At 70.7% G+C, this 57,341-nt stretch carries 53 protein-coding genes; 43 read left to right on the top strand and 10 right to left on the bottom strand.

Translation table 11 applies throughout. The features are described from left to right. The 6 genes from arc to prcA all read left to right on the top strand — a co-directional run. The coding region (arc, locus tag ACN6LB_RS22910; RefSeq protein ID WP_445027568.1) for a proteasome ATPase at nt 1-1,132 on the top strand (1,132 nt) is incomplete at its 5' end. Nucleotides 1,133-1,366: 234 nt separating this feature from the next. Continuing rightward, the gene (dop, locus tag ACN6LB_RS22915) at nt 1,367-2,878 is read left to right on the top strand and encodes a depupylase/deamidase Dop (RefSeq protein WP_356139283.1); all 1,512 of its coding nucleotides are present in this window, start codon (nt 1,367-1,369) and stop codon (nt 2,876-2,878) included. A gap of 119 nt (nt 2,879-2,997) precedes the next feature. Next, a complete protein-coding gene (locus ACN6LB_RS22920; RefSeq protein WP_127181041.1) occupies nt 2,998-3,216 on the top strand; it encodes a ubiquitin-like protein Pup in 219 nt (72 codons plus the stop codon). Between the two features lie 32 nt (nt 3,217-3,248). Beyond that, on the top strand, nt 3,249-3,842 hold the full coding sequence (locus tag ACN6LB_RS22925; protein WP_445027611.1) for an endonuclease VII domain-containing protein: 594 nt from the start codon (nt 3,249-3,251) through the stop codon (nt 3,840-3,842). Next, complete coding sequence (gene prcB / locus ACN6LB_RS22930) at nt 3,794-4,639, top strand: proteasome subunit beta (protein WP_445027569.1); 846 nt, start codon at nt 3,794-3,796, stop codon at nt 4,637-4,639. The genes ACN6LB_RS22925 and prcB overlap by 49 nt, the downstream gene beginning before the upstream one ends. Nucleotides 4,640-4,696: 57 nt before the next feature. Beyond that, nucleotides 4,697-5,443, top strand: coding sequence for a proteasome subunit alpha (gene prcA / locus ACN6LB_RS22935; RefSeq protein ID WP_356139288.1), 747 nt, complete (start codon nt 4,697-4,699; stop codon nt 5,441-5,443). A gap of 88 nt (nt 5,444-5,531) precedes the next feature. Here the strand turns inward: prcA and ACN6LB_RS22940 are convergent, their stop codons facing one another. After that, nucleotides 5,532-6,533, bottom strand: coding sequence for a LacI family DNA-binding transcriptional regulator (locus ACN6LB_RS22940; RefSeq protein ID WP_356139290.1), 1,002 nt, complete (start codon nt 6,531-6,533; stop codon nt 5,532-5,534). Nucleotides 6,534-6,641: 108 nt separating this feature from the next. Here ACN6LB_RS22940 and ACN6LB_RS22945 point away from each other — a divergent pair, with 108 nt between their 5' ends. The 16 genes from ACN6LB_RS22945 (at nt 6,642) to ACN6LB_RS23020 (ending at nt 23,084) form a co-directional block, all read left to right on the top strand. Then, nucleotides 6,642-7,901 (top strand): MFS transporter, encoded by a 1,260-nt coding sequence (locus tag ACN6LB_RS22945; RefSeq protein WP_445027570.1) that lies wholly within the window; start codon nt 6,642-6,644, stop codon nt 7,899-7,901. Between the two features lie 9 nt (nt 7,902-7,910). Beyond that, nucleotides 7,911-9,272 carry a Pup--protein ligase gene (pafA, locus tag ACN6LB_RS22950; protein WP_019066118.1) on the top strand — a complete coding sequence of 454 codons (1,362 nt, stop codon included), beginning with the start codon at nt 7,911-7,913 and terminating at the stop codon, nt 9,270-9,272. A 129-nt stretch (nt 9,273-9,401) separates the two neighbouring features. Continuing rightward, nucleotides 9,402-10,409, top strand: coding sequence for an FKBP-type peptidyl-prolyl cis-trans isomerase (locus ACN6LB_RS22955; protein WP_445027571.1), 1,008 nt, complete (start codon nt 9,402-9,404; stop codon nt 10,407-10,409). Nucleotides 10,410-10,478: 69 nt separating this feature from the next. Beyond that, a complete protein-coding gene (locus ACN6LB_RS22960) occupies nt 10,479-10,850 on the top strand; it encodes an FKBP-type peptidyl-prolyl cis-trans isomerase (RefSeq protein WP_369239156.1) in 372 nt (123 codons plus the stop codon). 179 nt (nt 10,851-11,029) lie between these two features. Next, nucleotides 11,030-11,983 carry a helix-turn-helix transcriptional regulator gene (locus ACN6LB_RS22965; protein WP_356139299.1) on the top strand — a complete coding sequence of 318 codons (954 nt, stop codon included), beginning with the start codon at nt 11,030-11,032 and terminating at the stop codon, nt 11,981-11,983. A gap of 16 nt (nt 11,984-11,999) precedes the next feature. Next, on the top strand, nt 12,000-13,034 hold the full coding sequence (locus tag ACN6LB_RS22970) for a helix-turn-helix transcriptional regulator (RefSeq protein WP_445027572.1): 1,035 nt from the start codon (nt 12,000-12,002) through the stop codon (nt 13,032-13,034). 11 nt (nt 13,035-13,045) lie between these two features. Continuing rightward, entirely contained in the window at nt 13,046-13,324 is a 279-nt protein-coding gene (locus tag ACN6LB_RS22975; RefSeq protein ID WP_445027573.1) for a hypothetical protein, read from the top strand. 10 nt (nt 13,325-13,334) lie between these two features. Next, entirely contained in the window at nt 13,335-13,541 is a 207-nt protein-coding gene (locus tag ACN6LB_RS22980) for a hypothetical protein (protein ID WP_356139305.1), read from the top strand. A 257-nt stretch (nt 13,542-13,798) separates the two neighbouring features. Then, a complete protein-coding gene (tatA, locus tag ACN6LB_RS22985; RefSeq protein ID WP_356139307.1) occupies nt 13,799-14,083 on the top strand; it encodes a Sec-independent protein translocase subunit TatA in 285 nt (94 codons plus the stop codon). A gap of 97 nt (nt 14,084-14,180) precedes the next feature. Next, a complete protein-coding gene (tatC, locus tag ACN6LB_RS22990; RefSeq protein WP_356139309.1) occupies nt 14,181-15,086 on the top strand; it encodes a twin-arginine translocase subunit TatC in 906 nt (301 codons plus the stop codon). 98 nt (nt 15,087-15,184) lie between these two features. Beyond that, nucleotides 15,185-18,046 (top strand): DEAD/DEAH box helicase, encoded by a 2,862-nt coding sequence (locus ACN6LB_RS22995; RefSeq protein ID WP_445027612.1) that lies wholly within the window; start codon nt 15,185-15,187, stop codon nt 18,044-18,046. 470 nt (nt 18,047-18,516) lie between these two features. Beyond that, entirely contained in the window at nt 18,517-20,103 is a 1,587-nt protein-coding gene (locus tag ACN6LB_RS23000; RefSeq protein WP_356139311.1) for an ATP-binding protein, read from the top strand. Further along, nucleotides 20,100-20,507 carry a roadblock/LC7 domain-containing protein gene (locus tag ACN6LB_RS23005; protein WP_356139313.1) on the top strand — a complete coding sequence of 136 codons (408 nt, stop codon included), beginning with the start codon at nt 20,100-20,102 and terminating at the stop codon, nt 20,505-20,507. The genes ACN6LB_RS23000 and ACN6LB_RS23005 overlap by 4 nt, the downstream gene beginning before the upstream one ends. Beyond that, nucleotides 20,504-20,944: a DUF742 domain-containing protein gene (locus ACN6LB_RS23010; RefSeq protein ID WP_445027574.1), complete on the top strand. Its 441-nt coding sequence runs from the start codon at nt 20,504-20,506 to the stop codon at nt 20,942-20,944. The genes ACN6LB_RS23005 and ACN6LB_RS23010 overlap by 4 nt, the downstream gene beginning before the upstream one ends. Then, nucleotides 20,925-21,545 (top strand): GTP-binding protein, encoded by a 621-nt coding sequence (locus tag ACN6LB_RS23015; RefSeq protein ID WP_356139317.1) that lies wholly within the window; start codon nt 20,925-20,927, stop codon nt 21,543-21,545. The genes ACN6LB_RS23010 and ACN6LB_RS23015 overlap by 20 nt, the downstream gene beginning before the upstream one ends. 66 nt (nt 21,546-21,611) lie before the next feature. Beyond that, nucleotides 21,612-23,084: a cytochrome P450 gene (locus ACN6LB_RS23020; protein ID WP_445027575.1), complete on the top strand. Its 1,473-nt coding sequence runs from the start codon at nt 21,612-21,614 to the stop codon at nt 23,082-23,084. Nucleotides 23,085-23,122: 38 nt separating this feature from the next. Here ACN6LB_RS23020 and ACN6LB_RS23025 read toward each other — a convergent pair whose 3' ends face one another. The 3 genes from ACN6LB_RS23025 to ACN6LB_RS23035 all read right to left on the bottom strand — a co-directional run bounded on the left by ACN6LB_RS23025 (nt 23,123) and on the right by ACN6LB_RS23035 (nt 25,987). Next, complete coding sequence (locus tag ACN6LB_RS23025) at nt 23,123-24,067, bottom strand: RluA family pseudouridine synthase (protein ID WP_356139321.1); 945 nt, start codon at nt 24,065-24,067, stop codon at nt 23,123-23,125. Nucleotides 24,068-24,149: 82 nt separating this feature from the next. After that, a complete protein-coding gene (locus tag ACN6LB_RS23030; protein WP_445027576.1) occupies nt 24,150-24,995 on the bottom strand; it encodes a siderophore-interacting protein in 846 nt (281 codons plus the stop codon). 62 nt (nt 24,996-25,057) lie between these two features. Continuing rightward, on the bottom strand, nt 25,058-25,987 hold the full coding sequence (locus tag ACN6LB_RS23035) for a 5'-3' exonuclease (RefSeq protein WP_445027613.1): 930 nt from the start codon (nt 25,985-25,987) through the stop codon (nt 25,058-25,060). A gap of 174 nt (nt 25,988-26,161) precedes the next feature. Here ACN6LB_RS23035 and ACN6LB_RS23040 point away from each other — a divergent pair, with 174 nt between their 5' ends. The 4 genes from ACN6LB_RS23040 (at nt 26,162) to ACN6LB_RS23055 (ending at nt 31,501) form a co-directional block, all read left to right on the top strand. Beyond that, complete coding sequence (locus tag ACN6LB_RS23040) at nt 26,162-27,250, top strand: quaternary amine ABC transporter ATP-binding protein (protein WP_445027577.1); 1,089 nt, start codon at nt 26,162-26,164, stop codon at nt 27,248-27,250. After that, complete coding sequence (locus ACN6LB_RS23045; RefSeq protein WP_445027578.1) at nt 27,243-29,861, top strand: ABC transporter permease/substrate binding protein; 2,619 nt, start codon at nt 27,243-27,245, stop codon at nt 29,859-29,861. The genes ACN6LB_RS23040 and ACN6LB_RS23045 overlap by 8 nt, the downstream gene beginning before the upstream one ends. Nucleotides 29,862-30,172: 311 nt before the next feature. After that, a complete protein-coding gene (locus ACN6LB_RS23050; protein WP_356134845.1) occupies nt 30,173-30,763 on the top strand; it encodes a helix-turn-helix domain-containing protein in 591 nt (196 codons plus the stop codon). 3 nt (nt 30,764-30,766) lie between these two features. Beyond that, nucleotides 30,767-31,501, top strand: coding sequence for a helical backbone metal receptor (locus ACN6LB_RS23055; protein ID WP_445027579.1), 735 nt, complete (start codon nt 30,767-30,769; stop codon nt 31,499-31,501). Here the strand turns inward: ACN6LB_RS23055 and ACN6LB_RS23060 are convergent. Next, entirely contained in the window at nt 31,467-32,630 is a 1,164-nt protein-coding gene (locus ACN6LB_RS23060) for a TDT family transporter (protein WP_445027580.1), read from the bottom strand. The two genes, ACN6LB_RS23055 and ACN6LB_RS23060, sit on opposite strands and share 35 nt — an antisense overlap. A 116-nt stretch (nt 32,631-32,746) precedes the next feature. Between ACN6LB_RS23060 and ACN6LB_RS23065 the strand changes: the two genes are divergently transcribed. Together ACN6LB_RS23065 and ACN6LB_RS23070 are read left to right on the top strand one after the other, a co-directional pair. Continuing rightward, nucleotides 32,747-33,661, top strand: coding sequence for a LysR substrate-binding domain-containing protein (locus ACN6LB_RS23065; RefSeq protein WP_445027581.1), 915 nt, complete (start codon nt 32,747-32,749; stop codon nt 33,659-33,661). 209 nt (nt 33,662-33,870) lie between these two features. After that, complete coding sequence (locus tag ACN6LB_RS23070) at nt 33,871-34,845, top strand: aminoglycoside phosphotransferase family protein (protein ID WP_445027582.1); 975 nt, start codon at nt 33,871-33,873, stop codon at nt 34,843-34,845. Here ACN6LB_RS23070 and ACN6LB_RS23075 read toward each other — a convergent pair. Both ACN6LB_RS23075 and ACN6LB_RS23080 read right to left on the bottom strand, forming a co-directional pair. Then, nucleotides 34,802-35,530, bottom strand: coding sequence for a gamma-glutamyl-gamma-aminobutyrate hydrolase family protein (locus tag ACN6LB_RS23075; RefSeq protein WP_445027583.1), 729 nt, complete (start codon nt 35,528-35,530; stop codon nt 34,802-34,804). The two genes, ACN6LB_RS23070 and ACN6LB_RS23075, sit on opposite strands and share 44 nt — an antisense overlap. A 51-nt stretch (nt 35,531-35,581) precedes the next feature. Next, complete coding sequence (locus ACN6LB_RS23080; protein WP_356134825.1) at nt 35,582-36,316, bottom strand: FadR/GntR family transcriptional regulator; 735 nt, start codon at nt 36,314-36,316, stop codon at nt 35,582-35,584. Nucleotides 36,317-36,393: 77 nt separating this feature from the next. Here ACN6LB_RS23080 and ACN6LB_RS23085 point away from each other — a divergent pair, with 77 nt between their 5' ends. The 4 genes from ACN6LB_RS23085 (at nt 36,394) to ACN6LB_RS23100 (ending at nt 41,008) form a co-directional block, all read left to right on the top strand. Next, nucleotides 36,394-37,758, top strand: coding sequence for a glutamine synthetase family protein (locus ACN6LB_RS23085; RefSeq protein WP_445027584.1), 1,365 nt, complete (start codon nt 36,394-36,396; stop codon nt 37,756-37,758). Between the two features lie 26 nt (nt 37,759-37,784). Continuing rightward, nucleotides 37,785-39,164, top strand: a complete 1,380-nt coding sequence (locus tag ACN6LB_RS23090; protein WP_445027585.1) for an aldehyde dehydrogenase family protein — start codon at nt 37,785-37,787, stop codon at nt 39,162-39,164. After that, nucleotides 39,161-39,952 (top strand): 3-oxoacyl-ACP reductase, encoded by a 792-nt coding sequence (locus ACN6LB_RS23095; RefSeq protein WP_356134819.1) that lies wholly within the window; start codon nt 39,161-39,163, stop codon nt 39,950-39,952. The genes ACN6LB_RS23090 and ACN6LB_RS23095 overlap by 4 nt, the downstream gene beginning before the upstream one ends. A gap of 123 nt (nt 39,953-40,075) precedes the next feature. Further along, complete coding sequence (locus ACN6LB_RS23100; RefSeq protein ID WP_356134817.1) at nt 40,076-41,008, top strand: DUF2510 domain-containing protein; 933 nt, start codon at nt 40,076-40,078, stop codon at nt 41,006-41,008. 16 nt (nt 41,009-41,024) lie between these two features. On the opposite strand, the gene ACN6LB_RS23105 is transcribed toward ACN6LB_RS23100, so the two are convergent. Continuing rightward, nucleotides 41,025-42,227 (bottom strand): amino acid deaminase/aldolase, encoded by a 1,203-nt coding sequence (locus tag ACN6LB_RS23105; protein ID WP_445027586.1) that lies wholly within the window; start codon nt 42,225-42,227, stop codon nt 41,025-41,027. Between the two features lie 912 nt (nt 42,228-43,139). Between ACN6LB_RS23105 and ACN6LB_RS23110 the strand changes: the two genes are divergently transcribed. Both ACN6LB_RS23110 and mycP read left to right on the top strand, forming a co-directional pair. Further along, nucleotides 43,140-44,288 carry a hypothetical protein gene (locus ACN6LB_RS23110; protein WP_445027587.1) on the top strand — a complete coding sequence of 383 codons (1,149 nt, stop codon included), beginning with the start codon at nt 43,140-43,142 and terminating at the stop codon, nt 44,286-44,288. A gap of 8 nt (nt 44,289-44,296) precedes the next feature. Next, nucleotides 44,297-45,457: a type VII secretion-associated serine protease mycosin gene (mycP, locus tag ACN6LB_RS23115; protein ID WP_445027614.1), complete on the top strand. Its 1,161-nt coding sequence runs from the start codon at nt 44,297-44,299 to the stop codon at nt 45,455-45,457. Nucleotides 45,458-45,479: 22 nt separating this feature from the next. On the opposite strand, the gene ACN6LB_RS23120 is transcribed toward mycP, so the two are convergent. Then, nucleotides 45,480-46,460, bottom strand: coding sequence for a serine hydrolase (locus ACN6LB_RS23120; RefSeq protein WP_445027588.1), 981 nt, complete (start codon nt 46,458-46,460; stop codon nt 45,480-45,482). A gap of 150 nt (nt 46,461-46,610) precedes the next feature. On the opposite strand from ACN6LB_RS23120, the gene ACN6LB_RS23125 reads away from it, so the two are divergent. Then, a complete protein-coding gene (locus ACN6LB_RS23125; RefSeq protein ID WP_445027589.1) occupies nt 46,611-47,342 on the top strand; it encodes an SseB family protein in 732 nt (243 codons plus the stop codon). A 31-nt stretch (nt 47,343-47,373) separates the two neighbouring features. Here the strand turns inward: ACN6LB_RS23125 and ACN6LB_RS23130 are convergent, their stop codons facing one another. Further along, nucleotides 47,374-47,730, bottom strand: a complete 357-nt coding sequence (locus ACN6LB_RS23130) for a DUF1844 domain-containing protein (RefSeq protein ID WP_356134805.1) — start codon at nt 47,728-47,730, stop codon at nt 47,374-47,376. 357 nt (nt 47,731-48,087) lie between these two features. Between ACN6LB_RS23130 and infC the strand changes: the two genes are divergently transcribed. From infC to ACN6LB_RS23170, 8 genes are all read left to right on the top strand, one after another. Further along, nucleotides 48,088-48,819: a translation initiation factor IF-3 gene (gene infC / locus ACN6LB_RS23135; RefSeq protein WP_445027590.1), complete on the top strand. Its 732-nt coding sequence runs from the start codon at nt 48,088-48,090 to the stop codon at nt 48,817-48,819. Nucleotides 48,820-48,925: 106 nt separating this feature from the next. Then, a complete protein-coding gene (gene rpmI / locus ACN6LB_RS23140) occupies nt 48,926-49,120 on the top strand; it encodes a 50S ribosomal protein L35 (RefSeq protein ID WP_007829094.1) in 195 nt (64 codons plus the stop codon). A gap of 104 nt (nt 49,121-49,224) precedes the next feature. Further along, nucleotides 49,225-49,608, top strand: a complete 384-nt coding sequence (gene rplT, locus ACN6LB_RS23145; protein ID WP_003970214.1) for a 50S ribosomal protein L20 — start codon at nt 49,225-49,227, stop codon at nt 49,606-49,608. Between the two features lie 117 nt (nt 49,609-49,725). Beyond that, nucleotides 49,726-50,583 (top strand): TrmH family RNA methyltransferase, encoded by an 858-nt coding sequence (locus ACN6LB_RS23150; RefSeq protein ID WP_356134801.1) that lies wholly within the window; start codon nt 49,726-49,728, stop codon nt 50,581-50,583. Between the two features lie 53 nt (nt 50,584-50,636). Next, nucleotides 50,637-51,830 carry a sensor histidine kinase gene (locus ACN6LB_RS23155; protein ID WP_356134799.1) on the top strand — a complete coding sequence of 398 codons (1,194 nt, stop codon included), beginning with the start codon at nt 50,637-50,639 and terminating at the stop codon, nt 51,828-51,830. A gap of 146 nt (nt 51,831-51,976) precedes the next feature. Next, nucleotides 51,977-53,104, top strand: a complete 1,128-nt coding sequence (gene pheS / locus ACN6LB_RS23160) for a phenylalanine--tRNA ligase subunit alpha (RefSeq protein ID WP_356134797.1) — start codon at nt 51,977-51,979, stop codon at nt 53,102-53,104. Then, nucleotides 53,104-55,611: a phenylalanine--tRNA ligase subunit beta gene (pheT, locus tag ACN6LB_RS23165; protein ID WP_356134795.1), complete on the top strand. Its 2,508-nt coding sequence runs from the start codon at nt 53,104-53,106 to the stop codon at nt 55,609-55,611. The genes pheS and pheT overlap by 1 nt, the downstream gene beginning before the upstream one ends. Nucleotides 55,612-56,047: 436 nt before the next feature. Next, nucleotides 56,048-57,073, top strand: a complete 1,026-nt coding sequence (locus tag ACN6LB_RS23170; RefSeq protein ID WP_445027615.1) for a PP2C family protein-serine/threonine phosphatase — start codon at nt 56,048-56,050, stop codon at nt 57,071-57,073. Nucleotides 57,074-57,341: the final 268 nt, after the last annotated feature.

The raw sequence follows: 57,341 nt of genomic DNA on the forward strand, positions 1-57,341 counted from the left end.
CGTTCCCAAGAGCGAGGTCGAGGAACTCGTCCTCGAAGAGGTCCCCGACATCGGCTACGAGCAGATCGGCGGTCTGGGCGGCCAGATCGAGATGATCCGTGACGCGGTCGAGCTCCCGTACCTCTACCCCGACCTCTTCAAGGAGCACGAACTGCGGCCGCCCAAGGGTGTGCTGCTGTACGGGCCCCCCGGATGCGGCAAGACGCTCATCGCCAAGGCCGTCGCCAACTCGCTGGCCAAGAAGGTCGCCGAGGTGACCGGACAGGCCACCGGCAAGAGCTTCTTCCTCAACATCAAGGGCCCCGAGCTCCTCAACAAGTACGTCGGCGAGACCGAGCGGCAGATCCGCCTCGTCTTCCAGCGTGCGCGTGAGAAGGCCAGCGAGGGCACCCCCGTCATCGTCTTCTTCGACGAGATGGAGTCCCTCTTCCGCACCCGTGGGTCGGGCGTCAGCTCGGACGTGGAGAACACCATCGTCCCGCAGCTGCTCGCCGAGATCGACGGCGTGGAGGGCCTGCAGAACGTGGTCGTGATCGGTGCCTCCAACCGCGAGGACATGATCGACCCCGCCATCCTGCGCCCCGGCCGCCTCGACGTGAAGATCAAGATCGAGCGTCCGGACGCCGAAGCGGCCAAGGACATCTTCCAGAAGTACCTCACGGAGCGGCTCCCGCTGCACCCCGAGGACGTGGGGGAGCACGGCGGCGACAAGGTCACCACCGTCCAGAGCATGATCCAGACGGCCGTGGAACACATGTACACGGAATCCGAGGAGAACCGCTTCCTGGAGGTCACCTACGCCAACGGTGACAAGGAAGTCCTCTACTTCAAGGACTTCAACTCCGGCGCCATGATCGAGAACATCGTGGGCCGGGCCAAGAAGATGGCGATCAAGGACTTCCTCGACCACAAGCAGAAGGGCATCCGCGTCTCCCACCTCCTCCAGGCATGTGTGGACGAGTTCAAGGAGAACGAGGACCTGCCCAACACCACCAACCCGGACGACTGGGCCCGAATCTCCGGAAAGAAGGGCGAACGGATCGTGTACATCCGTACGCTCATCACCGGAAAGCAGGGTGCGGACACCGGACGCTCCATCGACACCGTGGCCAACACCGGGCAGTACCTGTAAAAGACAGGGCGGCTGCGGGTGCCCGAGCCGGGTACCCGCAGCCGACTGTTTTTCGGGTCACGGCTGGAGCAGAGCAATGACGCAAATGATCTCCCCACCAGCGCAGAGGCGCTCTAGGCTCTTTCGTACCGCCGAGTCGCGCAGTGCGGGGACGGGCACCGCACACGCACCGGAGCACCAGCGGTACTTGAGCAGCGTCCCCGACCGAGGACGCCGCCGGGCAAGGAGGGCCGCATGACCGTACGGCGAGTAATGGGCATCGAGACGGAGTACGGGATCTCCGTCCCTGGCCACCCGAACGCCAATGCCATGCTCACCTCGTCCCAAATCGTCAACGCCTACGCGGCGGCGATGCACCGGGCGCGCCGCGCCCGCTGGGACTTCGAGGAGGAGAACCCGCTCCGGGACGCGCGAGGCTTCGACCTCGCCCGCGAGGTCGCCGACTCAAGCCAGCTCACCGACGAGGACATCGGCCTCGCCAATGTCATCCTCACCAACGGCGCGCGGCTGTACGTCGACCACGCACACCCCGAATACAGCGCCCCCGAGGTCACCAACCCGCTGGACGCCGTCCTGTGGGACAAGGCCGGCGAGCGCATCATGGCGGAGGCCGCGGACCGCGCGGCCCAGCTCCCCGGCGCCCAGCCGATCCACCTCTACAAGAACAACACCGACAACAAAGGCGCCTCCTACGGCACGCACGAGAACTACCTGATGAAGCGGGAGACCCCCTTCTCGGACATCGTGCGCCACCTCACGCCGTTCTTCGTCTCACGCCAGGTCGTCACCGGAGCGGGCCGCGTCGGTATCGGTCAGGACGGGCACGAGCACGGCTTCCAGCTCAGTCAGCGCGCCGACTACTTCGAGGTCGAGGTGGGCCTCGAAACCACCCTCAAGCGCCCCATCATCAACACGCGCGACGAACCCCACGCGGACGCCGAGAAGTACCGCCGGCTCCATGTGATCATCGGCGACGCGAACCTCTCCGAGATCTCGACCTATCTCAAGCTGGGCACCACCGCGCTCGTCCTGTCGATGATCGAGGACGGCTTCATCGCCGTGGACCTCGCCGTCGACCAGCCCGTGCGCACACTGCACCAGGTCTCGCACGACCCCTCGCTGAAGCGGCTGGTCACGCTCCGCAGCGGTCGGACACTCACCGCCGTGCAACTTCAGATGGAGTACTTCGAGCTGTCCCGCAAGTACGTGGAGGAGCGGTTCGGAGCCGACGCGGACGACCAGACCAAGGACGTCCTGGTCCGCTGGGAGGACACGCTCAACCGCCTGGAGAACGATCCGATGAGCCTCTCCGGAGAGCTCGACTGGGTCGCCAAGCGTGAGCTGATGGAGGGCTACAGGCGCCGGGACGGCCTCGACTGGGACGCGGCCCGGCTGCACCTGGTCGACCTGCAGTACGCCGATGTACGGGCCGAGAAGGGCCTCTACAACCGCCTCGCGGCTCGCGGCAGGATGAAGCGCCTGCTGACCGAGACGGACGTGGACGACGCCCGTACGAAGCCGCCGGAGGACACTCGTGCGTACTTCCGCGGACGCTGCCTGGAGCAGTACGCGGACGACGTCGCGGCGGCCTCCTGGGACTCGGTGATCTTCGATCTCCCGGGCCGGGACTCGCTCCAGCGCGTCCCAACCCTGGAGCCGCTTCGCGGAACGCGTAATCACGTGAAAGAGCTGCTGGACCGGTGCCGTACGGCCGAAGACCTGGTTCGCGTGCTCTCCGGCGGCTGAAAGGTCCACGGCAGGGGAATCACAGAGGTGGGCCTCGCACGTTGCAGAAGTGCGGGGCCGATGTCGGACCCGGCTTGTAGGGTCTGATCAAGAACGTCGAACCGAGCGGGGTGAGGTAGATGGCGACCAAGGACACCGGCGGCGGACAGCAGAAGGCAACGCGTTCCACCGAGGAGGTCGAGGAGCAGGCCCAGGACGCACAGGCCACGGACGACCTCAAGGAACGCCAGGAGAAGCTGAGCGACGACGTCGACTCGGTTCTGGACGAGATCGATGATGTCCTCGAGGAGAATGCAGAGGACTTCGTTCGAAGTTTCGTTCAGAAGGGTGGCGAGTAGCCTTCGAATTGAAGGTGCTGGGGGGTGTCGAGTTGGCAAGCAAAGATGGCGTGAAGCGCTGCTCGCGGTGCGAGGAATCCAAGCCGCGAGTGGCGTTTGCCAGCAACAGGGCTGCCCGTGATGGGCTCCAGGCCTATTGTCGGGAGTGTTGGGCGGCGTACCACCAGGCTCGACAACTGGCCAAAGGCAAGAACGTCCGGCCGAAGGTGCACACGCCCGAGGGGTACAAGTTCTGCCGCAGCTGCGGTGAGATCAAGCCCCACGGTGAGTGGCATCGCAATTCGAGTGCCTCTGACGGCCTCTCGACGAGCTGCAAAGCGTGTCGGGCCGACAAGGGGCGCGCGGGTCACCTGAAGCGTCAGTACGGCATGACCGAAGCCGAACGTGACGAGATGATCGCCTCTCAAATGGGGCTCTGCGTGATCTGTTTGAAAGCCCCGGCCATTCATGTGGATCACTGCCACGAGACGGGTAGGGTCCGTGGCGTACTGTGCTTCAACTGCAATTCGGCCATCGGCAAGTTGGGAGATGATCCCGACGCAGTTCGTCGGGCTGCCGCCTACTTGGAGGGATCCTCGTGGAAGCCAACACTCGTAGCACCGGGCGTCTACCAGCTGCCTTCCTGACGCCAGGGTCGTCGTCCTTCATGGACTTCCTGTCCGCGCACCAGCCGGAGATGCTCCCGGGCAACCGGCAGCTGCCGCCCATGAAGGGTGTCATCGAGGCGCCGCACGGCACGACCATCGTCGCCGTCACGTTCCCCGGTGGCGTGGTGCTCGCCGGTGACCGGCGGGCCACCATGGGCAATGTCATCGCGCAGCGGGACATCGAGAAGGTCTTCCCGGCGGACGAGTACTCGGCCGTCGGTATCGCCGGCACCGCCGGTCTCGCCGTCGAGATGGTCAAGCTCTTCCAACTGGAGCTGGAGCACTTCGAGAAGGTCGAGGGGGCCACGCTCTCGCTGGAGGGCAAGGCCAACCGGCTGTCCACGATGATCCGTTCCAACCTCGGCATGGCCATGCAGGGCCTGGCCGTGGTGCCGCTCTTCGCGGGATACGACGTGGACCGCGAGAGGGGCCGCATCTTCTCCTACGACGTCACCGGCGGCCGCAGCGAGGAGCACGGCTTCGCGGCCACGGGCTCCGGCTCGATCTTCGCGCGCGGCGCCATGAAGAAGCTGTACAGCAAGGACCTGAACGAGCAGCAGGCCACGACGCTCGTCGTGCAGGCCCTGTACGACGCGGCCGACGACGACTCGGCGACGGGCGGTCCGGACGTCGCCCGCCGGATCTACCCGATCGTCACCGTGATCACCGAGGACGGGTTCCGCCGTCTCACCGACGAGGAGTCCTCCGAGATCGCCCGCTCGATCCTGGAGCGGCGCCTGGAGCAGCCCGACGGCCCGCGGGCCGCGCTGCTCTGACAGCGGCCTTCTTCTCAAGGTGATCCAGTGACTTCGACAGAAAGGGACGGATAACCGGTGTCGACGCCGTTCTATGTCTCACCCCAGCAGGCCATGGCCGACCGGGCGGAGTACGCCCGCAAGGGCATCGCCCGCGGCCGCAGCCTGGTCGTGCTGCAGTATGCCGACGGCATCGTGTTCGTCGGCGAGAACCCGTCCCGTGCGCTGCACAAGTTCAGCGAGATCTACGACCGGATCGGCTTCGCGGCCGCCGGCAAGTACAACGAGTACGAGAACCTGCGGATCGGCGGCGTGCGCTATGCCGACCTGCGCGGTTACACCTACGACCGTGACGACGTGACCGCCCGTGGTCTCGCCAACGTCTATGCCCAGACGCTGGGCACGATCTTCTCCTCGGCGGCCGAGAAGCCCTACGAGGTGGAGCTCGTGGTCGCGGAGGTCGGCGAGACCCCTGAGGGCGACCAGATCTACCGGCTGCCGCACGACGGGTCGATCGTGGACGAGCACGGCTCGGTCGCGGTCGGCGGCAACGCCGAGCAGATCAGCAGCTATCTCGACGAGCAGCACCAGGACGGCATGAGCCTCGCCGAGGCGCTCAAGCTGGCCGTGAAGTCCCTGTCGCGGGAACCGAACGGCGGGCAGCGGGAGATCCCCGCGGAGCGTCTGGAGGTGGCGATCCTGGACCGTACGCGTCCGCAGCAGCGCAAGTTCAAGCGCATCGTCGGCCGTCAGCTGGCCCGCCTGCTGGAGGCGAACGGCGCGTCGACCGCCACCGAGGCCGAGGACGCCGCGGACGACGAGTGAGCGACCCGATCGCTGATGTGCGCCCCGGCCGACAGTGGCCGGGGCCCACTGCGTTTCGGGGCGCCGGGGGCCATGGGGTGCAGGGGGTTCAGGAGCGGCCTGGCGGGGCTGTGGAGCCCCGTACGACCAGTTCGACCGGGATGTCCCCGTCCGTCGGCGTACGGCCGTCCAGAACGGCCAGCAGGGCCCGCATGCCGCGTTCACCGAAGAGCTCGGCGTCGAGCCGGACGGTGGTGAGCTCCGGGTCGATGGCGGTCGCGAGTCCGAGGTCGTCGAAGCCGGTGACGGACAGGTCCTCGGGGATGCGCAGGCCGAGTCGGCGGGCGGCCTTGTAGGCGCCGACGGCGAGTTTGTCGTCGTCGCAGATGACGGCCGTGGGCCGAGGGCCGGGCTCGCGGAGGGCGGCTTCGACGGCGGCGAGCGCTCCTTCGACGGAGATCGGCGAGAGCGCCGTACGCACGGTGCCGACGCGCTCGGCGAGTTCCCGCGCGCGTACCTCGAAGGTCCAGGAGGGGATGTCGGCGGCCAGGTGCAGGAAGCGGCGGTGCCCCAGTTCCAGCAGGTGGTCGGCCACCCGCCGTACCCCGTCGGCGATGTCGAGGTTCACGGTCGCGGCGCCGAGGCTGCCCGCGGGGTCGCTGTCCAGCATGACGAGGGGCAGCTGGTCACCGCGGATGGCGGTGAGGGCGTCGGCGGCCATGGAGGAGGCGATGACGCCGTCCAGGGCGGCGCGGGCCGAGCCGAAGGGGTCGCGGGCGGGGCCGATGCCTTCGGGGGAGGGGTAGAGGACCACACCGAAGCCGTGCTCGGCCGCGACGCGGGCTGCGCCGGTGTAGACGCCGGCGAAGAACTCGGTGGTGAGTGCGGGTACCACGAGCAGGACGGTGCGGGTGCGGCCGAGGCGGAGGTTGCGGGCGGCCAGGTTCGGGCGGTAGCCCAGTTCGCGGGCGGCCTCCCGTACGCGTTCGGCCGTGGGCTGCGAGACCCGGCCACGCCATTTGTCGCCGAGGACCAGGGAGACGGCGGCCTGGGAGACCCCGGCGGCCTGGGCGACGTCACGGCTCGTGGGCCGGGTGCTGCCTCGTGCCACCGTGCACCTGCGCCTTCTGCTGGACTCGCCGACTGGGCACATGGTACGTATGACGGGAGACGTTATACGTAAAACCTCATGTGTTGCGGGCGAGCAGAAGGACACGACATGGCCGCGGGCTACCTGGAGATCCTCAGGACGAGGCACGCCACGCGCCTGCTCGTCGGCACGCTGGTGGGCCGGCTGCCGAACGCCACCGCCGCGATCGCCGTCGTGCTCTTCATCCGCGCGCAGGGCGGGTCGTACAGCCTCGCCGGGGGGCTCGCGGCGGTCTACGGAGTCGCCAACGCCGCCGGGCAGCCGCTGCTCGGCCGGCTCGTGGACCTCCACGGGCAGCCGCGCGTGCAGCTGTCCGCCGCGGTGGTCTCCGCCCTCGGCATGACGGTCTTCGCCCTCGAGGGCACCGATCCGCTGCCGCTCGCGTATGCCGCCATCGCGGTCGCGGGGCTCTTCACGCCTCCCCTGGAGGGCGGTCTGCGGGCGCTGTGGCCCTCCGTCCTCCGTAAGGAGGACCAGGTGCACACCGCGTACGCGATGGACGCCGTCGCGCAGGAAGTGATGTTCACCGTCGGGCCGTTGCTCCTGACGCTGTGCGTGTCCCTGTGGTCCGCGCGGACCGCGCTCGTCGTCCTCGCGGCCATCGGCGTCCTCGGCGCGCTCTCCGTGGTCGTGTCGCCGCCCTCGCGCGCGTGGCGCTCCGAGCCCCGCGAGGCCCACTGGCTCGGTGCGCTCAGGTCGCCCGGGCTCCTCGCACTGCTCGGCGCGTTCCTGTTCGTCGGCATCGCGCTCGGCTCCATCACGGTCGCGTCCCTGGCGTACGCGGACGACCACGGCGGCGACGCCGTGTACGGCTGGCTCATGGCGGGCATCGGCCTCGGCGCGCTGGTCGGCGGCACCGTCTACGGGGCGCGGCAGTGGCGGGGCGCCCCGGAGCGGCGACTGCGGGTGCTCGTAGCCCTGCTGGCGGTGTGTTACCTGCCGCTGATGCTGGTGCCCGGCGCGGTCCCCATGACGGCGCTCACCGCGCTCGCGGGGCTCTTCCTGGCGCCCTGCATCGCCTGCGCGTTCATCATCGTGGACCGGCACGCACCGAGCGGCACGGTCACCGAGGCGTTCTCCTGGCTCGTGACGACGTTCACGGTCGGCGCGTCCGTCGGAACGGGCCTTGCGGGGCCGGTCGTCGAGTGGGGCGGGGCGGTGTGGGGCTTCGCCGTGCCGAGTGTCGCCGGAGCCGTGTCGCTGCTGGTGCTGGCGGCCACCGGGCGGGTCCTCGCAGCTCCCGGCGGGGGCGCGGTAGTTGCGGTCTCATCGGAAAATGATCCAAACCGTGCCGTCGAACCCCGTTTCAGCTCAGGGGATCGGGCGTAATGTTCAGTCATGGACCGCCGCATTTTCGGGCTGGAGAACGAGTACGGCGTCACGTGTACGTTCAGGGGACAGCGGCGCCTGTCTCCCGACGAGGTGGCTCGGTACCTCTTCCGCCGTGTCGTGTCATGGGGCCGTAGCAGCAATGTCTTTCTGCGAAACGGCGCACGCCTCTATCTCGACGTGGGATCACATCCGGAATACGCGACACCGGAATGTGACAACGTGACGGAACTTGTCACCCACGACAAGGCCGGCGAGCGCATTCTCGAAGGACTCCTGGTAGATGCCGAACGACGCCTGCACGAGGAAGGAATCGCGGGCGACGTCTACCTGTTCAAGAACAACACCGACTCGGCCGGAAACTCCTACGGCTGCCACGAGAACTATCTGGTGGCGCGTCACGGGGAGTTCTCCCGGCTGGCGGACATCCTCATTCCGTTCCTCGTCACGAGGCAGCTCCTCTGTGGTGCCGGCAAGGTGCTGCAGACTCCGCGCGGCGCGGTGTACTGCGTCAGCCAGCGCGCCGAGCACATCTGGGAGGGCGTCAGCTCGGCGACGACCCGCTCCCGGCCCATCATCAACACCCGGGACGAACCGCACGCGGACGCCGAGCGCTACCGCCGCCTGCACGTCATCGTGGGCGACTCGAACATGTCCGAGACCACCATGCTCCTCAAGGTCGGCGCCACCGACCTCGTGCTGCGCATGATCGAGGCGGGCACGGTGATGCGGGACCTGACCCTGGAGAACCCGATCCGGGCGATCCGCGAGGTCAGCCACGACATCACGGGCCGCCGCAAGGTGCGGCTGGCCAGCGGACGCGAGGCCTCCGCCCTGGAGGTGCAGCGCGAGTACTACGAGAAGGCCGTGGACTTCTGCGAGCGCCGCGGCATCCGCACCGGGACGGTCGAGCAGGTGCTGGAACTGTGGGGCCGGGTCCTGGACTCGATCGAGGCGGAGGACCTCGACCGGATCGGCACCGAGATCGACTGGGTCATGAAGTACCAGCTCATCGAGCGGTACCGGGCGAAGCACAACATGACCATGTCCCACCCGCGGGTCGCGCAGATAGACCTCGCCTACCACGACATCCACCGCCGGCGCGGTCTCTACTACCTCCTGGAGAGGAAGGGCCAAGCCGCCCGGATCTGCAACGACTTGAAGATCTTCGAGGGCAAGTCGGTGCCCCCGCAGACCACTCGGGCGCGGCTGCGCGGTGACTTCATCCGGCGCGCACAGGAACAGCGCCGCGATTTCACCGTCGACTGGGTGCACCTCAAGCTCAACGACCAGGCACAGCGCACCGTGTTGTGCAAGGACCCGTTCCGTTCCGTCGACGACCGGGTGGAGAAGCTGATCGCAGGAATGTGATCCACAGCTTCCGGCCGATCAGTCGGAACGCAACACCGGGCGCCGTACGTTTTCCGTACGGCGCCCGCGTCACGTCGTAGAGTTGCGCGCACGCCATCAACCAAGATCGACCGATACGAGGCCCCCACCGTGCGCCGACGCTCACTCCTTATTGCCGTACCAGCCGGACTGGTCACACTCGCCGGATGCGGTGACGACGACAAGTCAGACACCGCCAAGTCCAGCAGCAGTCCGTCGGCTTCGGCCTCGGCCTCCGCTTCGGCGCCCCCGCCGCCGAAGATCGTCGACGGTCCGCTTCCGGCCATCACGGCGGGGGTGAAGTTCGACGAGAAGCCGACCGTGGCCAAGGGCAGCGGCGAGCCGTCGAAGGACCTGGCGGTCAAGACCGTGATCGCGGGCAGCGGGAAGACGGTCGCGGAGGGCGACTACGTCCAGGCGAACTACCTGGGCCAGATCTGGAGCACGGCGAAGGTCTTCGACAACTCCTACGACCGCAAGACAGCCCTCTTCATCCCGCTGGCCCAGGGCCAGATCATCGACGGCTGGCGCTACGCCCTGACGGGCAAGAAGACCGGCAGCCGCGTCCAGATGGCCGTCCCGCCGACCTGGGGCTACGGCAAGGAGGGCAACGCGCAGGCGGGCATCAAGGGCACCGACACGCTGGTGTTCGTCGTCGACATCGACAACACCTTCAACGCCAAGAGCTCCGCAAAGGGCAAGAACGTCGCCCAGAGCGACGCCGCCCTGCCGAAGGTGGGCACGAACACCGACGGCAAGGCCCCTGCCGTCGACATCCCGAAGACGGACGCCCCGAAGAAGCTCGTGGCGAACTACGTCATCGAGGGCGACGGCGACGAGGTCAAGGCGGACAGCACCGTCCTCGTGCAGTACAAGGGTGTGCTGTGGGACGGCGGCAAGGAGTTCGACTCGACGTACAAGAGGGCCGCGCTGACGTCGTTCTCGCTGCAGCAGGTCGTCAAGGGCTGGTCGCAGGGTCTGACCGGGAAGAAGGTGGGCAGCCGCGTGCTCATCGTCGTTCCGCCGAGCCTGGGCTACGGAGACAGCCCGCCGAGCGGCAGCGGCATCAAGAAGGACTCCACCCTCGTCTTCACGGTCGACATCCTGGCGAAGATGTAACCCTTCCGGGGATGTGAGACTGTCTGTCTTGCCTCAAGGCCTTTACGCAAACAAGCAGGAGCCAGAAACGTGAGCATCGAGAAGCCCGAGATCGACTTCCCGGGCGGCGAGCCCCCGGCGGACCTCGAGATCAAGGACATCTGGGAGGGCGACGGCGCCGAAGCGGTCTCCGGCCAGAACGTGAGCGTCCACTACGTGGGCGTCGCCTTCAGCACCGGCGAGGAGTTCGACGCCAGCTGGAACCGTGGGACCCCCTTCCGCTTCCCGCTGGGCGGCGGCCGCGTCATCAAGGGCTGGGACAAGGGCGTGCAGGGGATGAAGGTCGGCGGCCGTCGCCAGCTGACCATTCCGGCGCACCTCGCCTACGGCAACCAGAGCCCCACCCCGGCGATCAAGCCCGGCGAGACCCTGATCTTCGTCGTCGACCTGATCGCGGTCTGATCGTCGTACGAGGATCGGTCGGCGTCCGATCCGCGTGATCGTCGTACGAGTTGTGTACGTGATCCGATCGGTCCCGATCACCTGGGGCCCATGCCTGTCCGGGCATGGGCCCTCGGCTTTTGCCGCGACACCACGGAGCGGTACGGTCATCGGTCGGAAGCACCATAGGAAGGGCGTCGATGGCCATTGCCAAGGCCGAGCGGCTGATGAACCTGGCGCTGTGTCTGCTCGGGACACGGCGGCCGCTCAGCAAGCGCGAGTTGCGCGAGTCCATCGAGGCCTATCTGGAAGCGGGCTCGGACGACTCCTTCAACCGGATGTTCGAGCGCGACAAGGACGATCTGCGTGAACTCGGCCTGGTCATCGAGACGGTGGAGAACCTCGACGGCGAAGTCGGCTACATGGCCCGCCGTGACAGCAACCGGCTGCCGCCCATCACCCTCGACGCCGAGGAAGCGGCCGCCCTCGGGCTGGCCGCGAAGGTCTGGCAGCAGGCCCGCCTCGCGGGCGCGGCGAGCGGCGCCCTGCAGAAGCTGCGCGCCGCGGGACTTCCCGAGGACGTCGACCCGTACGAGTCGCACGGCGCCCTGGAACCGCGCATCCCCGTGCACGAGGCGGCCTTCGAGCCGCTGATGCTGGCCTGCCGCGACCGCCGCCCGGTCCTCTTCGACTACCGCAAGGCCAACGCCGCCCAGCCCGAGCCCCGCAGCGTGGAGCCCTGGGCCCTGGAATGCTGGCGCGGCCACTGGTACCTGGCCGGCTGGGACCGTGACCGCAGTGCCGAGCGGGTGTTCCGGCTCTCCCGGATCACCGGCAAGGTCCGCACCCGCTCCGGCCGCTACACCGCCGAGGTGCCCGACGTCGTCACCGTGCGTGAGACGGTGGCGAGCTGGGCGGGGGAGAACGCCGACCGCTCCGCGCTGATCCGGCTGCGCACGGGAGCGGGCTACCCGCTGCGCGCCAAGGCCGCCTCCGTACGGGAACTGGGCGACGGGTGGGACGAGTTGGAGATTCCGTACGGGCACGGGCTGGACGCCTGGCTCGTCGAGTTCGGACCCGACGTGGTGGTCCTGGAGCCCGCCGAGCTGCGGGCCGACGTCGTGGACCGGCTGCGCGCCGTGGCCAAGGGCTGAGGGGGAACGTAGGACAGTGGCAGGAAAACCGGCCAGGCCCACCAGTGCCATCGACCAGACCCGGCGGATGCTGTCCCTGGTGACGTATCTGCGCGAGCGCCCCGGCGCGCGCGTCGGCGACGTGGCCCGCGCCTTCGGCATCACCGAGGACGAGCTGATCTCCGACCTGGACGTGCTGCCCCTGTGCGGCACCAGCTTCCGCGGCGGGGACCTCCTCGACATCGACACCGACGGCGAGCGGATCTGGTGGCACAACCCGGACGACGTCGCCGAGCCGCTGCGCATCGCCGCCGACGAGGCGACCGCGCTGCTGGTGGCCGCCCGCGCGGTGTCCACGCTGCCCGGTCTGCGTGAGGGCGACCGGCAGGCGCTGCTGCGCGCCACCGCCAAAGTGGAGGCTGCCTCCGGCGAGGCGGCGGGGGCCAGCGCACGTCTGTCGGTGACCTTCGAGTCCGAGGGCGGTGTCTTCGCCGACGTCGACCGGGCGATCTCCGAGCGGCGCCGGCTGTGGATCCGCTACTACTCGCCCGCCCGTGACGAGCTCACCGAGCGCGAGATCGACCCCATCCGCCTGGTCAGCGTCGGCCACACGTATGTGGAGGCCTGGTGCCGCCGCTCCGAGGCGCGCCGCACCTTCCGCCTCGACCGGGTGGCCGAGATCCGCATCCTCGACGAGCCGTCCGCGCCGCCCGAGGTCGAGCTCCGGGACCTCTCCGAAGGGCTGGTGCAGCCCGCGGCCGAGGACCCCGAGGTGGTCGTCGAGGTCGCCCCCGGCGGCCGCTGGGTCGCCGAGTACTACCCGCACGACAGTGCCGAGGAGCTGCCCGACGGTGGCCTGCGGATCACGCTGCGTGCGCCCGACCCGGCCTCGCTGCGCCGGCTCGCGCTGCGGCTGGGCCGCGACGGCCGGATCGTGTCGCCGCAGGATGTCGCGGACAGTGCCCGCCAGGCGGCTCGCGAGGCGCTCGCGGCCTACGACGGTGAGCACGGCCCGCACGCACCTCTCGGAGTTCAGGACGAGTCGTACGACAGGCAGGAGCGAGGGCTTTGAGCAGGTCGGTGATGTCTGGTATGCCGGAGATTTCGGTCAAGTCCGCGTTCGCTGGAATGACGAGGGTGATTCCCGTGGTGTTCAAGGCCGCCTGTCCCGACTGCCGGGCCCGCCTGGAGCTCTCCGCGAGTGCGCTGCGCCTGGCCATCGGCGCCTCCAGCCGCACCACCTTCTACTCCTTCACCTGCCCCGAATGCGGTGCCGCCGTCCGCAAGCCCGCCGGCGAGCGCATCGTCGAACTGCTCACCGGAGGCGGGGTGCGGACCCTGCGGCTGCACCCCACCGTCTAGGCTCGGCGACATGTTCTGGCCGATGCTCGCGATCGCCGTGGGATTTCTGGGAATCGCCGTCCTCGGCGTGCTCGCCGTCCGTGTCTTCCTGGAGGCGGAGCGTCTCGGCAAGCAGGTGGCGGACTCCGCGAGCCGTATCAACCGGGCCGCCGACGACCTGGAGCGGGCGTCCACGGGCGCCGCCCGGTCGGTGGACGCGACCGTGGATGCGCTGTGAGTGCCTTCCGGGCGACCTGTGAGTGCTGCGCCCGGTGTGCTGTGGGCGACTTCGCCCTGTCATCTTGTCGGTATCGGCAGGTACGCTGCTGAAGCGGCCCGAAGAGCGAGGCGCGGGTCGCTACAGGGAGTATGCAAGGGCATTGCCTCACGTTTACTCCCGCGGGTTACGATCGCTGCCAAGCGCGGTGGTCGGATGTTTCAGCCCGACGGCCAAGCACCAGACTCCTGTCGCCTCGGTGAAGAAGGTATACAGCTATGGGTAGGCTCGGCCCCACCGAGATCATTCTCATTCTCGTCATCGTCGTGCTGCTGTTCGGAGCCAAGAAGCTTCCTGACATGGCGCGTTCCCTCGGCAAGTCCGCTCGCATCCTCAAGAGCGAGGCCAAGGCCATGAAGGCCGACGACAGCAAGGACGCCGCCGCCGGTCCTCCGACCGACGCCGAGCAGGCTGCTGCCCAGCGCACCATCCAGGCCGCTCCCGGAGACGTGACCAGCTCGCGCCCGGTGACCGAGCCGACCGACCGTACGACGCAGCGCTAACCCCAGCCGGGTCGCCGGAGATCGGCCCGACTCTCTAGGACGAGGACGTAGGTTGCTCAAGCCTGCCCGAAGGAAAGAGAAGGATCCCGAGGGGCGGATGCCTCTCGTGGACCACCTTCGCGAGCTCCGCAACCGGCTCGCGAAGGGCATGTTGGCGATCACGGTCGTCTCCATCGTGGCTGCCTTCTACAGCCAGGAACTGATGGAGTTCCTCACCGATCCGGTGCCGCGCTGCACCAAGGGCCTGGGCGAGGCGACCGGCGGTTCCTGCGCCGTCATCGCGTACACCGACCTGCTCTCCCCCTTCACCACCACGGTGAAGGTCAGCGTCATGGCGGGTGTGGTCCTCTCCAGCCCGATCTGGCTCTACCAGCTGTGGGCGTTCATCGCGCCCGGGCTCCACAAGAGCGAGCGGAAATACACGTACGCCTTCGTGGCCGCGGCCGTGCCGCTCTTCTTCGGCGGTGCCGCGCTCGCCTACACGATTCTGCCGATCAGCATGCGCGTCCTGCTGGGCATCACGCCCGACGGCTCGGCGAACATCCTGCCGATGGACAAGATCCTGGACTTCGTCGTCCGGATGGTGTTGATCTTCGGCGGAGCCTTCGAACTGCCCCTGATCCTGGTCATGCTGAACTTCACCGGCATGGTGACCGGGCGCAGGATGGCCGGCTGGTGGCGCGGTGTCGTCATGGGCGTCTTCATCTTCGGTGCCGTGGCGACCCCCACCACCGACCCGTTCGGCATGATCGCGCTCGCCGGACCCATCGTGATCCTGTACTTCATCGCGGTCGGCGTGTCGATGCTCAACGACAAGAGGCGCAACCGACGCAATCCGGACGCCGACCTGGACGACGACGAAGCGTCCGATCTTGATCTCACGCCGGAGGCGATCGGCGAGGTCGAGACCGTGTCGGCGTCGAAGGCCCTGCCAGAGCAGGGGAGCGGGAACACCGAGGGCGCGTCCTCGGGCCGGGTGAACGGGTACGACGACTTCACCTGATCCTGATACGACCTGTGCGAGGGGCTGGACGGACATCCGTCCGGCCCCTCCGTCGTGCCGGTGATCCGCGATGGTGATCCATGTCCGTGATCCGGATATTGATCGTCCTGTTGTCAGTGGCTGCCGGTAGTCTCGAAAGCACGATGACAGAGGACCTCTCACCGGCCGAGCGGTATGCGGCAGCACGTAAGCGCGCTGCCGAGCAGGCCACCGCGCTCGCCCCCTTCCGCGAGATGTACGACTTCGGCCTCGACCCCTTCCAGATCGAGGCCTGTGAAGCTCTTGAAGGGGGCAAGGGCGTCCTGGTGGCCGCGCCCACCGGCTCGGGCAAGACGATCGTCGGCGAGTTCGCCGTCCACCTCGCCCTCCAGCAGGGCAAGAAGTGCTTCTACACGACACCCATCAAGGCGCTGTCGAACCAGAAGTACGCCGACCTGTGCCGTCGCTACGGCGCGGACAAGGTCGGCCTGCTCACCGGCGACAACAGCGTCAACTCCGAGGCTCCGGTGGTCGTGATGACCACCGAAGTCCTGCGGAACATGCTGTACGCGGGCTCGGGGACCCTTCTCGGCCTCGGCTACGTGGTCATGGACGAGGTGCACTACCTCTCCGACCGCTTCCGCGGAGCCGTCTGGGAAGAGGTGATCATCCACCTTCCCGAGTCGGTGACCCTGGTCTCGCTCTCGGCGACCGTGTCGAACGCCGAGGAGTTCGGCGACTGGCTGGACACCGTGCGCGGCGACACCCAGGTGATCGTCTCCGAGCACCGGCCCGTGCCGCTGTTCCAGCACGTGCTCGCCGGACGTCGGATGTACGACCTCTTCGAGGAGGGCGAGGGCCAGAAGAAGGCCGTCAACCCCGACCTCACGCGCCTGGCGCGCATGGAGGCCAGCCGTCCCTCGTACCAGGACCGCAGACGGGGCCGCGCGATGCGCGAGGCGGACCGCGAGCGCGAGCGTCGACAGCGCTCGCGCGTGTGGACGCCGAGCCGTCCCGAGGTCATCGAACGGCTGGACGCCGAGGGGCTGCTCCCCGCCATCACGTTCATCTTCAGCCGCGCCGCCTGCGAGGCGGCCGTCCAGCAGTGCCTGTACGCCGGCCTTCGGCTGAACGACGACGAGGCGCGGGTGCGGGTGCGTGAACTCGTCGAGGAGCGCACGGCGTCCATCCCCACCGAGGACCTGCACGTCCTTGGGTACTACGAGTTCCTGGAGGGCCTGGAGCGCGGCATCGCGGCCCACCACGCGGGCATGCTGCCGACGTTCAAGGAGATCGTCGAGGAACTGTTCGTCCGCGGCCTGGTCAAGGCCGTGTTCGCGACGGAGACGCTGGCGCTGGGCATCAACATGCCCGCCCGCTCGGTGGTGCTGGAGAAGCTCGTCAAGTGGAACGGCGAGCAGCACGCCGACATCACCCCCGGCGAGTACACACAGCTCACCGGCCGTGCCGGCCGCCGCGGCATCGATGTCGAGGGCCACGCCGTCGTGCTGTGGCAGCGCGGCATCAGCCCCGACCACCTGGCCGGACTCGCAGGCACCCGCACCTATCCGCTGCGCTCCAGCTTCAAGCCGTCGTACAACATGGCCGTGAACCTGGTCGAGCAGTTCGGCCGGCACCGCTCGCGTGAGCTGCTGGAGACGTCCTTCGCGCAGTTCCAGGCCGACAAGTCGGTCGTCGGGATCTCCCGGCAGGTGCAGCGCAACGAGGAGGGGCTCGACGGCTACAAGGAGTCGATGACCTGCCACCTCGGCGACTTCGAGGAGTACGCACGGCTGCGCCGCGAACTCAAGGACCGCGAGACGGAGCTCGCCAAGCAGGGGGCGTCGCAGCGCAGGGCCGAGGCGGCCGTCGCGCTGGAGAAGCTCAAGCCGGGCGATGTCATCCACGTCCCGACCGGCAAGTACGCGGGGCTGGCTCTGGTCCTTGACCCGGGGCTGCCCGCCGGCCGGTCCAACGGCCACCGGGGCTTCGAACAGCACGACGGGCCGCGCCCGCTGGTGCTCACCGCCGAGCGTCAGGTCAAGCGGCTCGCGTCGATCGACTTCCCGGTGCCCGTCGAGGCGCTGGAGCGGATGCGCATCCCGAAGTCCTTCAACCCGCGCTCCCCGCAGTCCCGTCGGGATCTGGCGTCGGCGCTCAGGACCAAGGCCGGGCACATCGTCCCGGACCGCCACCGCAGGGGCCGCGCGGCCGCGGCCGACGACCGTGAGATCGCCCGGCTGCGCGCGGACCTGCGCGCCCACCCCTGCCACGGGTGCAACGACCGCGAGGACCATGCCCGTTGGGCCGAGCGCTACTACCGGCTCAAGCGGGACACCTCGCAGCTGGAGCACCGCATCGAGGGCCGGACGAACACCATCGCCCGCACCTTCGACCGCATCGTCGCGCTCCTGACCGAGCTGGACTACCTGCGGGGCAACGACGTCACCGAGCACGGCAAGCGGCTCGCCCGGCTGTACGGCGAACTCGACCTGCTCGCCAGCGAATGCCTGCGCGCCGGGGTCTGGGAAGGACTCGCCCCGGCGGAACTGGCGGCCTGTGTCTCGGCGTTGGTGTACGAGGCCCGGGTCGGCGACGACGCGATGGCACCGAAGCTGCCCTCGGGCAAGGCCAAGGCTGCGCTCGGCGAGATGGTCCGCATCTGGGGCCGGCTCGACGCCCTGGAGGAGGACTTCCGGATCACCCAGTCCGAAGGTGTGGGCCAGCGCGAGCCGGACCTCGGCTTCGCCTGGGCCGCGTACCAGTGGGCGTCCGGCAAGGGTCTCGACGAGGTGCTGCGCGAGGCCGAGATGCCTGCCGGTGACTTCGTGCGCTGGTGCAAGCAGGTCATCGATGTGCTCGGGCAGATCTCCGCGGCCGCCCCCGTCTCCGGCGGTGAGAGCTCGACCGTCGCGAAGAACGCACGCAAGGCGGTCGACGGACTGCTGCGCGGAGTGGTGGCCTACTCGTCGGTGGGCTGAGCGACTGAGAGGCCGGCGGCAGTACTGCCGCCGGCCTCCAGTACGACCCCGGCGGCACCGTCCCCGGCTCCCTCTGCGTGACCGCCGTGCCTATCTGAGGTGACCGGCCGGCGCGGGAGCCGTACCCCCACCTGCCGATGTCCGGTCCGGCCCGGCCGGCCCCGCTCCGGGGCCCCTTTCCCGCGGTCGTTCCGGGCTTTTTCGCATGCCCGTACGCCGTCACGCACCGTGTGCGAATGAAGCCTGAGCGTGTAAATGGAGCCGAGAGTACTCCTGTCGCGTGGGTGATTTCAGGTGCTTGCTGAATATGACACAGCGATGATCCGGTCGGACTAAGCTCGCCCGCAGCGCACCGAGTTGAGATGTATTCGGGCGCTTGTTCCCAAAAGTTCCGAAGATTCAGTTTGAACCGTGATGATTCCCCCACAAACCCCCCCGACCCCCAAGCCGACCTGTCTCAGAGGGCATACATGGTGAGTGTTCAATCGCCTCCCGCTGGCCGTGAACTTCCCTACGCGCGCTTGCTGTTGCTGCCGGCCATAGTGATGGCCGCGGCGACCGGAGCCGCCGTCGCCGTAGTGACGGAGCCCGCCCGGATCGCCGTCGGCTGGTGCGGCGCCGTCGCGATGCTCCTTGTGCTCGCGAGCGCGGCCGAAGCCGTGCGCCGCGGCCGCATCGCCCGCGACGCGCGCGCCGAACTCGCGCGCCGGACCGCGTACTTGGAACAGCGCATCGCCGCCCACGACCAGCAGATCGTGCGCCTCGGCAGCGATCTCCTGCCCGGCGCACTGCAGCAGCTGCGCGGCGGAGATTCCCCCGCGGAGGTGATTCGCACCTTCATCGACGGCGACCCCGTCAACCGCGAACTCCCGCGATCGCAGCGCGATCTGCTGCGCACCGTGCTGCGCATCATCGACCGCGAGGAGTCGATGCGCGACGCCGCGCAGCGTTCCTTCGTCAACATCGCCCGGCGCGTCCAGGCGATCGTCCACCAGCAGAACAACGAACTCCGCGAGATGGAGGAGGACCACGGGCGTAACCCCGAGGTCTTCGACGACCTGCTGCGCATCGACCACGGCACCGCGCTGATCGGCCGTCTCGCCGACTCCATCGCCGTACTCGGCGGCGGTCGTCCGGTCCGCCAGTGGCCCGAGCCCGTCACGCTGTTCAGCGTGCTGCGCGGCGCCATGTCGCGCATCCTGGAGTACCGCCGTATCGAGCTCCACTCGATCGCCGACATCGCCGTCAGGGGTGGATCGGTCGAGCCGCTGATCCATGCCGCCGCCGAACTCCTCGACAACGCCACCCGCTACTCGCCGCCGCACACCAAGGTGCACGTCACCGCCGTCGAGGTGCAGACCGGCATCGCCATCGAGATCGAGGACGGCGGCGTCAGCCTCAGCGAGGAGGCCCGCGCCCGCGCCGAGAACCTGCTGCTGCAGGCCCAGCAGGGCGTCGACCTCAACGTCCTCGGGGAGGCCCCGCGACTCGGCATGGCCGTCGTGGGCCGTCTCTCGCAGATGTTCAACATGCAGGTGTCGCTGCGCCAGTCCGCCTACGGCGGTGTGCGCGCCATCCTCGTCGTGCCGCACGACATGCTCACCAACGAGCCCGCGGTCGGCGCCGCCCACGGCATCGGCGCGGCCTCCAGGCCGACCCTGGACACCGGCGGGGTCGAGGGTCCCGCACGCAAGCCCAAGAAGCGCCGCCCGACAACCGGCCCGCGCATCCCCGCTCCGAACGGCGCATCGATGGAGGACGACGTTCCGGAGGTCACCGAGTGGACGGCCAACGGCCTTCCGCAGCGCCGCAGCAGGGTCACGGTCCCCCTCAGCCAGCGCATCGCCGAGGCCCGCGCCGCGGAGGCGGCCGCAGAGGCCGCGGCGGCCGCGGCGCCCTCCTGGGCGCAGCCCGCCCCGGAGGAGAAGGAGCCCGAACCCGGCCTGTGGGTCGAGGCGTTCATGAACGGGCTCAAGGGCGATCCGGACCCGGCCCTCGCCGACCCGAACATCCAGCCGGCCCACCTGGAGGCCGATGACGAGGGGGACCTCAAGTGATCCAGCAGCGAGCCAACTTCGACTGGATGCTCAAGGAGCTCGCCGACGGCGTCGCGGGCATCCAGCAGATCGTGGTGCTCTCCGCCGACGGACTGCGCATCGCCCGCTACGGCGGCGACCCCGACCAGGCCGACCGCGTCGCCGCCGCCTGCGCGGGTCTGCAGAGCCTGGCCGGGGCCGTGGCGGGTGAACTCCCCAACAGCGACGGCCGGATGCGCATGGTGATCATCGAGATCAACGGCGGCTACTTCTACCTGATGGCGGCGGGTCCCAACGCCTATCTCGCGGTGCTCGCCAACATGAGCGCGGAGGCGGGGATGATGAGCAACCGGATGCGCGACCTCGTCGTCCGGATCGGCGCCCATCTGACGAGTCCGCCCCGACGCAACGGGCAGACCGTATGACTCCTCCGCGACGCCAGCGGCGCTACCCCAAGGAAGAACCCCCGGAGCCTCCCGGCAAGACCGGCAACGCCGAAGACGGCGACGACGGCAAAGAGGCCAAACCCGGGAAGAACCCCGAACGCCTCTACACCATCACGGGCGGAGTCGAGGACGGCGACCGGGCCGCTCTCGACCTGGTGACGTTAATCGTGGCGCGCGCCGACGTGTCGCCGCCCACCGCCCAGCCGGAGCAGTCGGCGCTGCTCCGGCTCTGCACGGCCCCCCTGTCCGTGGCCGAGCTCTCGGCCTATCTCAACCTGCCGTTCAGCGTGGTGACCGTCCTGCTCACCGAGCTGCTGGCGGCCGAACTGGTCCAGGCGCGCGCCCCGATCGTCCGCCAGGCGCTCCCCGACCGTTCCCTCCTCGAAGCGGTGATGCATGGACTTCAAAAGCTCTGACACCATCACGGGTCCTCGCGCCGAGGACCATCTTCCGCACACGGCCACCGCCGCCGTGAAGATCGTGATCGTGGGCGGTTTCGGGGTCGGCAAGACGACCATGGTGGGCGCTGTCAGCGAGATCAAGCCGCTGACCACCGAGGAGACCATGACGCAGGCCGGCGTCGGAGTCGACGACAACTACGGCTCGGACACCAAGACGGCCACCACCGTGGCCATGGATTTCGGGCGCATCAGCATCACGGAACAGCTGGTGCTCTACCTCTTCGGCACCCCCGGTCAGGAACGCTTCTGGTTCCTGTGGAACGGCCTGTTCGAGGGCGCCCTCGGCGCGGTCGTCCTGGTCGACACCCGCCGCCTGGAGGTCAGCTTCGACGTGATCGGCCGCCTGGAGGAGCGCGGGGTGCCGTTCGTCATCGCCATAAACGACTTCCCGGACGCCCCCGGCTATCCCATCGAGGACCTGCGGGCCGCGCTCGACCTGGCGGACGACATCCCGATCATCAAGTGCGACGCCCGCCGCCGGGCCTCCAGCCGGGACGTCCTGATGACGCTGATGCGCTTCCTGCACTCCCTCGCGATGACCTCGACGCCCGCCTGACACCCGTACGCACCGCAGACCTCTCCCCAAGACACCGGATCCAGATCAGTTTTCGGAGCGATCACCGTGACGCCTGAACCCTCTTTCCCGGCCGGGACCGACGACTCCGTGCTCGGCCCGCCGCCCGGCTGCCCCGCCCACGACCTCGGACCCGGCGGGCTGCACCGGCTCTACGGCCCTGAGGCGGACGACCTGGGAGCGCTGTACGAGAAACTCCGCGCCGAACACGGGAACGTGGCCCCCGTGCTGCTCCACAACGACGTGCCCATCTGGGTGGTGCTCGGCCACGCGGAGAACCTGCACCTGGTGTCCACCCCCTCGCAGTACGCGCGCGACAGCCGGCTGTGGACCGCCGTGCAGGACGGTTCGGCGGGCCCCGACCACCCGCTGGCCCCGCACATCGCCTGGCAGCCCATCTGCTCCTACGCCGAGGGCGACGAGCACCTGCGGCTGCGCGGCGCCGTCACCGGCGCCATGTCGACCATCGACCACCGCGGAGTGCGCCGCCACATCAACCGCGCCACGCAGCGGCTCGTCAACCGCTTCTGCGAGGAGGGCCGCGCCGACCTGGTCGGCCAGTTCGCCGAGCACCTCCCGATGGCCGTGCTGTGCGAGATCCTCGGTATGCCCGAGGAGTACAACGACCGCATGGTGCAGGCCACCCGCGACCTGCTCAAGGGCACCGAGACCGCGATCGCCAGCAACGAGTACGTCAACGGCGTCCTCACCCAGCTCACTGCCCGCCGCCGGGCCCATCCCGAGGAGGACTTCACCAGTCAGCTCATCACCCACCCGGCGGGTCTGACCGACCAGGAGGTCACCCAGCACCTGTGGCTCGTGCTGCTCGCCGCGTACGAGGCCACCGCCAACCTGATCGCCAACGTCCTGCGCATGGTCCTCACCGACCCGCGCTTCCGGGCCCAGCTCAGCGGCGGCCAGATGACGGTGCCCGAGGCGGTCGAGCAGTCCCTGTGGGACGAGCCGCCCTTCAGCGCGGTCCTCGGCTACTTCGCCAAGCAGGACACGGAGTTGGGCGGCCGGCGCATCCGCAAGGGCGACGGGCTGCTCTTCGGCATCGCGCCGGGCAACGTCGACCCGCGGGTGCGTCCCGACCTCAAGGCCGACATGCAGGGCAACCGCTCGCACCTCGCGTTCGGCGGCGGCCCGCACGAGTGCCCCGGTCAGGACATCGGCCGCGCCATCGCCGACGTCGGCGTGGACGCCCTGCTGATGCGGCTTCCCGACGTCCAACTCGCCTGCAAGGAGGACGAGTTGCGCTGGCGGGCATCGATGTCCTCACGCCACCTGGTGGAGCTGCCGGTCCGGTTCGCGCCGAACCAGCCGCAGGACGTCATGCAGCAGCCCGGCATGCGCCCGATGCCCCAGCAGCGCACGGACTGGCACGTCTCGACCCCGCAGCCGCAGCCCACGGCTCCCGCGCCGCAACCCGCGGCGGCGGACCGGCACATGCCGGCCCCGGAGCCCGCGCACCGACTGGGCGCCTGGCAGCGCTTCCTGCGCTGGTGGCGGGGCTACTGAGCCTGCCGGGCCCTGCGCGGAGTGGGCCTGGCGGGTGACTACTCGGCCCACTCCTCGTACGACGACCAGGCCGCGAGCACCCGCGCACTGCGGAACCGGTGCTCCCGCCCCGTGACCGGATCGGTGAACTCCAGCCCCCGCGCCAGCAGTTGGAGGGGGCGCCGGAAGTCACCGGCCGGCACGGGGCCGGTCACCACCGGGTAGAGCGGATCGCCGAGCAGGGGCACGCCCAACGCGCTCATGTGCACGCGCAGTTGATGGGTCTGGCCGGTGCCGGGCGTCAACCGGTAGAGCCCGCGCCGGGCCCGCCGCTCCAGCAGCTCGACCGTGCTCACGGCGTTCGGCTCGCCCTCGACCTCCTGGGCGGCCATCACCCCGCGCTCCTTGAGGATCCGGCTGCGCACCGTGCGCGGCAGCACCAGCCCCGCGTCGTACGGGGCCACCGCCTCGTACTCCTTGCGCACCAGCTTGTCGCGGAAGAGCGACTGGTACGCGCCCCGCTCCTGCGGTCGTACGGTGAACAGCACCAGCCCGGCCGTGAGCCGGTCGAGCCGGTGCGCGGCCCCGAGCGCCGGGAGGTCCAGCTCCCGCCGCAGCCGGGCGAGGGCGGTCTCGGCGACATGGCTGCCGCGCGGGGTGGTGGCGAGGAAGTGCGGCTTGTCGGCGACCACGATGTGCTCGTCGCGGTACACGACGTCGATGGCGAAGGGCACGCGCTCCTCGTCGGGCAGCTCCCGGTGGAACCACACGAGCATGCCCGGTACGTACGCCGTGTCGGCGGTCACCGCCTGTCCGTCGGCCCCGACGAACTCTCCCGCGTCGAGCATCCCGTCGACGACCCCGGGGCCCGCCCCAGCGAGCCGGTCCACCAGATGCTCCCGCACGGTGGCCCACGCTTCGCCCTGCGGCAGTTTGATGCGCACAGGATCCACCCCGCGGCGCTGCGGCAGGGGCGAGGGCGGAATCCGGGGCTTTCGTCTCATCACGATCAAGCGTACGAGGCCGCGACCGCCTCGGAAGCCTCCTCGATCGCGGTCCGCGCCGGCAGAGCCTGCCGAGCTCGGCTCAGGCGGTCGGTGAGGCCTTCTCCTGCTCCGCCTCCACCTGCGCGTTCCACTCCCGCTTCGACGCCTGCCAGCCGTCCTCGTTGTGGCCCAGGCGCCAGTAGCCGGAGATCGAGAGGTCCTCACGCGGGATCGCGCGCTCGACCCGCAGCAGTTTGCGCAGCTCCTTCACGAAGGCCGCCTCGCCGTGCACGAACGCGTGCACGCGGCCCTGAGGGAACTCCAGCGCGCGGACGGCCTCGACGAGCGCCCGGCCGAGAGGGCGCTCCCCGCGATGCAGCCAGACGACCTCCGCGTCGGAGTCGATCTTCTGCTCCTCCTCGGGGCCGGAGACCTCGATGAAGGCACGGACCACGGCGCCGTCAGGCAGGGACTCCAGCGCGGTGGCGATCGCGGGCAGCGCGCTCTCGTCACCGGCGAACAGATGCCAGTCGGCGGCCGCGTCCGGCGCGTAGGCGCCGCCCGGGCCCATGAACCGTACGGTCTCGCCCGGTTGGACGCGCACCGCCCACGGACCGGCGAGACCCTCGTCGCCGTGTACCACGAAGTCGAGCGTCAGCTCACGCAGTTCGGGGTTCCAGGCGCGCACGGTGTAGGTCCGGGTCACCGGCCACTGCTCGCGCGGGAACTCCTCGCGCATGCGCTGCATGTCGAAGGGCTCGGGATAGTCGACGCCCTCGGGACCGAAGAGGAGTTTCACGTAGTGGTCGGTGCAGGTGCCCACCGTGAACTCGGCAAGGCCGTCGCCGCCCAGCACCACGCGCTGCATGTGGGGCGTGAGCCGTTCGGTGCGAACGACGCGCGCGGAGTGCGGCTTCGGAGTCCTGCGTGCCGGACGCTCTGCCATGACGGCCTCCCAGTTCACTTGCTTAGGCTTACCTAAGTTAACACCTTCCCTCAGTTAACACCTCACACCTGAAGAGTCGAAAGCAACCTCTGCAATGATCCGCCCAGGCCCCAGCGGGCCGCGAGTTCATCCAGAGAGGCCGGATCGCGGGGCGTGTGCGGCAGCGCGGTGTCGACATCCGGCAGCGGAACGTCACCGGCGACCCGGACGACCGTGGGCGCCACCGCGACGTAGGGCCGCGACTCGTCGAGCCGCTTGCGCTGCGACGGTGTCAGCTTCGCCTTCGGGTCCTCGAGCGCCGCCATGATGCCCGCCACGTCGCCGAACTCGGCGAGCAGCTTGGCCGCCGTCTTCTCGCCGATGCCGGGCACGCCCGGCAGACCGTCGCTCGGGTCGCCGCGCAGCAGTGCCAGATCCGCGTAACCCGGTCCGTCCACCCCGTACTTCTCGCGCAGCCACGCCTCGTCGGTGAGCTGCAGGGTGCCCACGCCCTTGAGGGGATACAGGACGCGGATCTCCCGCTTGTCGTCCACGAGTTGGTAGAGGTCGCGGTCGCCGGTGACGATGTCGACCGGGCCGGTGGCGCGCCCCGCGAAGGTGCCGATCACGTCGTCCGCCTCGTACCGCGGCACGCCCACGCGCGCGATGCCGAGCGCGTCGAGGACCGCCTCGATCACCGGCACCTGCGGCGACAGGGTGTCCGGCACCTCCTCCTCGTCCGGACCGAGGTCGCGCTCCTCGGCCACCCGGTGCGCCTTGTAGGAGGGGATCAGGTCGACGCGCCACTGGGGGCGCCAGTCCGCGTCCATGCAGGCCACCAGGTCGTCCGGACGGTGGTCCTTGACCAGCCGGTCGATGAATTCGAGCAGCCCGCGCACGGCGTTCACGGGCGTGCCGTCCGGGGCCTTCACCGATTCGGGAACCCCGAAGTAGGCACGGAAGTACAGAGAGGCGGTGTCGAGCAGCATCAGGCGTCTGGTCACCCTTCGCATCATGCCGTACGCCACCGACAGCGACCCGGAACCGGCCGCGCCCCGACACCCCAGGCGGCTCGAGACCCGGCAGTGACCTGGGCCACTTCCGCGTTTGCTTCGGGTAAGCGGGGGCAGGTGCCGCCTCCTGAGCGACGACGGTTGCGCTTTCAACCGTCCGGACGAGAGGTAGACGTGTCATCCAGGCTTGAGGCAGAGCATCTGTACAAGGTGTTCGGAAGACGGGCGGACGAGGCGGTGCGCCGGCTCAGGGCCGGAGCGGACCGCGAGGAGCTGCGCGCCGACGGCACCACCGCAGCGGTGATCGACGCGTCCTTCACGGTCGAACCCGGCCAGATCTTCGTGGTCATGGGTCTGTCCGGATCCGGCAAGTCCACGCTGCTGCGCATGCTCAACGGACTGCTGGAGCCCACCGACGGGCACGTTCGCTTCGACGGCCAGGACCTGACCGGGCTCAGCGCCCGCGCGCTGCGCGAGGTCCGCTCGAAGAAGATCAGCATGGTCTTCCAGCACTTCGCGCTCTTCCCGCACCGCAGCGTCCTGGAGAACGCCGCCTACGGCCTGTGCGTGCAGGGCGTGCCCCGCGCCGAGCGCAACGAGCGGGCCGCCCACGCCCTCGAACTCGCCGGGCTCGCCGGCTGGGAGAAGTCCTGGCCCGACGAGCTGTCCGGCGGCATGCAGCAGCGCGTCGGTCTCGCCCGCGCGCTCGCCACCGACGCCGAACTGCTGCTGATGGACGAGTCGTTCAGCGCGCTCGACCCGCTGATCCGCCGCGACATGCAGGACCAGCTGATCGAACTGCAGCGCAAGCTCAAGAAGACCATCGTCTTCATCACCCACGACCTCAACGAGGCCATGCGCCTGGGCGACCGGATCGCCGTCATGCGCGACGGCCGCATCGTCCAGACCGGCACCGCCGAGGACATCCTCGTGCGCCCCGCGAACGACTACGTCGCCTCCTTCACCCAGGACGTCGACCGCTCCCGCGTACTGACCGCGGAGGCCGTGATGGACACCGCCGTCCAGGGCGACGAGGTGTCGTGCGCCTGCGAGACCGCGACGCCCGAGACCTCCTTCGTGGAGCTGTGCGCGATCAGTGCCCGGGTGACGCACCCGGTCGCCGTGCTCGACGCACAACGCAAGCTGGTCGGCCGGGTGCCCCGGCAGCGACTGGTCGGCTTCCTCGGCGACCAGCAGGGCGAGCCCGCACCCTGCGACAACCCGCGCGGCAAGTCCGTCAAGGTGGTGAAGGCCGATGCCTAGGATCTCCTTCGGCGACTGGGTCAACGACGCGGTCGACTGGCTGCTCGCCCACATGTCGTGGCTCTTCGACTTCGTCAAGACCGTCTTCCAGGGCACCTACGACGGCATCGAGGCCGTCCTCCAGGCCCCTGAACCCCTTCTCCTGGCGGGCATCTTCGCCGTCATCGCGTTCTGGCTGCGCGGCACCTCCGCCGGCGTCCTCACCTTCGTCGGATTCGCCTTCATCGACTCCCTCGACCTGTGGGAGGACGCGATGATGACCCTGTCGCTCGTCCTCGTGGCGACGCTCATCGCGCTCGTCGTCTCGGTGCCCGTGGGCATCTGGGCGGCGCGTTCCGACCGGGTCAGCGGCATCGTCCGCCCGGTCCTGGACTTCATGCAGACGCTGCCCGCGATGATCTACCTCATCCCGGCGATCCTGTTCTTCGGCACCGGCGCCCCCGCGGGCATCGTCGCCACCCTGATCTTCGCGATCGCCCCCGGCGTCCGCATGACCGAGCTGGGCATCCGGCAGGTCGACAAGGAACTCGTGGAGGCCGCCGACGCGTTCGGCACCACGCCCCGCGACACGCTGCTGCGCATCCAGCTGCCGCTGGCCCTGCCCACCGTCATGGCGGGCGTCAACCAGGTCATCATGCTGAGCCTGTCCATGGCCGCCATCGCGGGCATGGTCGGCACCGACGGCCTGGGCGGCGCCGTCAACGAGGCCATCGGCCAGGTCAACGTCGGCCTCGGCTCGGAGGCCGGCGTCGCCATCGTCATCCTGGCGATCTACCTGGACCGCATGACCAGCGCCCTGGGCACCCAGGTCTCCCCGCTCGGCCGCCGCTCCCTCGCCAAACTCCGTGCCGCGCAGGGCCTGAAGATCTGGTCCTACCGCCCCCGGCCCGCCGTGGCCGTGGTCGGCGTGGTCGTCCTCGCCCTGGTCGCCGGCGGCATGGGCGTCTTCGGAGGTACGACCTCCACGGCCACCGCCACCGACGCCGAGAACGTCGGCCAGGGCAAGAAGGTCACCATCGGCTACATCCCGTGGGACGAGGGCATCGCCTCCACCTTCCTGTGGAAGGAGATCCTTCAGGAGCGCGGCTTCGAGGTCGACACCAAGCAGTTCGAGGCGGGCCCGCTGTACACCTCGCTCGCCTCGGGCGACATCGACTTCCAGACGGACTCCTGGCTGCCGACCACCCACGCGCAGTACTGGAAGAAGTACGGCGATCAGCTCGACGACCTGGGCTCCTGGTTCGCCCCGACGTCCCTGGAACTGACGGTGCCCGCGTACATGAAGGGCATCGACTCCCTGGAGGACCTCAAGGGCCAGGCGTCGAAGTTCGGCGGGAAGGTCACCGGCATCGAGTCCAGCGCCGGAATGATGGCCATGCTCAAGAGCAAGGTCCTCAAGGAGTACGGCCTCGACAAGGAGTACAAGGTCGTCGACAGCTCCACGCCCGCGATGCTGGCCGAGCTGAAGCGCGCGTACGCCAAGAAGCAGCCCCTCGTCGTCACGCTCTGGTCGCCGCACTGGGCGTACAGCGACTACAAGCTGAAGAAGCTCAAGGACCCGAAGGGCGCCTGGGGCAAGGGCGACGGCGTGCACACCCTCTCCCGCAAGGGCTTCGCCCAGGACAATCCGGTCGTCGGCGGCTGGCTCAAGAACTTCAGGATGACCGAGCCGCAGCTCACCGGCCTCGAGGCGGAGATCAACAAGGCGGGCAAGGGCAAGCAGCAGGACGCCGTGCGCACCTGGCTGAAGAAGAACCCTGGCCTCCTCGACAAGCTGGCCCCGGTCAAGAGCGCCGGCGCTGCCGCCGAGGCGAAGCGCCCGCTGGACGTCGCCTGGTTCCCCTGGGACGAGGACGTCGCCGTCACCTACCTGTGGAAGAACGTCCTTGCCCGGCGCGGCTACACGCTGAACCTGAAGCAGATGGACGTCGGCCCGGTCTACACCGGCCTCGCGAGCGGCGACCTCGATCTCAACTTCGACGCCTGGCTGCCGTACGCCCAGCAGAACTACTGGGACAAGAACAAGAACGACCTGAGAGACCTGGGCACCTGGTACCGGCCAACCTCGCTGGAGATCGCGGTTCCGTCGTACGTCAAGGACGTCAAGTCCCTCGAGGACCTCAAGGGCAAGGCGGACACCTTCGACGGGCGGATCATCGGCATCGAGCCGGGCACCGGCGAGATGAACCTCCTCAAGAAGAAGGTGCTGTCCGGCTACGGCCTCGACAAGGAGTACAAGGTCGTTGACGGTTCAACGCCCGCGATGCTGGCCGAGCTGAAGCGCGCGTACGCCAAGAAGAAGCCGGTCGCCGTCGTCCTGTGGTCCCCGCACTGGGCCTACAGCGAGTACAAGCTGACCAAGCTCGCGGACGACAAGAAGCTGTTCGGCGAGGGCAACACCATCCGCACCATCTCCAACAAGGCGTTCCCCGGGCGGTACCCGCAGCTCACGAAGTGGATCAAGAACTTCAGAATGAGCGAGGCCGAACTCGGCAGCCTGGAGAGCGAGATCAAGCAGGGCGGCCAGGGCCACGAGGAGGAATCCGTGGCAGCGTGGCTGAAGGAGCACCCGGAGATGGTGGAGCGGATGACTCCGCAGCAGACCGGATGACTCCGCGGTAGTACGACAGCGGTCGTTCGAGGGGTGGGATACGCGTGGCGGCGTATCCCACCCCTCGCTGCGTCGCCCTGCCCCACGGCACGATCCGGCCAACTCCTCCACTGGCGAGAATGGTGACCCTCGCACTCCTTCGATATGACGGCGATGTGACGGGTGCATGAAACGGTTTGCCGAACATGCGTAGGGTGCAGAGAACTCATCAGGAGTACTCGTCCGAAGTACTCACCGGGGTGCTCGTTCGAGGTACCGGTGGACGCGAGCCGTGGCAGTGGACCGACGACACAGAGGAGGGAGCCGGAGCGATGGGCGACCACAAAGAACAGCCCCTTCGGGTCGGCGCGGCCGTCCGGCGGCGGCGCCGGGCACTGGAGCTCACCCTCGCCGTCGTGGCCGAACGCAGCGGCCTGTCGGTCCCCTTCCTGAGCCAGGTCGAGAACGAACGCGCTCGGCCCAGCCGGCGCTCCCTGGAGAGGGTCGCGGACGCGCTCGGCACCACCGCCGTCGAACTGCTCGCCGCCGCCGACCCCGCGTGCAGCGTCGACGTCGTCCGCGCCGACGCCACCGAGTGCATGCCGCACACCGCTTCCGACGCCAGGGTGCGCCCTCTGGTGCGCGGTCACCATCAGCTGCACGCCACGGAGTTCACCGGCGACCACGAAGAGAGCCGCGAACTCCAGCACCGCAACGACAAGTTGATGTACGTCGCCGACGGTGCCGTGGAGGTCGAGGCGGAGGGCCGCGCCCATCGGCTGGGGCGCGGCGACACGATGTACCTGACCGGCGGAGTGCGCCACCGCTGGCGGGCGACCGTGCCGGACACCCGCGTGGTCGTGGTGGAGGTCGCCGACCACATCGACGCCGTCGAGGACCAGCACGCCTTCGGCAGGCGCTGACCCTTGCCCGGTACCGGTCCGCGGATCGTCTCGCTCGTGCCCTCGCTGACGGAGGCCGTGGCCGTGACGCTGCCGGGCGCCCTGGTCGGCGCGACCGACTGGTGCAGCCATCCGGTGGACCTCGACGTCGTACGGATCGGCGGCACCAAGAACCCCGACGTCGACCGGATCGTGCGGCTCGCCCCCGACCTGGTCGTCGCCAACGAGGAGGAGAACCGCGAGCCCGACCTCGCGGCTCTGCGTGCGGCCGGGATCGAGGTGCTCGTCACCGAGGTGCGCGACGTGCCGGAGGCCTTCCGGGAGCTGGCGCGGGTGCTGCGCGCCTGCGGGGCCGGCGCCCGGCCGCGGTGGCTGGACGAGGCGGAGCAGGCGTGGGCGCGGCTGCCGGTCCCCGAGCTCCGCAGGAGCGCCGTCGTGCCGATCTGGCGGCGGCCCTGGATGGTCCTCGGCCGGGACACCTTCGCCGGTGACGTGCTGGCCCGGCTGGGCGTGGACAACGTGTACGCGCGGCACGCCGACCGCTATCCGAGGATTCCGGTCGAGGAGCTGCGGGCCGCGGCCCCGGACCTCGTCGTGCTGCCCGACGAGCCCTACCGTTTCACCGCCGACGACGGGCCCGAGGCGTTCGAGAACGTGCCCTGCGCGCTCGTCGACGGACGCCGTCTCACCTGGTACGGGCCCTCGTTGGGGGACGCCCCGCGGGTCATCGGCGCGGCGCTGCGAGCAGCTCGCCGCTGACCAGACCGCGGGCCGTGCGGACGGCCGCCACCGACCAGGCGGCCAGCAGTAGTACGTACAGCGCGACCGCGAGGCCGCCGAAGGCCGCGACTCCCGTGTGCCGGGCCAGCCCGGCGGCGCCGCTCACGCAGGTCCCCACCGGGAAGGTGAACGCCCACCAGGTCATCGCGAAACCCATGCCCCGGCGGCGCGCCCGCAGCGTCATCGCGACGGCCAGCGCCAGCCAGAGCAGGGCGAACCCCATGACGGGGACGCCGTACAGGACGGCCAGGACGCCCAATCCCCGGGCGTACGGGGCCGGTACGACGCCGGGGGCGACGTCCGCGAACATGCCGGCCGCCGTGGTGGACTGGCCGAGCGGGCCGAGGACCAGGAACAGCGCCGGGGTGAGTGCCAGCGGGAGCGGGCCCTCGGTGACGAGCCGGGCGACGATCATCGGGAGCACCACGAGGACCGCGACGATGCTCATGCCGAACATCGCGAGACAGGCGAGCAGCAGGGTCTCCCGCGGCTGTCCGGCCGGGAGGTGCGGTACGAGCAGGGGGCCCAGGGCGGCGGAGACCATCGGGGCGACGAGCGGCAGCAGCCAGACCGGGGTCGCCCGGCCGGGCTCGATCCGGTGCCGGACGACCATCAGGTACGGCACGGCCACCGCGGCGACCAGCCCGATGGCCGTCCCGGTGCCGAACAGCACGGTGTCGAGGGTGACCGCGGCCGGGACGCCGATCCAGTCCCGGCCCAGGGTCATCGCGCCGCCGCCGACTGCCAGCAGGGCCATGGAGAGGCAGCCGTAGAAGGGTGCCATCGACGGGTCGAGGAGGTGGGCGCGGACCTGGTCGCGGTGGTGGATCCAGTGCAGGGTCCGGGCGATGAGGACGGCGAGGAGCATGGCCAGGGACAGGGCCCAGACGGTGGTGCAGGTCGTCCGCAGGCCCGGGACACCGCCGGGGAGGCCGCCGGGGACGCCGCCGGCGAGACCCGCTCCCGCCGTGGCCACGATCGCGGTGCCCATCACCGGGGCGTACCAGTTCGGGCCGAGGTGCCGGACGGCGGTGGCGCGGGGGTGTCGGGGCTGCCGGGGGTGCGGGCGGGTTGCGGGGAGGGGGAGGGGCTGGGCTGCGGTGACCATGTATCCACCGTCCCGGCGGGGCGGGCTGCCCACCAGGGAGCGCGGCGCTATGGGGGCATAAGCTGGGTTTATGGGCTGGGCTGATCGCTGGGCTGAGCAGGGACGGGGAGCTGTTCGTGAGTAGCAGGGCCGAGGAGGCGGGCGGGCTCGCGCACCGGGTGCCGGATCTGGGTGCGCTGGAGCTGTTGCTCGCGGTGGCACGGCTGGGGAGCCTGGGGCGGGCGGCCCGGGAGACGGGTATCACCCAGCCGGCGGCCAGCAGCCGGATCCGCTCGATGGAACGGCAGCTCGGCGTCGCCCTCGTCGACCGTTCTCCGCGCGGCTCTCGGCTCACGGACGCGGGGGTTCTGGTCACGGACTGGGCGCGGCGGGTCGTGGAGGCGGCCGAGGCGTTCGACGTGGGGGCGCAGGCGCTGCGGGACCGGCGGGACTCGCGGCTGCGGGTCGCTGCGAGCATGACGATCGCGGAGTACCTGCTGCCGGGCTGGCTGATCGCGCTGCGTGCGCAGCGGCCCGACACGGCGGTGTCGCTCCTTGCGGGCAACTCCGCCGCCGTCGCCGAGCGGCTGCTCGCCGGTGAGGCGGATCTCGGATTCGTGGAGGGGCTGTCGGTGCCGGCGGGGCTGGACTCCGCGGTCGTCGCGCACGACCGGCTGATCGTGGTGACGGCGCCGGGGCATCCCTGGGCGCGGCGCCGCAAGCCGTTGGCCGCGGCGGAGTTGGCGGCGACGCCGTTGATTCTGCGGGAGGAGGGGTCGGGTACGCGTCAGGTGCTGGAGGCGGCCTTGGGGGGTCTGGCACGGCCGCTCATCGAGCTTTCGTCGACTACGGCGGTCAAGGCCTCTGCGGCCAGTGGCGCGGGTCCTGCCGTCCTGAGCGAGCTGGCTCTCGGAGAGGAACTCTCCGCCCACCGCCTGGTCAACATCCCCCTCTCCGGCACCCACCTCCGCCGGGCCCTCCGCGCCGTCTGGCCAACGGGGCACCGGCCTACGGGACCGGCGCGCGACTTGTTGAGCCTGACCCGGGGGTAGCGGCGTCCATCCGTGCGGCACGGGTGCGCGCAGCGGCACCCCGTGAACGCCGGGCTGCGTGACCCACCCCCGGCCGGCACCCACACCGGGTGAGCGTTCAAACGAGGGGTGAGAGGGGTTTGCCCACCCACCCCCGGTGGCCGGAGACCACTGCCGCGGGCAGGAAACCCGGTGGCGGTGGACCGCGTTCGACCCGCAGGATGCGGGACATGAGCGCATCAGCCCCGCCGGCCACCGGCGTCCGTACGCCGTGGGAAGCCCTCCCCGAACCGGTGCGCGGCGCCGTCGAGGAGGTGCTCGGCGCGCCGGTCGCGGAGGCGGCGACGCAGGTGGGCGGGTTCTCGCCCGGCGTCGCGGCAAGGGTGCGGACGACGACCGGCGGCCGGGCCTTCGTGAAGGCGGTGAGCGCCGAGGCGAACCCCGTGAGTCCGGCGATACACCGCGCGGAGGCCGAGATCGCCGCCGCGCTGCCGGCAGCCGTCCCCGCCCCCCGTCTCCTCGGCTCGTACGACGACGGCACCTGGGTCGCCCTCGTCTTCGAGGACGTCGACGGACGGCAGCCCCATGTCCCGTGGAAGACGGACGAGTTGGGGCGCGTGCTCGACTCGGTGGAGGGACTCGGACGCGCGCTCACCCCGTCCCCGGTGGCCGCCCCGCCCGTCGCGGAAGCCCTCGCGGACGACTTCGCCGGCTGGCGGCGGCTCGCCGAGGCGGGCGGTGGCGGGGAGGACCTTGATCCCCGGGTCGCCGATCATCTCCATGAGCTGGCCGAACTGGCCGCCCCCTGGGCGGACTTCGCGAGCGGCGACACCCTCGCCCACGCCGACCTGCGGGCGGACAACCTGCTGCTCACCGGGGACGGCCGTGTAGTGTTCGTCGACTGGCCGCATGCCGTGCGGGCCGCGCCCTGGTTCGACCTGCTGGTGATGCTCCCCTGCGTGCGCGCGCAGGGCGGCCCGGATCTCGAAGAGGTGTTCGCCGCCCACCCGTTGGGGCGGGACGCCGACCCTGAGGGTGTGACAGCCACATTGGCGGCCCTCGCCGGGTACTTCGTCAGGCAGTCCCGGCAGCCCGCGCCGCCGGGGCTGCCGACCCTGCGCCCCTTCCAGCGCGCCCAGGGCGACGCCGCCCTGGAGTGGCTCAGGACGAGGCTGGGGCGGCGGCTCGGACCAACGCCTGCATGACCCGGAGGTCCTCGCCCATCTCCGGGTGCCACTGGACGCCCAGCACCCAGGCGGAGCCGGGGAGTTCGATCGCCTCCACCGTTCCGTCCGCCGCGTGCGCCGAGGGCAGCAGGCCCGCGCCGAGACGCTCCGCCGCCTGGTGGTGGTAGGTGGGGACGGAGGTGGGCTCGGGTACGGCGTCGGCGTAGCGCGTTCCGGGGACGGGCGTCACGTCGTGGTGGCCGAAGACACCGATGTCCTTCACATGACCGTCGATGTGCTGGACCAGCGTGCCGCCGAGCGCCACGTTCAGCAGCTGCATGCCGCGGCAGATGCCGAGGAGCGGGGTCGCGGAGGCCAACGCCGCCTCGATGAGGGCGAGTTCCCAGGCGTCACGGGCGAGGGCGGGCGGCCCGGTGCGCGGGGAGCGCTCGGCGTCGTAGCGGGCCGGGTCGACATCGGGGCCGCCCGCGATCACCAGCCCGTCGAGCCGGGCCACCGTAGAGGCGGCCTGCGACGGATCGTCGGGTGGGAGCATCGCGGCCAGGCCGCCCGCCCGCTGGACGAGCCGCGGATAGCCGGCCGGCAGCAGCGCGGCCTCCAGCTCCCACACACCCCAGCGAGCCCCGGACTCCAGATACGTACTCACGCCGATCAGCGGTCTGCCCACGCTGGCCTCCTCGTATCCCCTGGGTCGTATCCGCATGGTCCCATTTAATGGGTCACATTAAAACCTTTGGGGTGAGCCCTCGCAGGGCTATGCCAGGAATCCGCGCAGCAGGGCCGCCGTTCCCGCGCAGTGCTCGCGCATCATCTCGCGTGCGCCGTCGGCGTCCCCGTCCAGCACCGCCTCGACGAGGGCGATGTGCTGGCGCTGCGAGTGCTCAAGGTTGCGCACCAGCAGGGGGATGCAGTCGAGGAGGTCGTTGACCGTGGCGCGTACGGCCGCGTACTGGGCCGTGACGGAGGGGGACCCGCACAGTTCCGCGAGGGTGAGGTGGAGCATCGTGTCCAGGCGGCGGTAGTCGGCGAGCGGTGCGTCGTGGGTGCGGGCGAGCGCCTCGCGCAGCCGGTCGGCCTGGTCGTCGGTGAGCCCGTGGGTGGCGCACAGGCCGGCCGCGCCCACCTCCAGCACCTCGCGGAAGCGCAGTACGTCCTCGATGTCGACGGCGGTGACACGGCGGCGCAGCTCGTCCTCGCCGGGGGCGTCGGTCCGCACCCGTACGAACGTTCCGCCGTACCGGCCGCGCCGCGACTCGACCAGGCCCTGGTCCTGGAGCACCTTCAGCACCTCGCGCAGCGTGACCCGGCTGATGCCGAGCCGCTCCGCCAGCTCCCGCTCGGCGGGCAGTCGTTCGCCGCCGGCGACCAGGCCGAGCCGGACCACCTGGAGGATCTGCTCCAGCGCCTCCTCGAAGCCGTTGCCCGCCCGCACCGGCCGCAGGACCGGAGTCAGCTCGTCGTGCGACCCCTCTGGATCCGTCAGCGACATCTCGCCGTGCCCCCTTCCCAAGCAATGGTTCGCAGACATACCTTATAGCTTCCGGCTGACCGAAGGAGGCCCTTCCCGTGGCAGACCGCACACCCCCGCTCACCGTCGAGGAGCTGCACGCCCTCGTCGCGGGCGGCGAGATCGACACGGTCGTCCTGGCGTTCCCCGACATGCAGGGGCGACTCCAGGGCAAGCGGTTCGCCGCCCGATTCTTCCTCGAAGACGTCCTGGAGCACGGCACGGAGGGATGCAACTACCTCCTCGCCGTCGACACGGACATGAACACCGTCGACGGCTATGCGATGTCCTCGTGGGAACGGGGCTACGGCGACTTCGCCATGCGCCCCGATCTGAGCACACTCCGCCGGGTGCCCTGGAACGAGGGTACGGCCCTGCTCATCGCCGACCTCGCGTGGAACGACGGATCGCCCGTGGTGGCCGCGCCCCGGCAGATCCTGCGCCGCCAGCTCGACCGCCTCGCCGAGCACGGCTTCACCGCACAGGTCGGCACCGAGCTCGAGTTCATCGTCTTCAAGGACACCTATGAGCAGGCCTGGGACGCCGGCTACCAGGGGCTCACCCCGGCCAACCAGTACAACATCGACTACTCGGTGCTCGGCACGGGCCGGATCGAGCCGCTGCTGCGCCGGATCAGGAACGAGATGGAGGCCGCGGGCCTGGTCGTCGAGTCCGCCAAGGGCGAGTGCAACCCCGGCCAGCACGAGATCGCCTTCAAGTACACCGAGGCGCTGCGCACCTGCGACCAGCACGCCGTCTACAAGACCGGCGCCAAGGAGATCGCCTCGCAGGAGGGCGTCTCGCTCACCTTCATGGCGAAGTACAACGAGCGCGAGGGCAACTCCTGCCACATCCACCTCTCCCTCGCGGACGGGAACGGCACCAACGTCATGGCCGGTGACGGGCCCGGCGGCATGTCGGACGTCATGCGGCACTTCCTCGCCGGACAGCTCGCCGCCCTCCGCGACTTCTCGCTCCTCTACGCGCCCAACATCAACTCCTACAAGCGCTTCCAGCCGGGCTCCTTCGCCCCGACCGCCGTCGCCTGGGGATACGACAACCGCACCTGCGCGCTGCGGGTGGTGGGCCATGGGCGCTCGATGCGGTTCGAGAACCGGCTGCCGGGCGGCGACGTCAACCCGCACCTCGCCGTCGCGGGGCTCGTCGCGGCCGGTCTGTACGGCATCGAGCAGAAGCTGGAGCTTCCCGAGGCCTGCGCAGGGAACGCGTACACCGGCGAGTACGCGCACGTGCCCACCACTCTGCGCGAGGCCGCCGAGCTCTGGGAGAACAGCCCCATCGCCAAGGCCGCGTTCGGTGACGAGGTGGTCGCGCACTACCTCAACATGGCGCGCGTCGAACTCGGCGCGTTCGACGCCGCGGTGACCGACTGGGAGCTGCGCCGCTCCTTCGAACGCCTGTGATCCGCACGCCTGTGAAAGGTCCTTTCTTGTCGTACGAGCACGAGCTCCAGGTTCTCAACCCGGCGACCGAGGAGGTCGTCGCCACCGTCCCGGCCGCGACCCCCGAGGACGTCGACGCCGCCGTCGTACGGGCCGCGAAGGCGCAGGCCGGATGGGCCGCGCTGGCGCCGGGCGACCGCGCCCGGCTGCTGCGCCGCTTCGCCGTCGTCGTCGACGAGCACCTGGAGGAACTCGCCGGGCTGGAGGTCCGCGAGGCCGGTCATGTCATCGGCAACGCCCGCTGGGAGGCGGGCAACGTCCGCGACCTCCTCGACTACGCGGCCGGGGGAGTGGAGCGGCTGACCGGCCGCCAGATCCCGGTCCCCGGCGGTCTCGACGTGACGATCCTCGAACCGCTGGGCGTCGTCGGCGTCATCGCGCCCTGGAACTTCCCGATGCCGATCGCCGCCTGGGGCACCGCCCCGGCGCTCGCGGCGGGCAACGCGGTGATCCTCAAGCCCGCCGAGACGACACCGCTGACGGCACTGCGGCTCGCCGAACTCGCCCTGGAGGCGGGGCTTCCCGAGCACCTCTTCCAGGTGCTGCCGGGCGCCGGGCCCGTCGCGGGCAACGCGCTGGTCGAGCACCCTGGCGTCGCGAAGATCGTCTTCACCGGATCAACGGCCGTGGGCAAACAGGTGTTGGCAAAGGGGTCGGCGCTCCTCAAGCCCGTCACCCTCGAACTCGGCGGCAAGAGCCCCAACATCGTCTTCGCCGACGCCGACATCGAGGCAGCCGCCGCGGCCGCGCCGATGTCCTTCCTCGACAACTCGGGCCAGGACTGCTGCGCCCGCACCCGCATCCTCGTCCAGCGCCCGGTGTACGACCGCTTCCTCGAACTCCTCGCCCCGGCCGTCGAGTCCGTCGTCGTGGGCGACCCGGCCGACGAGCGGACCGCGATGGGCCCGCTGATCTCCCGCCCGCAACTGGAGCGGGTCCGCTCCTACGTCCCCGACGACCTCCCCGCCATCCGCGGCAAGGCCCCCGAAGGCCCCGGCTTCTGGTTCCCGCCCACCGTCCTGACCGGAATCGAGCCCCACGCGCGCGTGGCCGTCGAGGAGGTCTTCGGGCCGGTCGCCGTCGTCCTCCCCTTCGAGGACGAGGCCGATGCGATCCGGCTCGCCAACGCCACCGAGTACGGCCTCTCCGGTTCCATCTGGACCCGCGACGTCGGCCGCGCCCTTCGCGTCTCGGGCGCCGTCCGCGCGGGCAACCTGTCGGTCAACTCCCACTCCAGCGTCCGCTACTGGACCCCCTTCGGCGGCTTCAAGCAGTCGGGCCTCGGCCGTGAACTCGGCCCCGACGCCCTCGCCGCCTTCACCGAAACCAAGAACGTCTTCATCAGCACGGAGGGCCCCGCACTGTGACCTCACAGACCTCAGAGACCATCTGCCGCCGCCTCGTCGGCCGCACCGCCGTCATCACCGGCGCCGGCAGCGGCATCGGCCTCGCCACCGCGCGCCGGCTCGCCTCCGAGGGCGCCCACGTCGTCTGCGGCGACGTCGACGAGACCCGCGGCAAGGCGGCCGCCGAGGAGACCGGCGGGATCTTCGTGAAGGTCGACGTCACCGACCCCGAGCAGGTCGAGGCGCTCTTCAAGACCGCCTACGACACCTACGGCTCGGTCGACATCGCCTTCAACAACGCGGGTATCTCGCCGCCCGACGACGACTCCATCCTGGAGACCGGTCTGGACGCCTGGAAGCGCGTCCAGGAGGTCAACCTCACCTCCGTCTTCCTGTGCTGCAAGGCCGCCATCCCCTATATGCGGCGGCAGGGCAAGGGCTCGATCATCAACACGGCGTCGTTCGTGGCCCGGATGGGCGCGGCGACCTCGCAGATCTCCTACACGGCCTCCAAGGGCGGAGTGCTGGCGATGTCCCGCGAGCTGGGCGTCCAGTTCGCCCGCGAGGGCATCCGGGTCAACGCCCTGTGCCCGGGGCCGGTCAACACCCCGCTCCTGCAGGAACTGTTCGCCAAGGACCCGGAGCGGGCCGCGCGCCGGCTCGTGCACATCCCGGTCGGCCGGTTCGCGGAGGCCGACGAGATCGCCGCCGCGGTCGCGTTCCTCGCCAGCGACGACTCCTCGTTCGTCAACGCCACCGACTTCCTGGTGGACGGCGGCATCTCGGGCGCGTACGTCACACCGATGTAGCGCCGACACGTTCTCGTGGACCATGGTCGCGGCCACCTTCCGGGCGGCCGCGCCACCGCCCGGTCGTGCCCGACCACCAGGACACCGTGTACCGACCTTCGGGGCACGTCCTAGAGTGCCGGGATGAGCATGACACCTCCGCCCGGCTGGTACCGCGACCCGTCGTACCCCCTCGTCGAGCGCTGGTGGGACGGGACCGCGTGGACCGATCACCGGCGCCAGCCCGAGGCCGCCGCCGATGTGCCCCCACCGCCTCCGATGCAACCGGGGCCCGCCGGCGACGGTGGCGGCGGCCGCGCCAAGGCCGTGGCCCTTACTGCCGCGGGTGCCGTCCTGGTCGCCTCCATCGTCACGGGCGCCGTCGTCCTCGGCAGGGACGGCGGCGGTGACGCACAGGCGAAGACCACACCGGACACGTCGGCGGCGTCCTCCCCGGCGCCCACGGAGTCCGTGACCGAGGCGTCCCCGTCGGCGGACGAGGACCCCACCGTCGTCGTGGACCAACTCAACGGCATCACACTCCCGTTGATCGACGGCTGGGCCAAGCCCAAGTACGTCGCCGAGGACGACGTCGTGCTGACCACCCCGGACTCGTACGACTGCCCGGGCGGATCCGGCCTGTGCTGGCACGGCAGGGTCATCTCGCGCACGGCCACGTCGACCGACGAGAAGTCTCCCCGCGTTCTCGCCGAGAAGGACATCGAGGACGCCGCGAAGGACGCGTACGACCGCGACACCATCGGCGGCCGCCCCTACGACGGCATGGACTCCCACCAGCAGGTGAAGGCGGGCTCCGTCGCGGTCGCCGGGCGCGCCGGGTACTTCGTGCGCTGGCGGGTCAGGACCGGTGCGGGGCCCGGGGGTTACGTCGAGTCGCTGGCGTTCCCGGCGAGCACCGGCACCGAGTCGCTCGTCATAGTCCGCTTCGCCTTCGACGCGGGCGAGGACGGGCCGCCGGTCGCCGACATGGACAGGATCACCGAGGGGATCCGGCCGGTCGGCGACGCCGGCTCGGACACGGGAGGCGTGGGCAGCAGCATCGACCCGTCGAAGTGAGGCCGCCCGGTCTGCCCTAGAGGAACGTGTGCCCCTCTCCGCGGTACGTCGGTACGGTCGCCGTCACCGCGTCGCCCTCCACCAGGTGCAGCGTGTCGAACCGCTCGCACAGCTCGCCCGCCTTGGCGTGCCGGAACCACACCTTGTCGCCGATGAGCAGATCGTCGGCGGGGGAGCCCAGCAGCGGCGTCTGCACCTCGCCGGGGCCCTCCTGGGGGTCGTACTTCAGCCCTTCCGGGAGGTACGGGACGGGCAGCCGGTCGGCGCCGGGGGCGCCGGAGGCCGGGTAGCCGCCGCCGAGCACCGTCACGATGCCGACGCCCGGCCTGCGGACGACCGGCTGGGCGAACAGCGCGGCCGGACGGCCGCTGAACGAGGTGTAGTTGTCGAAGAGCCGGGGGACGTACAGCCCCGATCCGGCCGCGATCTCCGTGACCGCGTCCTCGGCGGCGGTGTGCTGCACACTGCCGGTTCCGCCCCCGTTGACGTACTCCAGACCGGGCTCCACCGCCCGCACGGCGCTGACCACTTCGGCACGCCGCTGGGCGAGTTCCCTGCGCGCCGTGGCCTGCATCAACCGGATGGCACGCGACCGCAGCGGCCGCCCGGCGACCGCGTCGCCGACGCCTGCGATGTGCCCCTCGTACGCCATGATCCCCACGAGCCGGAACCCCGGCCGCCGGACCACGGCGCGGGCCATGTCGGCGACCTGGGCGGGGGAGTAGAGCGGGGAGCGCAGGGCTCCGACGCGCACGCGTCCGCCGAGCAGCTTGAGCGAGGTGTCCAACTCCAGGCAGACGCGGACGACTTCGGTCCCGCCCTGCCGTGCCTCGTCGATGAAGCGGAGCTGGGCCGGGTCGTCGACCATCACGGTCACCGCGGCGGCGAGCTTCGGGTCCGAGGCCAGCTCGGCGAAGCCCTGCCGGTCCGCGGAGGGGTAGGCCAGCAGGATGTCGTCGAAGCCGGAGCGTGCCAGCCAGATCGACTCGGCGAGGGTGAAGGACATGATCCCCGCGAAGCCCGGCCGGGCCAGGACGCGTTCGAGGAGGGTGCGGCAGCGCACCGATTTGCTGGCGACTCGGATCGGCTTGCCGGCGGCCCTGCGGACGAGATCGTCGGCGTTGGCGTCGAACGCCTCCAGGTCCACGATCGCGACGGGGGCGTCGAGGTGAGCGGTGGCCCGGTCGTAGCGGGCCCGGTCTGCGGCGCGGGCAGTCATGACCGAAGCCTGCCAGACAGGATTACCGCAGGGTAGGGGGACGATCCGGGCAGATGCCGCGGGCCTGCGGACTGGTTCCCTCCGGCACAGGGACAACCCGTAGAGTGACGCGCACGCAGGGAGGGACGACCTTGCCCGGACGGGCCGCGCCCGGGGTGACGGTCCGCCGCCGCGGGTATGCGTGCCCGTGACGGGCGAGCCGAGGGACGGTTTCCCCTGCGCACAGGACCGCACAACAGACAGACGTACAGGCAGCGCAGCACAGCACGGCGTACGGACAGCACGACAGATGTGACCGATGTGAATCGGCCCGGACCAGCTCCGTAGGCGGGCCGGTTGCCCGGGTACGAGGAAACGGGGGGGAGCATGAGCACGGAAGCGCGCCGCGCCTCCATTCCCCCACGCCCACCGGCCCCGCCCGCCCCGCCGACGCCACCGGGCACGCCCCCGCCGCCGGACGCCGAGCCGACACCCGGCCCGGCTGCGATGCCGCCCGGCAAGGCGCAGCCCGGACCGACCCCGTCGACGCCGTACGGCTCCGGGATGTCCTCCGGTTCCTCTTCCCGACCCGGCGAAGGGACGCTCTCGCGGCCCCGTGAGGGGATGTCGTCCCGGTCCGGTGGGGGCGCGCCGTCGGGTTCCTCTGCGTCGTCGGGCCCGGCCGTGCCGCCGGGGTCCTTCACGGCGTCCGGCCAGGCGCAGCCGCGGCAGTACGGCTCCGGGGCGTCCTCCGGTTCGCCGGCCCGGCCCGACGCGGCCGCACCCCCGCGGCCCACCACGCCACCCACGCCGCGCTCGTCGACGCCTCCGCCGCCCGACACCCCTCCGTCGGCCGGAGGCGAGAGGCGGCCGTTCGGGAGCGTGCGGGAGCGCCGTGTCCCGACTCCGCCCCGGCCGGAGCGGAGCCCCTCCGTGGGCGACGCGTCGGCGCCGCCCCGCTCCGACGGGGCCACCGGCGACCGTGCGCAGCAAGGCACCGCGGCCCGGGTTTCGCGGCCGTTCCGCCTCTCGGACAGTGCTCCGCGACATCCCGAACCGCTCCCCGGCTCGACGCCGCCCCCGCCCCCGCCCCCGCCGGCGGCCTCGGCGCGGTTCCCGGACGCGCCGCCCGGGGAGTCCTGGACCGACCCGGCGACGCGGCCTGCCGCCGGCCCCGAGGAGACCCGCACCGAGACCACCGCACGGCTGCGCCCCCTCCGTCCCGAGCCTCCGGTGGAATCCCTCGGCGCCGGGCGCCCCTTCGTGTCGTTCGCCGAGCCCTACACAGAGCCGCACGACAGCGAGACCGTCGATCCGCGCCCCACCCGCAACCGAGCGCGCGTCGCGGCCGCCGCGGCCTGCATCGTGCTGGGACTCGGGCTCATCGGCGGTGCGGCGACCGGGAGTTGGCTGACCGGGGACGGCACGGACGAACCCGGTTCACGGGGCGCGTTCGCGGCGGCAGGGGAGCTGTGGCACAGCGTGCCCGTGGACCAGCTCTTCCCGCCCACCGTCCAGGGTGACGGTGCGGGCCCCGGCGGCGCCGACCGCACCTGGACCCGGATCGCCGTCGCGCCCGACAGCGGCTGCCAGGACGCCTTCGACCCGCTGCTGCGCAAGGCGCTGGCCCCGGTCGGCTGCCTGCGGCTGCTGCGCGCCACCTACACGGACGCGACCCGCAGTCATGTCACCACCGTCGGCCTGCTGTTCACCAAGGCCGACGCCGCGGCCATGACCTCGCTGAAGACCAGGTTCAAGGCGGAGGGCCTCGACCGGCGGACCGACCTCATGCCCCGCCCGTACGCCGCGAAAGGCACCGTCGCCGCGGACTTCGGCGACACCCAGCGCGGCTCCTGGACGGTGTCGGTCCTCACCGACGCCCCCGTCGTCGTCTACGCCGTCTCCGGCTTCGCCGACGGCCGCGCCGTCACCGCCCCGCAGCCCGCCGCGGACGCCATGCAGTCCGGCGCGACCACGGCCCCGGCGCAGGCCGGCCTCGGCCAGGAGGCGCAGGGCCTCGCCGACCGCGTCGAGCGAGGCTTCCGCAAGACCATCGTCTCGGCCACGGAGAAGCCGTCGTGAACGCCGTCATGACCCGCAGATCGGGAGTGCTCGGCATGCTGCTGGCCGCCTCCCTGGCCCTGGTGCCGTCCACCGCGGCCCACGCCGACGAGATACGCGCCCAGCAATGGGCCCTGGACGCGATGCACACCCAGCAGGCCTGGCGCACGACGAAGGGCGCGGGCATCACCGTCGCCGTGCTCGACACGGGCGTGGACGCCGAACACCCCGACCTCGCCGGCAACGTGCTCACCGGCACCGACATGGTCGGCTTCGGCGCCTCCCGCGGCGACCGCGCATGGGCCCGGCACGGCACCGCCATGGCGGGGATCATCGCCGGCCACGGACACGGCTACGGCAACGCCGACGGGGTCTTGGGCATCGCCCCCGAGGCCAAGATCCTCCCCGTCCGCGTCATCCTCGAAGACGGCGACACCAGCCGTACGAAGGCCCGCAACACCCGCGGCAACGCCCTCGCCGAGGGCATCCGCTGGGCCACCGACCACGGCGCCGACGTCATCAACCTCTCCCTCGGCGACGACTCCAAGTCCGCACACCCCGAGCCCGCCGAGGACGAAGCGGTCCAGTACGCCCTGAAGAAGGGCGCCGTCGTCGTCGCCTCGGCCGGCAACGGCGGCGAGAAGGGCGACCACATCTCCTACCCGGCGGCCTACCCGGGCGTGATCGCCGCCACCGCCGTCGACGAGAACGGCACCAAGGCGTCGTTCTCCACCCGCCGCTGGTACGCCACCGTCAGCGCCCCGGGCGTCGGCGTCGTGATCGCCGACCCCGACGACAAGTACTACGAGGGCTGGGGCACGAGCGCCGCGTCCGCCTTCGTCTCCGGCGCGGTCGCCCTCGTCAAGGCCGCCCACCCGGGTCTGAGCCCCGCCCAGATCAAGCAGCTCCTGGAGCACACGGCCCGCAACGCACCGAGCGGCGGCCGTGACGACGCGCGCGGCTACGGTTTCATCGACCCCGCCGCCGCCATCAAGGCCGCAGCCCGGCTCAAGCCGGACAGCCTGCACGCGGCCGCGTACAGCCGGAGGTACTTCGGCTCGGGCCCGAGCGTCCCCGAGAAGGACGACGGATCGTCCGGCTGGGCCGGCCCGCTCGCCGGCGGCCTCGGCGCGGTGCTGCTGGCCGCCGCGGTGGTGCTGTGGCGCGGCCGCCGGACCTCGGGCCGCTGAGCCCGGGAGACGCCCAGGCCCTTCAGCCGGTGCTCTCCGCCCTGTCCGCACTGTCGGAGAACGCCGACACCGCCGCCTTCGCCGCCGCCTCGACCAGTGAAATCCCCTTCGCCTGGGTCGAGTTGCCGTTCGAGAGTGTCGCCACGAGGTAGTCGTGCCCGTCGGCCGTGACCCTGCCGATGCTGTTGATGTCCCACAGCCCGGTCGTGCTGCGCGCCAGCCAGCCGTTCTTCAGCGCCCACGCGGAGCCGTCGGCCGCCGCCGAGACACCCCAGTGCTGATCGGCCTCGATCCCGCCCATGAGTCCCTGCAGATACGCCCGTGAGGTCTCGCTCAGCTCCGAGTCGTCACCGAACACCTGCTGCAGCAGCGCGAGTTGATCGGCCGCGTCGGTCTGGGTCAGCCCCCACAGCATGCCGGTGCCGCCCTCGGTGGCGGTCAGCCCGAAGCGCTTGTTCGCAGTCCCGAGGCCGTCGGCCTGCCCGATCGACTTCCACAGCGCGGACGCGGACGTGTTGTCGCTGTTCTCGATCATCGCGGTGGCGTACGCCTTCTCCTGCGCCGTCAGATGCCGGCCGGCGTCCTGCGCCTGGAGCAGCAGCGCGGCCAGGATGTCGACCTTGACGATGCTGGCGGTGTCGAACGTGCCGTCACCGTAGGAGGCGCTCTCGCCGGAGTCCACGTCGAGCACCGCGACCGACACCTCCGCGCCCGCCTCGACGGTCACGGACTTCATGGCCTTGGCGAGCAGTGCCGCCCGGTCCATCGAGGTCTCCACGACAGGTTCCACGGACGCCTCCTCGTTCACCGTGGCCGAAGCCGAGGGTGCCGTCGCCGACGCCGCCGACGATACGGCGCCCGAGCCGGTGTGCGCCTGCGCCTTCACGTACGCGGTCCCCGCCGCCGTGGCGCCGACGATCACGGCGGAGGCGAGAGCGCTGTAGACCAGCGGGCGGCGCCGGGAGGGCCGGGCAGGGCGGCGGTGAGCTCTGTGGGACTCCATGCCCGCGATGCTGGGCGACCGGCCTGTGCGCGCCGTTAGACGAATGTTAGATGTCTGTCAGGGAAAGCTGAGAAACCCGTGAGTTCTGTCAACGCCGGGTTTCCGGGGCCGCACAAGCGCAGCAGGATCCCCCCGATAGGGTCGGGGACCGTGGCGAACAAGAACATTCCCGACTCCGGCTTCCCCGACGACGACGGCTCCGCCGACCCCCGGCTGAGCGCGGCGCTCGCCGCCTGGGCCGAGGACCGCACCGCCGTCGGGCCGGTCCTGGAGGCGCTCAAGGGCGCCCGGCTCCTCGTACCCGTCGTGGCCGTACTCGGCGAGGTCGAGGAGGACGAGAACGGACTGCGCCACGAGAAGACCAGTGACATGGCGGTCCCGACGCTGAAGGCCGGCGACCGCACGGCCCTGCCCGCCTTCACGTCCACCGAGTCGCTGGCCCGCTGGGACCCCGCCGCCCGCCCCGTCGCCGTACCCCTGCACCAGGCCCTGCAGGCGGCGGTGCACGAGAAGGCCGACACGATCGTGCTCGACCTGTCCGGGCCGGTCCCCTACGAGCTGACCGGCGCCGCGCTGCGCGCCCTCGCCGAGGGGCGCACCACCGAGGACCCGCTCGCCGACCCGGCCGTGACCGACGCGGTGCGCGCCGCCGTCGCCGCAGAGCCCGCGGTGCTCCGCGCCCACCTCGGACCCGGCCAGGCCGACGGCATCCTCGCCCTCGTCCTGGACCCGTCCGCGGAGCCGGCCGACGCCGCCCGCGCGGTCGCCGGGCGTCTCGCGGCCGACGAGACACTCAGGGCCCGCCTGGTGCGCGGCCTCGACCTGGCACTGCTGCCGGCCGGGACGACGCCACCGGGCGAGCCCTTGTACGTACGTCGGTGAGAGCGGCCGCGGAGCAGCCGGGGACGGGGCTCTAGCCGTAGACCGGGCCCGTGTACTTCTCGCCCGGGCCCTGGCCCGGCTCGTCGGGGACGAACGACGCCTCGCGGAACGCCAGCTGCAGCGACTTCAGGCCGTCGCGCAGCGGGGCCGCGTGGAAGGAGCTGATCTCGGTCGCGCTCGCGTCGAGCAGCCCGGCGAGGGCGTGCACCAGCTTGCGCGCCTCGTCCAGGTCCTTGTGCTCGTCGCCCTCCTCGGTCAGGCCGAGCTTCACGGCGGCGGCGCTCATCAGGTTGACGGCGACCGTCACGATCACCTCGACCGCGGGGACCTCGGCGATGTCGCGGGCCATGGTGTCGAAGTCGGGCGTCTGGGGAGGGGTGTCACTCATGCGTCCCACGATAGGTCCCGGGGAGGGCCCGTCCCCAGTTGGCCTCGGTTAGCCGTTCCTGCCCCGAGCTGCTAACCTTGTGTAACGACCGGCCGGACACTGCTGTGCCCGGCCCGCAAGTGGAGGCTCCGATCTCCCACCTGACCATCCTCCGGGACGGCAGGTCATCCGGTCAGGCGGCCGCCATCGTTCCGTACGGACGATGGAGTCGCCCGAATGTGCGCCCCGCGGTTCACCGCGGCGGTGCTCCGGTATTCCTTGGAGCCCCGCCTGTGTCCCGTCCGGGGCATTTTTCATGCCCCGCGGTGGTTGGTCCAACTGTCATCAGAGACATACGCGGCTGTCCGCCAGACCGCCGTGTGGTGCAACCGAGGAGGATCCATCAGCACCGAGCCCCGCATCAACGACCGGATTCGCGTTCCCGAAGTGCGACTTGTCGGTCCCAGCGGCGAGCAGGTCGGGATTGTTCCGCTTGCCAAGGCCCTGGAGCTTGCGCAGGAGTACGACCTCGACCTGGTCGAGGTGGCGGCGAGTGCACGTCCGCCGGTCTGCAAGCTCATGGACTACGGCAAGTTCAAGTACGAGTCGGCCATGAAGGCCCGTGAGGCGCGCAAGAACCAGGCGCACACGGTCATCAAGGAAATGAAGCTCCGGCCGAAGATCGACCCGCACGACTACGACACCAAAAAGGGTCACGTCGTCCGGTTCCTCAAGCAGGGCGACAAGGTCAAGATCACGATCATGTTCCGTGGTCGCGAGCAGTCCCGGCCGGAGCTCGGCTACCGACTGCTGCAGCGACTCGCGACGGACGTCGAGGACCTCGGTTTCGTCGAGTCGAACCCGAAGCAGGACGGCCGGAACATGATCATGGTTCTCGGTCCGCACAAGAAGAAGACCGAGGCGATGGCCGAGGCCCGCGAGGCCCAGGCGGCTCGCAAGGCCGAGGCGAAGGCCAACCCGGGCAAGTCGCAGAACGCCGCCGACGGTGAGATCACGGACGAGGAGATCGCCGACCAGGAGATCGCCGACGCCGAGATCACCGAGGCCGAGGCCACAGAGGCCCCGGCCGAGGCTTCCGCCGAGGCCTGATCCCAGGGCGTATGCCCCGGGATGCCAACCGATACATATGACGTTCCACCGTGCCCGGTTTCACGACCGGGCACCGGAACGCCACTGACGAGGAGAGAACGGCGCTATGCCGAAGAACAAGTCGCACAGCGGTGCCAGCAAGCGCTTCAAGGTCACCGGCTCCGGCAAGGTGCTCCGTGAGCGCGCCGGCAAGCGCCACCTGCTCGAGCACAAGTCGTCCCGCCTGACGCGCCGCCTCACCGGCAACGCCGAGATGGCCCCGGGCGACGCCAAGAAGATCAAGAAGCTTCTCGGCAAGTGACGTACGGGCGCCTGATCTCTCAGAGCGCCGTACGCCAGGACCGGGACCCCATCGATTTCGGGCCGTGTGACGACAACCACGGCCCCGCTACAAGGAGTTAAAAAGTGGCACGCGTCAAGCGGGCAGTCAACGCCCACAAGAAGCGCCGGGCGATCCTCGAGGCGGCCTCCGGCTACCGCGGTCAGCGTTCGCGCCTGTACCGCAAGGCCAAGGAGCAGGTCACCCACTCGCTGGTCTACAACTACAACGACCGCAAGAAGCGCAAGGGCGACTTCCGTCAGCTGTGGATCCAGCGCATCAACGCTGCGGCCCGCCAGAACGGCATGACGTACAACCGCCTCATCCAGGGTCTGAAGGCCGCCAACATCGAGGTGGACCGCAAGATCCTCGCCGAGCTGGCCGTCAACGACGCCAACGCGTTCGCCGCGCTCGTCGAGGTCGCGCAGAAGGCCCTGCCGTCGGACGTGAACGCGCCCAAGGCTGCCTGACACCGCACCGGCTTCGAGCCGGACGTGATGTGAACCGGACCCGCAGGCCGTGAAGGCCTGCGGGTCCGTGTGCGTCCGGTGCCCCGTTCTCCACCCCGCAACCCCGAAGGTGCCCCCATGCCCGTCGCCCCCGAGTTGATCTCTTCGCGTTCGCCTCGTGTCGCTGCCGCGCGACGGCTGGCCAGGCGGAACTTCCGGGGGAAGGAGCGGCTGTTCCTCGCCGAGGGGCCGCAGGCCGTACGGGAGGCCGTGGCGCATCGGGGCGGCGAGGCGGGCACCCTCGTCGAGCTCTTCGCGACCGTCGAGGCCGCCGAGCGGTACGCCGACATCGTGGGCGACGCCCGGGCCGCCGGGGCGCGCGTGCACCTCGCCGACGACGAGGTGATCGCCGACATCTCGACGACCGTCACCCCGCAGGGGCTGGTCGGGGTCTGCCGCTTCCTGGACACCCCCTTCGAGGAGATCCTCCGGGCGCGGCCGAGGCTCGTCGCCGTACTCGCGCACGTACGCGACCCGGGCAACGCCGGGACCGTGCTGCGGTGCGCGGACGCGGCCGGCGCCGAGGCCGTCGTACTGACCGACGCCTCCGTGGACCTGTACAACCCCAAGGCCGTGCGCGCCTCCGTCGGATCCCTCTTCCATCTGCCCGTCGCCGTCGGCGTTCCCGTGGAGCGGGCCGTCGAGGGGCTGAAGGAGGCCGGGGTGCGCATTCTCGCCGCCGACGGGGCGGGGGAGGACGACCTCGACGACGAGCTGGACCACGGGACCATGGGCGGGCCCACCGCCTGGGTGTTCGGCAACGAGGCGTGGGGGCTCCCGGAGGAGACCCGCGCGCTGGCGGACGCCGTGGTGCGGGTGCCGATCCACGGAAGGGCCGAGAGTCTGAACCTCGCGACGGCCGCAGCCGTATGTCTCTACGCGTCCGCCCGTGCACAGCGCGCCTCCGGAGGGTGCCGTTCCGTCACCGAGAGCTAGTAGGGTGACGGGCTCGGGGGCCCTCTGCGCCAGACGAGAGGTGGGGTACGGGGATGAGTGTCGGCACGAGCGGTGCCAAGAAGGCGCTGCGAGCACGGGAGGCACACAGCACGCCCGCGTCCCGGCGCGATGACCCCGCCGACTCCGAGACCGGCCCCGGAACGGCCTTCGCGGCCGACCTCGCAGCGGAGCTGGGCATCGACCCCGACGACCTGCCCGACGGGCTCGTCGTCGCCGACGAGCACGGCCGGGTGATCTGCTTCAACGCCGCGGCCGCCCGGATCACCGCCGTCCCCGCCGCCGACGCCCTCGGCCGGCCCCTTGAGTGGGCCCTTCCGTTGGAGGACCTGGAGGGGCGACGCTGGTGGCAGCTGACGGACCCCTACGGAGGCCTCGCCATCCGCATCGGGCAGCCCGAGCGCAATCTGCTGCTGCCGGGCGGCCGGGAAGTGCTCGTCTCCGCGCGCTACGTCCGCACCCGCCCCACCGGCCCCGTCCGCCGCATCGTCGTCTCCCTGCGTGACACCGAGGCCCGCCGCCGCACCGAGCGCAGCCACGCCGAGCTGATAGCCACCGTCGCCCATGAACTGCGCTCGCCGCTCACCTCCGTCAAGGGCTTCACCGCGACCCTCCTCGCGAAATGGGAGCGGTTCACCGACGACCAGAAGAAGCTGATGCTGGAGACGGTGGACGCCGACGCCGACCGCGTCACCCGGCTCATCGCCGAGCTGCTCGACATCTCCCGCATCGACTCCGGGCGCCTCGAAGTGCGCCGCCAGCCCGTCGACATCGGGGCCGCCGTCGGCCGCCACATCCAGGCGTACGTCGCCGCGGGCCAGCCCGCCGACCGCTTCCTGCTCCGCGTCGAGCAGCCGCTGCCCGACCTGTGGGCCGACCCCGACAAGGTCGACCAGGTACTCAGCAACCTGCTCGAAAACGCGGTGCGCCACGGCGAGGGAACCGTCACGATTGACGTCACGCCCTCGGCGTCCCCCCGCGAAGGGGAGGACGTCAGCACGTCGGTCACCGTGAGCGACGAGGGCAGCGGCATCCCGGAGGAGTCCATGAACCGCGTCTTCACCCGCTTCTGGCGGGGCAGCAAACGCGGCGGCACGGGCCTCGGGCTGTACATCGTCAAGGGCATCGTCGAAGCCCACGGCGGCACCATCACGGTCGGCCGCGCCCCCGGCGGCGGCGCCGAGTTCCGATTTACGTTGCCCGTGAGCACCCCGGCGTATCTGCAGTAACGCCGAGCGGAGCCCCACGGGCGCATACGCATCCCCCACCCCCGTTAGACTCGGCCTTTGGCACCTTTGCGTCCCCGTTCAGGGACGATGCGTCCCCCGAGTCGGGACGGGGACCCTCAGCCAGCCAACCGGAAGCACGGGAAGAGATGTCGGCACCGAATAAGTCGTACGACCCTGTAGAGGTCGAGGCCCTGAAACCGGAAGAGATCGAGCGCATGCGGGACGAGGCGCTCGCCGCCTTCGCGGCCGCCGGTGACCTCGACGCGCTCCAGGAGGCGAAGGTCGCGCACACCGGCGGCACCTCGCCGCTGGCCCTCGCCAACCGCGAGATCGGCGCCCTGCCCCCGCACGCCAAGGCCGCCGCCGGCAAGCTCGTCGGCCAGGCCCGCGGCGCCGTCAACAAGGCCCTCACCGGCCGTCAGACGGAGCTGGAGGCGGAGCGCGACGCCCGTGTGCTGGTCGAGGAGGCAGTCGACGTCACGCTGCCCTACGACCGCGTACCGGCCGGCGCACGCCACCCGCTGACCACCATGATGGAGCGGGTCGCCGACGTCTTCGTGTCCATGGGATACGAGATCGCCGAGGGCCCCGAGGTCGAGGCCGAGTGGTTCAACTTCGACGCCCTCAACTTCACGCCCGACCACCCGGCCCGGCAGATGCAGGACACCTTCTTCGTCCAGGGCCCCAAGGGCGCGCAGGGCGACGAGTCCGGTGTCGTGCTGCGCACCCACACCTCTCCGGTGCAGGCCCGCGCCATGCTCGACCGTGAGCCGCCCGTCTACATCGTGTGCCCCGGCCGCGTGTACCGCACGGACGAGCTGGACGCCACGCACACCCCGGTCTTCCACCAGATCGAGCTCCTCGCCATCGACGAGGGCCTGACCATGGCCGACCTGAAGGGCACCCTGGATCACATGGTCCAGTCGCTCTTCGGCGCGGACATGAAGACCCGGCTGCGCCCCAACTACTTCCCCTTCACCGAGCCGTCCGCCGAGATGGACATGCTCTGCTACGTCTGCAAGGGCGAGTCCGTCGGCAACCCCGACCGCCCCTGCCGTACGTGCTCCAGCGAGGGCTGGATCGAGCTCGGCGGCTGCGGCATGGTCAACCCGCGCGTCCTGGTCGCCTGCGGTGTGGACCCGGAGAAGTACAGCGGATTCGCCTTCGGGTTCGGCATCGAGCGGATGCTGATGTTCCGCCACAACGTCGAAGACATGCGAGACATGGTCGAGGGTGACGTCCGGTTCACCCGGCCGTTCGGGATGGAGATCTGATGCGGGTCCCGCTTTCCTGGCTGCGGGAGTACGTCGATCTCCCCGCCACCGAGACCGGCCGCGATGTGCAGGCCAAGCTCGTTTCCGCCGGCCTCGAGGTCGAGAGGGTCGAGCAGCTCGGCGCCGACCTCAAGGGCCCCCTCGCCGTCGGCCAGGTGCTGACGATCGAGGAACTGGAGGGCTTCAAGAAGCCGATCCGCTTCTGCACCGTCGACGTCGGCCAGGCCAACGGCACCGGCGAGCCCCAGGAGATCGTCTGCGGCGCCCGCAACTTCGCCGTCGGCGACAAGGTCGTCGTGGTCCTGCCCGGCGCCGTGCTGCCCGGCAACTTCGCGATCGCCGCGCGCAAGACGTACGGCAGGACGTCGCACGGCATGATCTGCTCCGGCGACGAGCTGGGCATGGGCGACGACGGCTCGCACGGCATCATCGTGCTCCCGCCGGAGTACGAGGTCGGCACCGACGCGATCGAGCTGCTCGAACTCGTCGACGAGGTCCTCGACATCGCGGTGACCCCCGACCGCGGCTACTGCCTCTCGCTGCGCGGCATCGCCCGCGAGGCCGCCATCGCCTACGGTCTGCCGCTGCGCGACCCGGCGCTGCTCGACGTACCGGCCCCGAACGCCTTCGGCTACCCGGTGCAGATCTCCGAGCCGGCCGGCTGCGACCGCTTCACCGCCCGCACGGTGACCGGCCTCGACCCCGAGGCCCGCTCCCCGCTCTGGCTGCAGCGCCGCCTCCAGAAGGCCGGCATGCGCCCGATCTCGCTCGCCGTCGACATCACCAACTACGTGATGCTGGAGCTCGGTCAGCCGCTGCACGCGTACGACCGCACCCGCGTCCAGGGCGCGATCGGCGTGCGCCGAGCCGAGCAGGGCGAGCAGCTCACCACCCTCGACGGCGCCAAGCGCACGCTGGACGCCGAGGACCTGGTGATCACCGACGACCGCGGTCCCATCGGCCTCGCGGGCGTCATGGGCGGCGCCAACACCGAGATCGACGACACCGAGGGCACCACCACCGAGGTCGTCATCGAGGCCGCGCACTTCGACGCGATCTCCATCGCGCGCACCGCTCGCCGTCACAAACTGGCCTCCGAGGCGTCCAAGCGCTTCGAGCGCGGCGTCGACCCGCTCGCCGCGGCGGCCGCCGCCCAGCGCACGGTCGACCTGCTCGTGCTCCTCGCGGGCGGCACCGCCGACGCCGGCGTCACCGAGGTCATCGCGCCCTCCGCGCCGCGCACCATCGCCATCCCGGCCAACCACCCGGACCGGGTCGCGGGCGTCGACTACGGCCGCGAGACCGTCGTACGCCGTCTCCAGCAGGTCGGCTGCGACGTCTACGGACAGGACGAGCTGATCGTCACCGTCCCGTCGTGGCGGCCCGACCTCACCGACCCGAACGACCTGGCGGAGGAGGTCATCCGCCTTGAGGGCTACGAGAACCTGCCCTCCACGCTGCCCAAGCCCCCCGCGGGTCTGGGCCTGACCGACCGGCAGCGGCTGCACCGCCGGGTCGGCCGGGTGCTGGCCGGCGCCGGATACGTCGAGGCGCCGAACTACCCGTTCCTCGGCGAGCACGTCTTCGACCAGCTCGGCCTGGCCGCCGACGACCCGAAGCGCAAGGTCGTCAGGCTGGTCAACCCGCTCTCCGACGAGGAGCCCGCTCTTCGTACGGCGCTGCTGCCGGGCCTGCTCGGCGCGCTGCGCCGCAACGACGGCCGCGGCTCGCACGACCTCGCGCTGTTCGAGACGGGCCTGGTCTTCCACCCGCAGGAGGAGCTGCGCGTCGCGGGCCGTCTGCCCGTCGACCGCCGCCCCACCGACGAGGAGATCGCGTCCCTCACGGCCGCGCTCCCCCTCCAGCCCCGGCACGCAGCCGTCGTCCTCGCGGGCGCCCGCGAGCAGACCGGCTGGTGGGGCCCGGGGCGTCCGGCCGACTGGGCCGACACGATCGAGGCCGCGCGCTCGCTGGCCCGCGAGGCGGGGACCGAACTCCTCGTCCGCACCGGTCAGTACGGGCCGTGGCACCCGGGCCGCTGCGCCGAGCTCGCCGTCGTCATCGACGGTGCGGAGCAGGTCGTCGGGCACGCCGGCGAGCTGCACCCCGGTGTCCTGAAGACCCTGGGCCTGCCCGCGCGCACCTGTGCGATGGAGCTGAACCTCGACGCGCTGGAGCAGGCGAGCGCCGGTGTCCCGAGGGGCCCGAAGATCTCGACGTTCCCGGTCGCCACGCAGGACGTCGCGCTGGTCGTCGACCGGTTCGTGCCGCACACGGACGTGGAGGCCGCGCTGCGCGAGGGCGCGGGTGAACTCCTGGAGTCCATCCGCCTGTTCGACGTCTACGAGAACAGCGAGCACCTCGGCGAGGGCAGGAAGTCGCTGGCCTACGCGCTGCGATTCCGCGCCGCCGACCGCACGCTGACCGTCGACGAGGCCTCCGCGGCGCGTGACGCGGCGGTCGCCCTGGCGGCCGACCGCACCGGGGCGGTGCTGCGCGGCGCGTGAGCACCGCATGAGCACGGAGAGGTACTGAGGGGCACGTCCGGACCACCGGATGTGCCCCTCACTCGTTCGGGTGACAAGTCCGGGTGATCTGGTCCGAACGGGGCATGCGGTCGACAGAATCGGACCGGCCTCGCGGAGGCCGTCTGCGCTGTCAGGGCCTATTGGGGGGCCAATCGGCATGATCCGTAACAAGGCTGGGGCTCCTTGCACGGCGACGCCCCGGACGAACTCGCGGGCGCTGTCCCGCGCGGGCCGGACGGCGCGGGGCCGGGCGGACGACCTGCGGGCCGGACTCGCCCGGGCGCTCCGCAGAGGCAGAGGCAGGGGCGGCACCAGAGCCGGGCCGCCGCGAAGGATCCGGGAGGGCGGCCCGAAAGCCGGCCCCGACCCGATCGTCCGACGGGGCCGCCGACAGCCCCTGCGCCGGGTGCTGAGCCTGGCATTGCCCACCGTCTGGGGGGCGATCGCGATCACGTACAAAATGGTCTGCCCGCTCGCCCAGCAGAACGGTCTCGGCGCCCGGATCGTCACCAGTGCCGTCTTCTTCGCCGTCGGCAGCGGGCTGATACTCCATGTCAGACGGGCACTGCTGCGCGAACTCCAACAGATCCGCAAGATCGCGGGCGCCGCGCAGAACGTTCTGCTGCGGCCGCTGCCGCCCCGTATCGACGGACTGAACATCGCCGCGGTACAGCACTCCGCGGACCACGGCGCGATCGTCGGCGGCGATCTGTACGAGGTGATCGCCACCGAGCACGGCGTACGCGTCGTCATGGGGGATGTGCGCGGACATGGTCTCGCCGCCATCGGCACCGTCGCCGCCGTCCTCGGCAGCTTCCGCGAGGCCGTGCACGACGAACCCGAACTCGGCTGTGTGCTGCGTCGGCTGGAGCGGGCGCTGGCCCGGCATCTGCGCGAGCGGGCCCGCGCCGAGCACCCCTCCGCGACCGGGCTGGACCCGGAGAGCCCGGTCGCCGAGGAGTTCGTCACGCTGCTCCTGCTGGAGATCCGCCGCGACGACGAGATGTACGTCATCAACTGCGGGCATCCCTGGCCGTATCTGCTGCGCAGCGGGCTCGCAGCGGTGGGCGCACGCGGTCATGCCGAGCGGCTGTCGTCGGAGGAACCGCTGCCCCCGCTGGGCTCGTTCCCGCTGCCGGCCGAGCTGCCCGTCGAGCCGTGCGGCCAACTGCTGCCCGGCGAGGCGCTGTTCCTGCACACCGACGGCGTCGAGGACGCGCGCGACAGCCGTGGCCGGTTCTTCCCGCTGTACGACGCGCTCACCGAAGCCGTCCAAATCCAGCCCGTCTCACCCCGGTCCGTGCTGCGGACCGTCTTCGCCGGGCTGCTGCGCCACAGCCGAGGCAGGCCCGCCGACGACGTGGCACTGCTCGTACTGCGCAACGACCGCCGGCGCGTGCCCGTGCAGCACGGCACGGCCGTCGCCCAGCGCGTCACATGACCCGGCCCGCCGTCGTGACCGGCGGCGGGCGCCGTCCGCCCCGCCACGGAGTGTCGGGCAGGCAGCTGGGCGGACGGCGCGGAGACGGGCCGCCGCACTGTACGAGGGGGAGCCGGCGGCCCGGCCGGCCTCTTGCGAGGCATTTCAGTCAACCGGCCCGAAACGCTCTGCAACAGCGCGCGTACTGCCCGTTCACGAGCATTCGCTTCACACCCCGTGTGAAGGCGAACGCACTAATCTGACGGCACCGAGCCACCCGGGGGGCCTC

The organism is Streptomyces sp. SAS_270, from assembly GCF_052543295.1.

What these genes read in the sequence shown, in the direction of transcription:
- ACN6LB_RS23080 (WP_356134825.1), bottom strand. Translation starts at nt 36,316, where the DNA reads ATGTCGCTGACGGATCCAGAGGGGTCGCACGACGAGCTGACTCCGGTC.
- ACN6LB_RS23035 (WP_445027613.1), bottom strand. Translation starts at nt 25,987, where the DNA reads ATGCGAAGGGTGACCAGACGCCTGATGCTGCTCGACACCGCCTCTCTG.
- ACN6LB_RS22965 (WP_356139299.1), top strand. Translation starts at nt 11,030, where the DNA reads ATGGCCATTGCCAAGGCCGAGCGGCTGATGAACCTGGCGCTGTGTCTG.
- mycP (WP_445027614.1), top strand. Translation starts at nt 44,297, where the DNA reads ATGACCCGCAGATCGGGAGTGCTCGGCATGCTGCTGGCCGCCTCCCTG.
- ACN6LB_RS22980 (WP_356139305.1), top strand. Translation starts at nt 13,335, where the DNA reads ATGTTCTGGCCGATGCTCGCGATCGCCGTGGGATTTCTGGGAATCGCC.
- ACN6LB_RS23120 (WP_445027588.1), bottom strand. Translation starts at nt 46,460, where the DNA reads ATGGAGTCCCACAGAGCTCACCGCCGCCCTGCCCGGCCCTCCCGGCGC.
- dop (WP_356139283.1), top strand. Translation starts at nt 1,367, where the DNA reads ATGACCGTACGGCGAGTAATGGGCATCGAGACGGAGTACGGGATCTCC.
- tatA (WP_356139307.1), top strand. Translation starts at nt 13,799, where the DNA reads ATGGGTAGGCTCGGCCCCACCGAGATCATTCTCATTCTCGTCATCGTC.
- ACN6LB_RS23000 (WP_356139311.1), top strand. Translation starts at nt 18,517, where the DNA reads ATGGTGAGTGTTCAATCGCCTCCCGCTGGCCGTGAACTTCCCTACGCG.
- pheS (WP_356134797.1), top strand. Translation starts at nt 51,977, where the DNA reads ATGTCGGCACCGAATAAGTCGTACGACCCTGTAGAGGTCGAGGCCCTG.
- ACN6LB_RS23015 (WP_356139317.1), top strand. Translation starts at nt 20,925, where the DNA reads ATGGACTTCAAAAGCTCTGACACCATCACGGGTCCTCGCGCCGAGGAC.
- ACN6LB_RS23030 (WP_445027576.1), bottom strand. Translation starts at nt 24,995, where the DNA reads ATGGCAGAGCGTCCGGCACGCAGGACTCCGAAGCCGCACTCCGCGCGC.
- ACN6LB_RS23075 (WP_445027583.1), bottom strand. Translation starts at nt 35,530, where the DNA reads ATGCGGATACGACCCAGGGGATACGAGGAGGCCAGCGTGGGCAGACCG.
- ACN6LB_RS23050 (WP_356134845.1), top strand. Translation starts at nt 30,173, where the DNA reads ATGGGCGACCACAAAGAACAGCCCCTTCGGGTCGGCGCGGCCGTCCGG.
- ACN6LB_RS23150 (WP_356134801.1), top strand. Translation starts at nt 49,726, where the DNA reads ATGCCCGTCGCCCCCGAGTTGATCTCTTCGCGTTCGCCTCGTGTCGCT.
- ACN6LB_RS23010 (WP_445027574.1), top strand. Translation starts at nt 20,504, where the DNA reads ATGACTCCTCCGCGACGCCAGCGGCGCTACCCCAAGGAAGAACCCCCG.
- ACN6LB_RS23130 (WP_356134805.1), bottom strand. Translation starts at nt 47,730, where the DNA reads ATGAGTGACACCCCTCCCCAGACGCCCGACTTCGACACCATGGCCCGC.
- ACN6LB_RS23105 (WP_445027586.1), bottom strand. Translation starts at nt 42,227, where the DNA reads ATGACTGCCCGCGCCGCAGACCGGGCCCGCTACGACCGGGCCACCGCT.
- ACN6LB_RS23100 (WP_356134817.1), top strand. Translation starts at nt 40,076, where the DNA reads ATGAGCATGACACCTCCGCCCGGCTGGTACCGCGACCCGTCGTACCCC.
- ACN6LB_RS23025 (WP_356139321.1), bottom strand. Translation starts at nt 24,067, where the DNA reads ATGAGACGAAAGCCCCGGATTCCGCCCTCGCCCCTGCCGCAGCGCCGC.
- pheT (WP_356134795.1), top strand. Translation starts at nt 53,104, where the DNA reads ATGCGGGTCCCGCTTTCCTGGCTGCGGGAGTACGTCGATCTCCCCGCC.
- ACN6LB_RS22975 (WP_445027573.1), top strand. Translation starts at nt 13,046, where the DNA reads ATGTCTGGTATGCCGGAGATTTCGGTCAAGTCCGCGTTCGCTGGAATG.
- ACN6LB_RS23070 (WP_445027582.1), top strand. Translation starts at nt 33,871, where the DNA reads ATGAGCGCATCAGCCCCGCCGGCCACCGGCGTCCGTACGCCGTGGGAA.
- pafA (WP_019066118.1), top strand. Translation starts at nt 7,911, where the DNA reads ATGGACCGCCGCATTTTCGGGCTGGAGAACGAGTACGGCGTCACGTGT.
- ACN6LB_RS23155 (WP_356134799.1), top strand. Translation starts at nt 50,637, where the DNA reads ATGAGTGTCGGCACGAGCGGTGCCAAGAAGGCGCTGCGAGCACGGGAG.
- ACN6LB_RS22945 (WP_445027570.1), top strand. Translation starts at nt 6,642, where the DNA reads ATGGCCGCGGGCTACCTGGAGATCCTCAGGACGAGGCACGCCACGCGC.
- tatC (WP_356139309.1), top strand. Translation starts at nt 14,181, where the DNA reads ATGCCTCTCGTGGACCACCTTCGCGAGCTCCGCAACCGGCTCGCGAAG.
- ACN6LB_RS23045 (WP_445027578.1), top strand. Translation starts at nt 27,243, where the DNA reads ATGCCTAGGATCTCCTTCGGCGACTGGGTCAACGACGCGGTCGACTGG.
- ACN6LB_RS22920 (WP_127181041.1), top strand. Translation starts at nt 2,998, where the DNA reads ATGGCGACCAAGGACACCGGCGGCGGACAGCAGAAGGCAACGCGTTCC.
- ACN6LB_RS23060 (WP_445027580.1), bottom strand. Translation starts at nt 32,630, where the DNA reads ATGGTCACCGCAGCCCAGCCCCTCCCCCTCCCCGCAACCCGCCCGCAC.
- rpmI (WP_007829094.1), top strand. Translation starts at nt 48,926, where the DNA reads ATGCCGAAGAACAAGTCGCACAGCGGTGCCAGCAAGCGCTTCAAGGTC.